This is a genomic window from Pseudomonadota bacterium (genome assembly GCA_039028155.1).
Taxonomy (GTDB): domain Bacteria; phylum Pseudomonadota; class Alphaproteobacteria; order SP197; family SP197; genus JANQGO01.
Map to the genome: position 1 here is coordinate 1 of JBCCIS010000033.1, position 57,671 is coordinate 57,671.

At 63.0% G+C, this 57,671-nt stretch carries 56 protein-coding genes, 1 tRNA gene and 1 pseudogene (1 of these 58 running past the window's edge); 39 read left to right on the top strand and 19 right to left on the bottom strand.

Annotated features, from left to right (window positions below; genetic code table 11):
* The 15 genes and pseudogenes from AAF563_16630 to AAF563_16700 form a co-directional block, all read left to right on the top strand.
* A partial coding sequence (locus AAF563_16630; GenBank protein MEM7122909.1) for a hypothetical protein occupies positions 1-301 on the top strand: 301 nt, incomplete at its 5' end.
* Positions 298-1,575: pseudogene (gene secY / locus AAF563_16635) on the top strand (preprotein translocase subunit SecY). The gene AAF563_16630 and the pseudogene secY, both read left to right, overlap by 4 nt.
* Complete coding sequence (locus AAF563_16640; GenBank protein MEM7122910.1) at positions 1,572-2,243, top strand: adenylate kinase; 672 nt, start codon at positions 1,572-1,574, stop codon at positions 2,241-2,243. The pseudogene secY and the gene AAF563_16640 overlap by 4 nt, the downstream one beginning before the upstream one ends.
* Before the next feature lie 90 nt (positions 2,244-2,333).
* A complete protein-coding gene (rpsM, locus tag AAF563_16645) occupies positions 2,334-2,702 on the top strand; it encodes a 30S ribosomal protein S13 (GenBank protein ID MEM7122911.1) in 369 nt (122 codons plus the stop codon).
* Between the two features lie 8 nt (positions 2,703-2,710).
* Entirely contained in the window at positions 2,711-3,100 is a 390-nt protein-coding gene (gene rpsK, locus AAF563_16650; protein MEM7122912.1) for a 30S ribosomal protein S11, read from the top strand.
* Between the two features lie 129 nt (positions 3,101-3,229).
* Positions 3,230-4,246 (top strand): DNA-directed RNA polymerase subunit alpha, encoded by a 1,017-nt coding sequence (locus AAF563_16655; GenBank protein ID MEM7122913.1) that lies wholly within the window; start codon positions 3,230-3,232, stop codon positions 4,244-4,246.
* 30 nt (positions 4,247-4,276) lie between these two features.
* Positions 4,277-4,705, top strand: a complete 429-nt coding sequence (gene rplQ, locus AAF563_16660; protein ID MEM7122914.1) for a 50S ribosomal protein L17 — start codon at positions 4,277-4,279, stop codon at positions 4,703-4,705.
* Between the two features lie 101 nt (positions 4,706-4,806).
* Positions 4,807-6,108, top strand: coding sequence for a replication-associated recombination protein A (locus AAF563_16665; GenBank protein ID MEM7122915.1), 1,302 nt, complete (start codon positions 4,807-4,809; stop codon positions 6,106-6,108).
* A 5-nt stretch (positions 6,109-6,113) separates the two neighbouring features.
* Complete coding sequence (gene crcB, locus AAF563_16670) at positions 6,114-6,488, top strand: fluoride efflux transporter CrcB (protein MEM7122916.1); 375 nt, start codon at positions 6,114-6,116, stop codon at positions 6,486-6,488.
* Positions 6,485-7,456, top strand: coding sequence for an RluA family pseudouridine synthase (locus AAF563_16675; protein MEM7122917.1), 972 nt, complete (start codon positions 6,485-6,487; stop codon positions 7,454-7,456). The genes crcB and AAF563_16675 overlap by 4 nt, the downstream gene beginning before the upstream one ends.
* Positions 7,453-8,133 (top strand): HAD-IA family hydrolase, encoded by a 681-nt coding sequence (locus AAF563_16680; GenBank protein ID MEM7122918.1) that lies wholly within the window; start codon positions 7,453-7,455, stop codon positions 8,131-8,133. Before AAF563_16675 ends, AAF563_16680 begins: the two co-directional genes overlap by 4 nt.
* A gap of 2 nt (positions 8,134-8,135) precedes the next feature.
* The gene (locus AAF563_16685; protein ID MEM7122919.1) at positions 8,136-8,870 is read left to right on the top strand and encodes an ATP12 family protein; all 735 of its coding nucleotides are present in this window, start codon (positions 8,136-8,138) and stop codon (positions 8,868-8,870) included.
* Positions 8,871-8,910: 40 nt separating this feature from the next.
* Positions 8,911-10,443, top strand: a complete 1,533-nt coding sequence (locus tag AAF563_16690) for an acyl-CoA carboxylase subunit beta (GenBank protein ID MEM7122920.1) — start codon at positions 8,911-8,913, stop codon at positions 10,441-10,443.
* 17 nt (positions 10,444-10,460) lie between these two features.
* Complete coding sequence (locus AAF563_16695; protein MEM7122921.1) at positions 10,461-12,449, top strand: acetyl/propionyl/methylcrotonyl-CoA carboxylase subunit alpha; 1,989 nt, start codon at positions 10,461-10,463, stop codon at positions 12,447-12,449.
* A complete protein-coding gene (locus AAF563_16700) occupies positions 12,439-12,732 on the top strand; it encodes an acylphosphatase (protein ID MEM7122922.1) in 294 nt (97 codons plus the stop codon). Before AAF563_16695 ends, AAF563_16700 begins: the two co-directional genes overlap by 11 nt.
* On the opposite strand, the gene lipB is transcribed toward AAF563_16700, so the two are convergent.
* On the bottom strand, positions 12,718-13,383 hold the full coding sequence (gene lipB / locus AAF563_16705; GenBank protein ID MEM7122923.1) for a lipoyl(octanoyl) transferase LipB: 666 nt from the start codon (positions 13,381-13,383) through the stop codon (positions 12,718-12,720). The genes AAF563_16700 and lipB overlap by 15 nt on opposite strands.
* Positions 13,384-13,457: 74 nt before the next feature.
* Here lipB and AAF563_16710 point away from each other — a divergent pair.
* From AAF563_16710 to AAF563_16725, 4 genes are all read left to right on the top strand, one after another.
* Positions 13,458-13,543, top strand: a tRNA-Leu gene (locus tag AAF563_16710).
* Positions 13,544-13,649: 106 nt separating this feature from the next.
* Positions 13,650-15,050: a magnesium transporter gene (gene mgtE, locus AAF563_16715; protein ID MEM7122924.1), complete on the top strand. Its 1,401-nt coding sequence runs from the start codon at positions 13,650-13,652 to the stop codon at positions 15,048-15,050.
* Between the two features lie 12 nt (positions 15,051-15,062).
* On the top strand, positions 15,063-15,449 hold the full coding sequence (locus tag AAF563_16720; protein ID MEM7122925.1) for a RidA family protein: 387 nt from the start codon (positions 15,063-15,065) through the stop codon (positions 15,447-15,449).
* Positions 15,450-15,455: 6 nt separating this feature from the next.
* The gene (locus AAF563_16725) at positions 15,456-16,061 is read left to right on the top strand and encodes a 2-hydroxychromene-2-carboxylate isomerase (protein ID MEM7122926.1); all 606 of its coding nucleotides are present in this window, start codon (positions 15,456-15,458) and stop codon (positions 16,059-16,061) included.
* Between the two features lie 21 nt (positions 16,062-16,082).
* Here AAF563_16725 and AAF563_16730 read toward each other — a convergent pair whose 3' ends face one another.
* From AAF563_16730 to AAF563_16740, 3 genes are all read right to left on the bottom strand, one after another.
* Entirely contained in the window at positions 16,083-17,048 is a 966-nt protein-coding gene (locus AAF563_16730) for a threonine dehydratase (protein MEM7122927.1), read from the bottom strand.
* Positions 17,049-17,052: 4 nt separating this feature from the next.
* Positions 17,053-17,880 (bottom strand): MBL fold metallo-hydrolase, encoded by an 828-nt coding sequence (locus AAF563_16735; protein ID MEM7122928.1) that lies wholly within the window; start codon positions 17,878-17,880, stop codon positions 17,053-17,055.
* A 227-nt stretch (positions 17,881-18,107) separates the two neighbouring features.
* Positions 18,108-18,833 (bottom strand): Crp/Fnr family transcriptional regulator, encoded by a 726-nt coding sequence (locus AAF563_16740; GenBank protein MEM7122929.1) that lies wholly within the window; start codon positions 18,831-18,833, stop codon positions 18,108-18,110.
* A gap of 160 nt (positions 18,834-18,993) precedes the next feature.
* Here AAF563_16740 and putA point away from each other — a divergent pair, with 160 nt between their 5' ends.
* Complete coding sequence (putA, locus tag AAF563_16745; GenBank protein MEM7122930.1) at positions 18,994-22,191, top strand: bifunctional proline dehydrogenase/L-glutamate gamma-semialdehyde dehydrogenase PutA; 3,198 nt, start codon at positions 18,994-18,996, stop codon at positions 22,189-22,191.
* 162 nt (positions 22,192-22,353) lie between these two features.
* On the opposite strand, the gene AAF563_16750 is transcribed toward putA, so the two are convergent.
* The gene (locus AAF563_16750; GenBank protein MEM7122931.1) at positions 22,354-23,385 is read right to left on the bottom strand and encodes a lipid A deacylase LpxR family protein; all 1,032 of its coding nucleotides are present in this window, start codon (positions 23,383-23,385) and stop codon (positions 22,354-22,356) included.
* A complete protein-coding gene (locus tag AAF563_16755) occupies positions 23,378-24,553 on the bottom strand; it encodes an iron-containing alcohol dehydrogenase (protein MEM7122932.1) in 1,176 nt (391 codons plus the stop codon). Before AAF563_16755 ends, AAF563_16750 begins: the two co-directional genes overlap by 8 nt.
* A gap of 100 nt (positions 24,554-24,653) precedes the next feature.
* Here AAF563_16755 and AAF563_16760 point away from each other — a divergent pair, with 100 nt between their 5' ends.
* The 10 genes from AAF563_16760 (at position 24,654) to AAF563_16805 (ending at position 36,549) form a co-directional block, all read left to right on the top strand.
* Positions 24,654-25,547, top strand: a complete 894-nt coding sequence (locus AAF563_16760; GenBank protein MEM7122933.1) for a nucleoside hydrolase — start codon at positions 24,654-24,656, stop codon at positions 25,545-25,547.
* Positions 25,548-25,777: 230 nt separating this feature from the next.
* On the top strand, positions 25,778-27,364 hold the full coding sequence (locus tag AAF563_16765) for a DUF87 domain-containing protein (GenBank protein ID MEM7122934.1): 1,587 nt from the start codon (positions 25,778-25,780) through the stop codon (positions 27,362-27,364).
* A 51-nt stretch (positions 27,365-27,415) separates the two neighbouring features.
* Positions 27,416-28,147, top strand: coding sequence for a VWA domain-containing protein (locus tag AAF563_16770; protein ID MEM7122935.1), 732 nt, complete (start codon positions 27,416-27,418; stop codon positions 28,145-28,147).
* On the top strand, positions 28,144-28,869 hold the full coding sequence (locus AAF563_16775; GenBank protein MEM7122936.1) for a molecular chaperone DnaJ: 726 nt from the start codon (positions 28,144-28,146) through the stop codon (positions 28,867-28,869). Before AAF563_16770 ends, AAF563_16775 begins: the two co-directional genes overlap by 4 nt.
* Positions 28,870-28,979: 110 nt before the next feature.
* Positions 28,980-29,858 carry a UTP--glucose-1-phosphate uridylyltransferase gene (locus AAF563_16780; GenBank protein MEM7122937.1) on the top strand — a complete coding sequence of 293 codons (879 nt, stop codon included), beginning with the start codon at positions 28,980-28,982 and terminating at the stop codon, positions 29,856-29,858.
* A 16-nt stretch (positions 29,859-29,874) separates the two neighbouring features.
* On the top strand, positions 29,875-31,203 hold the full coding sequence (locus tag AAF563_16785) for a UDP-glucose/GDP-mannose dehydrogenase family protein (GenBank protein ID MEM7122938.1): 1,329 nt from the start codon (positions 29,875-29,877) through the stop codon (positions 31,201-31,203).
* A 9-nt stretch (positions 31,204-31,212) separates the two neighbouring features.
* A complete protein-coding gene (locus AAF563_16790) occupies positions 31,213-32,601 on the top strand; it encodes a phosphomannomutase/phosphoglucomutase (GenBank protein ID MEM7122939.1) in 1,389 nt (462 codons plus the stop codon).
* 86 nt (positions 32,602-32,687) lie between these two features.
* Entirely contained in the window at positions 32,688-33,527 is an 840-nt protein-coding gene (locus tag AAF563_16795) for a MaoC family dehydratase N-terminal domain-containing protein (GenBank protein ID MEM7122940.1), read from the top strand.
* A gap of 62 nt (positions 33,528-33,589) precedes the next feature.
* A complete protein-coding gene (locus AAF563_16800) occupies positions 33,590-35,053 on the top strand; it encodes an amidase (protein ID MEM7122941.1) in 1,464 nt (487 codons plus the stop codon).
* A gap of 170 nt (positions 35,054-35,223) precedes the next feature.
* Entirely contained in the window at positions 35,224-36,549 is a 1,326-nt protein-coding gene (locus AAF563_16805; protein ID MEM7122942.1) for a D-alanyl-D-alanine carboxypeptidase family protein, read from the top strand.
* A 34-nt stretch (positions 36,550-36,583) separates the two neighbouring features.
* Here the strand turns inward: AAF563_16805 and AAF563_16810 are convergent, their stop codons facing one another.
* Positions 36,584-37,759 carry an iron-containing alcohol dehydrogenase gene (locus AAF563_16810; GenBank protein ID MEM7122943.1) on the bottom strand — a complete coding sequence of 392 codons (1,176 nt, stop codon included), beginning with the start codon at positions 37,757-37,759 and terminating at the stop codon, positions 36,584-36,586.
* A gap of 175 nt (positions 37,760-37,934) precedes the next feature.
* On the bottom strand, positions 37,935-38,759 hold the full coding sequence (locus tag AAF563_16815; protein ID MEM7122944.1) for a YHYH protein: 825 nt from the start codon (positions 38,757-38,759) through the stop codon (positions 37,935-37,937).
* Between the two features lie 275 nt (positions 38,760-39,034).
* Between AAF563_16815 and AAF563_16820 the strand changes: the two genes are divergently transcribed.
* From AAF563_16820 to clpA, 5 genes are all read left to right on the top strand, one after another.
* Positions 39,035-40,384: an FAD-dependent oxidoreductase gene (locus AAF563_16820; GenBank protein MEM7122945.1), complete on the top strand. Its 1,350-nt coding sequence runs from the start codon at positions 39,035-39,037 to the stop codon at positions 40,382-40,384.
* Complete coding sequence (locus AAF563_16825; protein ID MEM7122946.1) at positions 40,381-41,070, top strand: hypothetical protein; 690 nt, start codon at positions 40,381-40,383, stop codon at positions 41,068-41,070. The genes AAF563_16820 and AAF563_16825 overlap by 4 nt, the downstream gene beginning before the upstream one ends.
* 142 nt (positions 41,071-41,212) lie before the next feature.
* Complete coding sequence (locus AAF563_16830; protein ID MEM7122947.1) at positions 41,213-41,740, top strand: phasin family protein; 528 nt, start codon at positions 41,213-41,215, stop codon at positions 41,738-41,740.
* A 169-nt stretch (positions 41,741-41,909) separates the two neighbouring features.
* Positions 41,910-42,236, top strand: a complete 327-nt coding sequence (clpS, locus tag AAF563_16835) for an ATP-dependent Clp protease adapter ClpS (protein ID MEM7122948.1) — start codon at positions 41,910-41,912, stop codon at positions 42,234-42,236.
* A gap of 7 nt (positions 42,237-42,243) precedes the next feature.
* Complete coding sequence (clpA, locus tag AAF563_16840; protein ID MEM7122949.1) at positions 42,244-44,577, top strand: ATP-dependent Clp protease ATP-binding subunit ClpA; 2,334 nt, start codon at positions 42,244-42,246, stop codon at positions 44,575-44,577.
* Positions 44,578-44,590: 13 nt separating this feature from the next.
* Here clpA and AAF563_16845 read toward each other — a convergent pair whose 3' ends face one another.
* The 3 genes from AAF563_16845 to AAF563_16855 form a co-directional block, all read right to left on the bottom strand.
* Entirely contained in the window at positions 44,591-45,763 is a 1,173-nt protein-coding gene (locus AAF563_16845; protein MEM7122950.1) for a GNAT family N-acetyltransferase, read from the bottom strand.
* Positions 45,764-46,002: 239 nt separating this feature from the next.
* On the bottom strand, positions 46,003-47,637 hold the full coding sequence (locus AAF563_16850; GenBank protein MEM7122951.1) for a thiamine pyrophosphate-dependent enzyme: 1,635 nt from the start codon (positions 47,635-47,637) through the stop codon (positions 46,003-46,005).
* A 3-nt stretch (positions 47,638-47,640) separates the two neighbouring features.
* Entirely contained in the window at positions 47,641-48,108 is a 468-nt protein-coding gene (locus AAF563_16855; protein ID MEM7122952.1) for a RidA family protein, read from the bottom strand.
* A gap of 56 nt (positions 48,109-48,164) precedes the next feature.
* On the opposite strand from AAF563_16855, the gene AAF563_16860 reads away from it, so the two are divergent.
* A complete protein-coding gene (locus AAF563_16860; protein MEM7122953.1) occupies positions 48,165-49,082 on the top strand; it encodes a DMT family transporter in 918 nt (305 codons plus the stop codon).
* Here AAF563_16860 and AAF563_16865 read toward each other — a convergent pair.
* Positions 49,079-50,044, bottom strand: coding sequence for a D-glycerate dehydrogenase (locus tag AAF563_16865; protein ID MEM7122954.1), 966 nt, complete (start codon positions 50,042-50,044; stop codon positions 49,079-49,081). The genes AAF563_16860 and AAF563_16865 overlap by 4 nt on opposite strands.
* A 126-nt stretch (positions 50,045-50,170) precedes the next feature.
* Between AAF563_16865 and AAF563_16870 the strand changes: the two genes are divergently transcribed.
* Positions 50,171-50,920, top strand: a complete 750-nt coding sequence (locus AAF563_16870; GenBank protein MEM7122955.1) for a DUF1849 family protein — start codon at positions 50,171-50,173, stop codon at positions 50,918-50,920.
* 8 nt (positions 50,921-50,928) lie between these two features.
* Here AAF563_16870 and AAF563_16875 read toward each other — a convergent pair whose 3' ends face one another.
* Together AAF563_16875 and AAF563_16880 are read right to left on the bottom strand one after the other, a co-directional pair.
* Entirely contained in the window at positions 50,929-51,825 is an 897-nt protein-coding gene (locus AAF563_16875; protein ID MEM7122956.1) for an ROK family protein, read from the bottom strand.
* Positions 51,826-51,828: 3 nt separating this feature from the next.
* Positions 51,829-52,506 (bottom strand): hypothetical protein, encoded by a 678-nt coding sequence (locus AAF563_16880; GenBank protein MEM7122957.1) that lies wholly within the window; start codon positions 52,504-52,506, stop codon positions 51,829-51,831.
* Positions 52,507-52,744: 238 nt separating this feature from the next.
* Here AAF563_16880 and AAF563_16885 point away from each other — a divergent pair, with 238 nt between their 5' ends.
* Positions 52,745-53,110, top strand: a complete 366-nt coding sequence (locus tag AAF563_16885; GenBank protein MEM7122958.1) for a response regulator — start codon at positions 52,745-52,747, stop codon at positions 53,108-53,110.
* 13 nt (positions 53,111-53,123) lie between these two features.
* Positions 53,124-54,515, top strand: a complete 1,392-nt coding sequence (locus AAF563_16890; protein MEM7122959.1) for a PleD family two-component system response regulator — start codon at positions 53,124-53,126, stop codon at positions 54,513-54,515.
* 123 nt (positions 54,516-54,638) lie between these two features.
* Here AAF563_16890 and rpmG read toward each other — a convergent pair whose 3' ends face one another.
* From rpmG to AAF563_16915, 5 genes are all read right to left on the bottom strand, one after another.
* Entirely contained in the window at positions 54,639-54,809 is a 171-nt protein-coding gene (rpmG, locus tag AAF563_16895) for a 50S ribosomal protein L33 (GenBank protein ID MEM7122960.1), read from the bottom strand.
* 84 nt (positions 54,810-54,893) lie between these two features.
* Positions 54,894-56,123: an MFS transporter gene (locus AAF563_16900; GenBank protein MEM7122961.1), complete on the bottom strand. Its 1,230-nt coding sequence runs from the start codon at positions 56,121-56,123 to the stop codon at positions 54,894-54,896.
* Positions 56,116-56,808, bottom strand: a complete 693-nt coding sequence (locus AAF563_16905; GenBank protein ID MEM7122962.1) for an NUDIX hydrolase — start codon at positions 56,806-56,808, stop codon at positions 56,116-56,118. Before AAF563_16905 ends, AAF563_16900 begins: the two co-directional genes overlap by 8 nt.
* An 89-nt stretch (positions 56,809-56,897) precedes the next feature.
* Positions 56,898-57,167 carry a hypothetical protein gene (locus AAF563_16910; GenBank protein ID MEM7122963.1) on the bottom strand — a complete coding sequence of 90 codons (270 nt, stop codon included), beginning with the start codon at positions 57,165-57,167 and terminating at the stop codon, positions 56,898-56,900.
* Positions 57,168-57,254: 87 nt separating this feature from the next.
* On the bottom strand, positions 57,255-57,671 hold the 3' portion of the coding sequence (locus AAF563_16915; GenBank protein ID MEM7122964.1) for a VacB/RNase II family 3'-5' exoribonuclease. It continues 1,230 nt past the right edge of the window; 417 of the gene's 1,647 nt are visible here — the last part of the coding sequence; its start codon lies off the right edge, out of view; its stop codon occupies positions 57,255-57,257.

Genomic DNA, 57,671 nt, shown 5'->3' on the forward strand with positions numbered 1-57,671 from the left:
AGACAACAATTCTGGAACTCCCAAAACGGGACCGGCCGCGTCCAGTGGCTTGTTCACTTTCGGCGGTGCAAAAGACATTGCAGCTCCTAAACCGTCGTCGACTCCATTCGCTTTTGGTCAAGATGCAAACAAGCAGCAGCCGTCTAGTGCCGGATTTGCCTTCGGAAAAACTGCCACAGACACAGCAGCACAGCCGTCATCCACATCATCAGGGAGCGCCTTCCAGTTCAGCGGAACGCCGGCCAAGACCGCGAGCTCCAGCTCGCCGTTCGCCTTCGGTTCTTCAGCGGCTGCTCCCTGAAAAAGCGCCTGTGGTTTACCCTGGGCGCTTTGATCATCTATCGCCTGGGCACCTATATTCCGATTCCCGGCATTGATCCGGCCATCCTGAACGACATCTTCCAGCAGCAGGCCGGCGGCGTGCTGTCGATGTTCAATATGTTCTCCGGCGGCGCGTTGGAGCGCATGACGATCTTCGCCTTGAACGTCATGCCCTATATCTCGGCCTCGATCATCATGCAGCTGATGACGACAGTGTCGCCTGCGCTGGAGCAGATGAAGAAGGAGGGCGAGTCCGGCCGCAAGAAGATGAACCAGTACACGCGCTACCTGACGGTGCTGCTGTGTATTGTCCAAGGGTACGGCATCGCGGTTGGCCTGGAGGCGATGCGCGGAAGCATGGGGTCTGCGGTCATCGATCCCGGCTATTTCTTCCGCTTCACGACGGTCGTGACGCTGGTCGGCGGCACGATGTTCCTGTTGTGGCTGGGCGAACAGATCACCCAGCGCGGTGTCGGCAACGGCGTCTCACTGATCATCTTCGCCGGCATCGTCGCGATGTTCCCGTCGGCGATCGCCCAGATCCTGGAGCTCGGTCGGATCGGCGCCATGTCGGCGTTCGCCATCATGGCGATCCTGGTCAGCCTGATCCTGCTGTTCGCCTTTATCGTCTTCATGGAGCGCGCGCAGCGGCGCATTATCGTCCAATATCCAAAACGCCAGGTCGGCAACCGGATGTTCAGCGGCGAGAGTTCGCATCTGCCGCTGAAGCTGAACACATCCGGCGTTATTCCGGTGATCTTCGCCAGCTCCATCCTGCTGATGCCGGTGACGCTGGCGAGTTTCTCCGCCGCCGGCGGGCCGGAGTGGCTGCAAGAGGCGACGCTTCTGCTGCGTCGCGGCGGGTGGATGTATCTCTCGCTCTATGCGGCGGGCATCATCTTTTTCTGTTTCTTCTATACGTCGATCGTCTTCAATCCGGCAGATACGGCGGACAACCTGAAGAAGCACGGCGGTTTCGTGCCGGGCATCCGGCCAGGCAAGAACACCGCGGAGTACCTGGACTACGTCCTGACCCGCCTGACCACGGTCGGCGCGATCTATCTGACCGCGGTCGCCGTGGTGCCGGAGTTCTTTATCGGCAACTCGGCGGTCCCGTTCCTGCTTGGCGGCACATCGTTGCTGATCACCGTAACGGTGGCGATGGACACGATCAGTCAGATCCAATCGCACCTTCTGGCCCACCAATACGAGGGCCTGATCAAAAAGGCCAAGCTGAAGGGGCGGCGGGGATGAAGCTGATCCTTTTGGGTCCGCCAGGCGCCGGTAAGGGGACCCAGGCGAAGCGTCTTGTCGAGGCCCACGGCATCCCCCAGCTTTCGACCGGCGACATGCTGCGCGCGGCGGTTGCCGAGGGTACCGAGATGGGCAAGATGGCCAAGGAGATCATGGATCGCGGCGAGCTGGTGTCCGACGACATCATTGTCGGCATGATTTCCGACCGCATCGACCAGCCCGACTGCGCCAACGGTTTCATTCTGGACGGCTTTCCCCGTTCCGAAGCCCAGGCCGAGGCGCTCGACCGAATGCTGGCCGAACGCGGTCTGGCGCTGGACTGCGTGATCGAGATGCAGGTCGACGACGAGGCCCTTGTCGAACGCCTGACGGGCCGCTTCACCTGTGCCAAGTGCGGCGCCGGGTATCACGACAAGTTTCAGCAACCAAAGATTGCGGACATCTGCGATGTTTGTGGCGGTAGCGAGTTCACGCGCCGCGCCGACGATAACGAGGAGACCCTGCGGTCACGCCTGACGGTCTACCACGGCCAGACCGCGCCACTTTTGCCGTATTATCAAGGGCATGGCGTGCTTTCTTCAGTCGACGGCATGGCCGATATCGACGATGTGACCCGCCAGATAGAGGCGGTTGTGAATTCGTGCGCGGAAGGCGGCGGCAATGATTGACTCGATGCCCGCGATGCCTATACTCCGCCGCGATCCCGGAAACCGGAGCGGTTTTGCCGGCTCTTTTGCTTTGCCTGAGGAGAGGTAACTTTGGCACGTATTGCTGGTGTCAATATTCCGACCAATAAACGCGTCGAGATTGCGCTGACCTACATCCACGGTATCGGTCGCACAACGGCGAAGCAGGTCTGTGCCAACGCGCAGATTCCCGATGCGCGCCGTGTCAACGAACTGACTGACGCCGAGGTCGCTCAGATCCGCGAGATCATCGATTCGAACCTGGTCGTCGAAGGCGATCTCAGGCGCGAAGTCGCCATGAACATCAAGCGTTTGATGGACATGGGCTGCAACCGTGGCATCCGCCACCGCAAGGGACTGCCGGTGCGCGGCCAGAACACCCACAACAATGCGCGAACCCGCAAGGGCAAGGCGCGGCCGATCGCCGGTAAGAAGAAGTAAGGATCGCCATGGCTCGGGAAGCAACACGCGTCAGGCGGCGCGAGCGCAAGAACATCACGTCGGGCGTGGCGCATGTGAACGCCTCGTTCAACAACACGACGGTCACCATCGCGGACGCCCAGGGCAACGCGATTTCGTGGTCGTCGGCCGGATCCATGGGCTTCAAGGGTTCGCGGAAGTCGACCCCCTATGCCGCCCAGATGGCCGCAGAAGACGCTGGCCGCAAGGCGATGGATCACGGCATGCAGACGCTTGAGGTGCGGGTCAAGGGCCCGGGCTCGGGCCGTGAGTCGGCGCTGCGCGCGCTGTCGGCGATCGGCTTCAACATCACGGCCATCCAGGACGTGACGCCGATCCCGCATAACGGCTGCCGCCCGCGCAAGCGCCGCCGCGTTTAGCACCGCTTAGGGTGCGCCGGCCGCAAGCGCGGTCGGACGCGACAACAGGATTACCGATGGCCGGGCGCTAAGCGTCTGGCCCATGCCGCCTCAAAAAGCGGCGCTACACAAATGAGGTCGTCTCTAGCGATGAACAGAAACTGGCAAGCATTGATCAAACCGAACAAGCTGCAGATCGAGCCTGGCATCGATGCCTCGCGTGAAGCGACCATCGTTGCGGAGCCTCTGGAGCGCGGGTTCGGCCTGACGCTGGGTAACGCGCTGCGCCGCGTTCTCCTGTCGTCGCTGCAGGGTGCGGCGGTGACGTCGATTCAGATCAACAACGTCCTGCATGAGTTCTCGTCGATCACCGGCGTGCATGAGGACGTGACCGACATCGTCTTGAACATCAAGGCAATGGCGCTTCGGATGTATTCCGAGGGGCCGAAGCGCATGTCGCTGAAGGCCAAGGGCCCGGGTGCCGTGACCGCGTCGATGATCGAGACCGGCCCGGATATCGAGATCATGGACCCCGACCATGTCATCTGCACGCTGGACGGCGATGCAGATCTGAACATGGAGTTCACGGTCGAGCTCGGCAAAGGTTATGTGCCGGCTGCCCAGAACCGTCCGGACGATGCGCCGATCGGTCTGATACCGGTCGACGCGATCTACAGCCCCGTGCGCAAGGTCGCCTACAAGGTCGAAAACAGCCGCGTTGGCCAGGTCACAGACTACGACAAGCTCTCGATGACCGTCGACACCAACGGCGCCGTCACGCCGGAAGATGCGGTCGCGCTCGCAGCACGCATCCTTCAGGACCAGCTCCAACTCTTTATCAATTTCGAAGAGCCTGAGGTCCGCGTCGAGCGTGAGGAAGCGGCCGAGCCTGAGTTCAATGCCAACCTGCTGCGCAAGGTTGACGAGCTCGAACTCTCGGTGCGATCGGCCAACTGCCTGAAGAACGACAACATCGTCTATATCGGTGATCTCGTGCAGAAGACCGAAGCGGAGATGCTGCGCACGCCGAACTTCGGCCGCAAGTCGCTGAACGAAATCAAGGACGTGCTCTCGCAGATGGGCCTGCATCTCGGCATGAAGATCCCGGACTGGCCGCCGGAAAACATCGAGGAGCTCGCCAAGAAGCTCGAGGACCCCTTTAACTGATTCGGCGCCGCCGGACTTCAGGAGACCGCCATGCGACACCGTAACGCCGGACGCAAGCTCAACCGCACCAGTGCCCATAGAAAGGCGCTGCTGATCAACATGGCCCAGGCGCTAGTCAAACACGAGCAGATCAAGACGACCCTGCCCAAGGCCAAGGAGCTCGCGCCCTATACCGAAAAGCTGATCACGCTCGCCAAGCGCGGCGATCTGCATGCCCGCCGTCAGGCCCATGCGAAGATCGGCGACGATGCCATGGTGGCAAAGCTGTTCGACGTCCTGGCGGAGCGTTATCAGGACCGCTCGGGCGGCTACACGCGCGTGCTGAAGGCCGGTTTCCGCTATGGCGACGACGCGCCGATGGCGATCATCGAACTGGTCGATCGCGACGAAGACGCCAAGGGTCAGGATTCCGGCCCGACCCAGTTCGACGACGACGAGGACGAAAACGTCGCCGCATAAGGCCGCGACCTTATTCGACGACCAACCAAAGGGCGGCTCTATGGCCGCCCTTTGTGTATGGACCGCTTCGGCTTGACGCCGAACCGCTCTAGACTGTCTCAATGGCGACGCTGTTCGAATCCCAGGCCCCAAGGCCGCTTGCCGACCGCTTGAGGCCGGAGACGCTTGAGCAGGTGGTCGGGCAGGACCATCTGCTCGATCCCGACGCGCCGCTCGGCCGCATGGTCGCCAAGGGCAGGCTCGTCTCGCTCATTCTGTGGGGCCCGCCGGGTTCGGGAAAGACCACCATTGCCCGTTTGCTCGCGGACAAGACCGATCTGGCGTTCGAACCGATCTCCGCCGTCTTTGCCGGCGTGGCCGATCTGCGCAAGGTCTTCGAGCGTGCTCGCGCGCGGCGCCAGGACGGCCGCGGGACCCTGTTGTTCGTCGACGAGATCCACCGTTTCAACAAGGCCCAGCAGGACGCGCTGCTGCCGTTCGTCGAGGACGGCACGGTGATACTGGTCGGCGCGACGACGGAGAACCCATCGTTTGAGGTGAACGCCGCGTTGACGTCGCGCTGTCAGGTTTTGGTTCTCAACCGCCTCGATAACGACGCCCTGGATGACCTTCTAAGCCGCGCCGAGGCCGACACCGGCAACACGCTGCCGTTGGACGGTGACGCGCGGGAAGCGCTGAAGGACATGGCCGATGGCGACGGTCGTTTCCTGCTCAACATGGCAGAGGAACTGCTGTCGCTTGAACCCGGCAAGACCATCGATCGCGGCCAGTTGGCCGATGTCGTCCAACGCCGCGTGCCCGTCTACGACAAGGCGGACGAGGGGCACTACAACCTGATCAGCGCGTTGCACAAGTCGGTGCGCGGCTCTGACCCCGACGCCTCGCTCTATTGGCTCGCGCGCATGCTCGACGCCGGCGAGGATCCGCTTTACGTCGCGCGCCGCATCGTGCGCATGGCGATCGAGGACATTGGTCTGGCTGACCCCCAGGCGCTCGCGCAGTGCATCGCCGCTAAAGACACTTACGATTTCCTTGGTTCTCCGGAAGGCGAACTGGCTTTGGCGCAGGCGGTGATTTATTGCGCGACGGCACCCAAGTCGAATGCCGGCTACAAGGCCTACAAAGCCGCTCGGCGCAGTGCCAAGGACCATGGCTCGCTGACGCCGCCCAAACACATCCTCAACGCGCCAACGAAGATGATGAAAGAGATGGGTTATGGCGCGAACTATGATTATGACCACGACGCGCCGGACGCCTTTTCCGGCCAGGATTACTTCCCCGACGAGATGACGCGCGAGCGTTACTACGTCCCGGTCGAACGCGGCTTTGAACGCGAGATCGCGAAACGCCTGGAGTACTGGGCGAAGCTGCGTGACAAACGCGGTGCCGGGGGCGACACGTGATCAAGATGCTGCTCCTGGTCGCGCTTGGCGGCGCGCTCGGCGCCGTCGGCCGCTACCTCACGGTTGCCGGCGTCGGTGCGGTAACGGGGCTTGGCTTTCCGTTCGGCACGCTTGTCGTCAACATCGTCGGCTCCTTTGTCTTGGGTGCCCTTGTCGAGAGTGCGTCGCTCGTCTGGTCGCCGTCACCTGAGCTTCGCGCCATGCTGGTCGTTGGCGTCCTCGGCGCCTATACGACCTTCTCGACGTTCTCTCTCGATGTCGTCCTACAGATTGAGCGCGGCAATTTCGTTGGCGCGGCACTCTACATTCTGCTGTCGGTAACGCTCTGTGTGCTCGCCCTTTATGGTGGCATGCGCTTGATGCGCCTCGTGCTGACATGACGCAGGTGCGCCATGTCACGGTCGCGCCGGGTGACGAACACATGCGCCTGGACCGTTGGTTTCACCGCGAGTTTCCGGCGGTCACACATGGTCACCTCGCAAAGCTGCTGCGCACGGGTCAGGTCCGGCTCGACGGCCGGCGTTGCAAGCCCGGCGATCGGCTTGTCGCCGGCCAGACCGTGCGCGTGCCGCCTTTGCCGGACGCGAAGGCCGCCGCGCCACGCCCCCAATCCGCGACGCCTGTTGATCGGCGCGAAGCCGAGGACCTGGCCGCACGCATTGTCTACCGCGACGATGATGTCATTGCGCTCGACAAACCTTCGGGACTGGCGGTGCAGGGTGGTTCCGGCACGAAGCGCCATCTGGACGGCATGCTTGATGCGCTGAAGTTCGGCGCGCCGGAGCGTCCTCGTCTGGTCCATCGTCTTGACCGCGATACCAGCGGGGTCATGCTGCTGGCACGCCATGCCGCCGCCGCACGCGAGCTTGGCGATCTTTTCAAGGGCCGGGAGACGGACAAGACCTATTGGTCGCTGGTCGCGGGCCGGCCGGATGCCGACGAAGGCCTGATTGACATGCCGCTTGCCAAACGGCCGGGCAGGGGCGGTGAGCGCATGCGCGTCGATGAAGAGGCGGGTCGCCGCGCGATCAGCCACTTTCGGGTTGTCGATAGCGCCGGCGATAAGGTGGCATGGCTTGCCTTGAGCCCGCTGACCGGGCGCACGCACCAACTGCGGGTGCATTGCGCGGCCATCGGTTGCCCCATCTTGGGCGACGGCAAGTATGGTGGCCGCGATGCCTTCCTCTCCGGCTTCGATCTTGCCAAGCGTGTTCACCTGCACGCCCGTGCGATTGCGATGCCGTGGCATGGCGGCGAGCTCAGGGTCGAAGCGCCGTTGCCGCGCGACCTCGTGAAGAGCTGGGCGCTCTTCGGCTTCGATCCGAACGCCGCCGCCGTTGCGCCATGAGCCGCCGTCTCGTTCTCTTCGATTGCGACGGTACGCTGGTCGACAGTCAGCATGTCATCCACGAGGCGATGTCGTTCGCCTTTCTTGATCACGGACTATCGCCGCTGCCGCGCCAAGACGTACGCCGCGTCATCGGACTGCCGCTCGATACGGCCATCGCGCAGCTGCATCCGGTGGGTTCATCCGACCAAGTCGCCGGATTGGCGCGAAGCTATAAGGAGGCGTTCGTACAATTGCGTCAGCGCGTCGGCCACCACGAGCCGCTGTTTGACGGTATGCGCGAGGTGATCGAGACTCTGGATGACCAGGGCGCGTTGCTCGGTATCGTCACCGGAAAGGGCAGTCAGGGTCTTGCGATGGTTCTGGCCCAGCACGATTTGACGGCCCGCTTTGTCACACTTCAGACAGCGGACACAGCACCGGGAAAACCCGATCCCGGCATGGTCAACCAGGCGATCGCCGAGACCGGCGCGCTGGCGGCAGATACCGTCGTTGTCGGCGATACGACCTTCGATATGGCGATGGCGGTTGCCGCCGGGGTGCCCGCGATCGGCGTAGCATGGGGCTATCATCCCTCCGATCATCTCATCGCGGCGGGGGCCCGGTGCATCGTCGATCATCCGACGGACCTGCACGGCGTCATCGACGATCTTATGGCTTCGGCCGCGACGGTCTAGCCATGGTGAAGCGCTTCTATGACATCGTCGCGTGGCGGCCTTGCGAGGGCGGGTTCGAAGTCACGCTTGATGAACGGCCGGTACACACGCCGGGGCGCGAGCGCATTGTCGTGCCCACCGAAGACTTGGCCGACGAGATTGCCGGTGAATGGCGTGGCCAGTCGGGCGACGTGATGCCGCAAACGATGCCGATCACCCGATTGGTGACCACCGCCATCGATCGGGTCGCCTTTCGCCGGGCCCAGGTCACGGCGGATCTCGCCGAGTTTGGCGCCAGCGATCTCGTCTGCTACCGCGCCGATGCGCCGGCGGAGCTGGTGGCGTTCCAGGCGCGCCATTGGCAGCCGCTCGTCGATTGGGCCCGCCGGCGCTATGGCGCGCAGATGTCGGTGACCAGCGGCATCATGCCCGTCGACCAGCCGACCGAGGCGGTTCACGCGCTTGCCGCTGCCCTGGAGCCACTGACCGACTTCGAACTGATGGCAGTCCATGCCGTTACCGTGGCAACCGGCTCGTTGATCGCCGGTTTGGCGGTGGTCGAGGGTGAAATTGCCGGCGAGGACGCCTGGCGGGCAGGCTTGGCTGATGAACACTACGCGGCCGAGGTGTGGGGCGAGGACGCGGAGGCCAAGGCGCGGCAGGATGCGTTGCGTGAGGAAATCGTCATGGCCGAGCGCCTGCTGTATCTGTTGGGGCGGTTGCCAGCGGTCAAACTTGCTGCGCCGCACAATGAATGATATCGAGGAATAACAAGGGTTTGGGTGAGGCGGGACGCCAATGAACGACATGATCCGGCAGCTTGAAGAGCGGCGCGAACAGGCACGCGCCGGCGGGGGCGAGCGGCGTGTTCAGGCCCAGCACGACAAAGGCAAGCTCTCCGCGCGCGAACGGATTGAGCTGCTGCTCGACGAAGGCTCATTCGAAGAATGGGATATGTTCGTCGAACATCGCTGCAGCGATTTCGGCATGACCGAGCAGAAGGTGCCGGGCGATGGCGTGGTCACCGGCTGGGGCACGGTCAACGGCCGTCTGGTCTTTGTCTTCAGTCAGGATTTCACGGTGTTCGGCGGTTCGCTGTCGGAGGCGCATGCGGAAAAAATCTGCAAGATCATGGACCGCGCGATGCAGGTCGGCGCGCCGGTCATCGGCATCAACGATTCCGGCGGCGCGCGCATTCAGGAAGGCGTGGCGTCGCTGGCCGGTTATGCCGAAGTCTTCCAGCGTAACGTCCTGGCATCGGGCGTCGTGCCGCAGATCTCCGTCATCATGGGCCCGTGCGCGGGCGGTGCCGTTTATTCGCCGGCGATGACCGACTTCATCTTCATGGTGAAAGACAGTGCTTACATGTTCGTCACCGGTCCCGACGTCGTGAAGACCGTGACCCATGAGATGGTGACCCATGAAGAGCTGGGCGGCGCCGTCACCCACACGACCCGGTCGGGCGTCGCGGATCTGGCCTTGGAGAACGATGTCGAGACGCTCGCCGAGCTGCGCCGTTTCCTCGACTTCCTGCCGGCGTCAAACCGTGAGAAGGCTCCGCATTGGCACACCGACGACCCGCTTGACCGGGCCGAAGCATCGCTCGACACGCTGGTGCCGGCCAACCCGAACAAGCCCTACGACATGAAGGAGCTGATCGAGAAGGTGGTCGACGAGGGCGACTTCTTTGAGCTCCAGCCGGGTTATGCCGGCAACATCGTGACGGGCTTCGGCCGCATCGACGGTCATACCATCGGCATTGTCGCCAACCAGCCGATGGTGCTTGCCGGCTGCCTCGACATCGACGCATCCAAGAAAGCCGCGCGCTTCGTGCGGTTCTGTGACTGTTTCAACATTCCGATCGTCACCTTCGTCGATGTGCCGGGTTTCCTGCCCGGCACCAGCCAGGAGCATGGCGGAATCATCAAGCACGGCGCCAAGCTGCTCTACGCCTATGCGGAAGCGACTGTGCCCAAGGTTACGGTCATCACCCGCAAGTCCTATGGCGGCGCCTACGTGGTCATGAGCTCCAAGCATCTGCGCGGTGACGTGAACTATGCCTGGCCGGCCGCCGAGGTCGCGGTGATGGGGTCGAAGGGTGCAGTCGAGATCATCTTCCGCGCCGAGTTGGACGATGCGGAGAAGATCGAGGCGCGGACCGAGGAGTACCGCGAGCGCTTCGCCAACCCGTTCTCGGCAGCCCGCCGCGGTTTCATTGACGACGTCATCATGCCGCGCAGCACCCGGCGCCGTGTCGGCACGGCGTTGCGCATGTTGCGCGACAAGGACTTAACAAATCCGTGGAAGAAACACGATAATATTCCTCTGTAGCAGGTAGTTAGGGCGGAATGTTCAAGAAGATTCTTATAGCCAATCGCGGCGAGATCGCCTGTCGGATTATCAAGACCTGCCGGCGCATGGGCATCCAGACGGTCGCCATCTATTCGGAGGCCGACGCCGATGCGCTGCACGTTCGGATGGCCGACGAGGCAGTGTTCATCGGTCCGCCGGCGCCTGCCGAGAGTTACCTGAAGATCGACCGTATCGTCGAGGTGATCCGCGAGACCGGCGCCGAAGCGGTGCATCCGGGTTTCGGCTTCTTGTCGGAAAACGGCGCCTTCGTCGAGGCTGTCGAGAAGGCCGACGCCGTCTTCATCGGTCCGCCCGCGGCCGCTGTCGCCGCCATGGGCGACAAGATCGAGTCCAAGAAGCTGGCGGAAAAGGCCAACGTCAACGTCATTCCCGGCCATATGGGCGAGATCGCCGACGCGGATGAGGCGCTCAAGATCGCCGAAACCATCGGGTACCCCGTCATGATCAAGGCCGCGGCCGGCGGCGGTGGCAAGGGCATGCGCGTCGCTGAGAGTGCTGAGGAGGCGCGGGAGGGTTTTCGCGCGGCGCGGTCGGAGGCCAAGGCCTCATTCGGCGACGACCGGGTGTTTCTGGAAAAGTTCATCGTCGAGCCACGCCATATCGAGATCCAGATCATGGCCGACGCGCACGGCAACATCGTCTATCTGGGCGAGCGCGAGTGTTCGATCCAGCGCCGTCATCAGAAGGTCGTTGAGGAGGCGCCGAGCCCGCTGCTCGATCCAAAGACGCGGCAGGCGATGGGCGAACAGGCGGTGGCCCTGGCGCGGGCTGTCGACTACCATTCGGCCGGCACGGTCGAGTTCGTGGCGGATGCGAACAAAAACTTCTATTTCCTTGAAATGAATACAAGATTGCAGGTGGAGCATCCGGTCACCGAGTTCGTGACCGGCCTTGACCTGGTCGAGCAGATGATCCGTGTCGCGGCGGGCGAAAAGCTGGCGTTCAGCCAGGACGATATCAAGCTGGACGGCTGGGCGATCGAGACCCGTGTCTATGCGGAGGATCCGCTGCGCGGTTTCCTGCCGTCGATCGGCAGGCTGACGCGGTATCGCCCACCGGAGGAATCCGCCCATGTCCGCATCGACAGCGGTGTGGAGGAGGGGTCGGAGGTCACGATGTTCTACGACCCCATGATCGCGAAGCTGGTGAGTTACGGCAGCGATCGGGCGGCGGCGATCGATACCATGAAGCGGTCGCTTGACGGCTTTCAGATTCGCGGCGTCAGCCACAACATCGGTTTCCTCTCGGCAATCATGCGCGAGGAGCGCTTTCGTGATGGCGCGCTGACGACGGGCTTCGTCACCGATGTCTGGCCCGATGGCTTCAGCGGCGCGGCGCTTGACCGCGAGACGCTGGAGAACCTTGTCGGCGTCGGTCTTCTGGCGCATTTGACGGTGCTTGATCGTGACCGCGAGATCTCCGGGCAGTTCGATGGCGTCCATTCTTTGGCCGATAACTGGGTCGTGCGCCTGGGCGTGGATCGCCATGCGGTGACGGCGGCGCTGGTCGAGGGCGGCATCGACGTCACGATGGATGGTCAAGAGATTGCCGTCCGTGGGCACTGGCGGCCCGGACACCGGCATTTCGATGGCATGGTGCAGGACCGCCCGGTCATCGTGCAGACTGACCGGCAGGGCACCCAGTGGAATCTATCCCATGCTGGCGTTGCCGAGCGCGTCGTCATCTTGAGTCAGCACGCCGACACGCTTCTGGAGCGCATGCCGTTCAAGGAGCCGGCCGATACGTCGCGCCTGCTGCTGTCGCCCATGCCGGGCATGGTCGTCGACATCCTGGTCGCCGAGGGCGAGGAGGTGAAGGCTGGCGCACCACTCGCGATCGTAGACGCCATGAAGATGGAGAATGTGCTGCACGCGGAGATCGACGGACGAGTCAAAGTGGTGAACGTCGCCAAGGGTGATTCGCTGGCGGTCGATCAGATCATTCTGGAGTTCGATGACGCTTGAGAGCGATCATCGCCAGGTTCGCGCGGTCGTCTCCGGCTGCGTGCAGGGCGTCTGGTACCGCGCCTGGACCGGCGAGGAGGCGAGCGATCTGGGGTTGAACGGCTGGGTGCGAAATCGTCGCGACGGGACGGTCGAGGCGGTTTTTGCCGGAACGCCTGACAGTGTCGAGCAGATGATCGCGCTTTGTCACGACGGCCCGCCGCTTGCCAAGGTCACGAACGTGGACGTTCGCGACGACGATAGCGCGATCGAATCCGGCTTTCTTCAGTTACCTACTGCGTGAGAACGCCAACGCGGCTTCTTGTCGGACCGGCATGGCCGCTTCGAAATTGGACTTCAGTGCCTCGTCGACCCCCGCCATATCGGCGTCGACGCCAAGGGCACTCAGTGACGTCACGCCGTGACCTTGGATGCCGCAGGGAATGATGCCGCGAAAGTGGTCGAGATCGGGGTCGACATTGATGGCGATGCCGTGGAACGACACCCAGCGGCGCACCCGGATGCCGATGGCGGCAATCTTGTCTTCGCCACCCGGCCGGCGGACCCAGACACCGACCCGATCGTCCCGTGTTTCGCCGGTGACGCCGAAGTCGGCGAGGGTGGCAATGAGCCATGTCTCCAGCCCGCGCACGAAAGCCTTCAGGTCGCCGCCGCGGGCCTTTAGATCCAGCATGACATAGGCAACCCGCTGTCCGGGGCCGTGATAGGTGTAGCGGCCGCCGCGGCCGGTCCGGTAGACCGGAAAATCGCCGGAATCCAGAAGTTCGCTGGCGTCGGCGCTGGTGCCGGCCGTATAGAGCGGCGGGTGTTCGACCAGCCAGACGGTCTCTGGCGCTTCACCGGCGCGAATCGCCGCCGCCCGCTCCTCCATGAAGCTGATGGCGTCCGGATAAGCGACGGGCGCCTCGCTCAACTGCCATAAAACACCTGACATGCCGGTTCCGTCTTTGTTTGCGGCCCTTGCGGGCCCCTATGAATCTAGCTATAGGAACGTCGATTACCAGATCTGCGGTCGTGGCGGAATTGGTAGACGCGCAGCGTTGAGGGCGCTGTGGGCTTAGCCCGTGGAAGTTCGAGTCTTCTCGACCGCACCAGTTTCCTGAAAAAGACCCGTCGCCTTGCGGCGGGTCTTTTTCGTTGGCGCACATCGGTCCGCCCCTGGTGATGCCATCCCGCAGGCTAACACTCTAGACTGGGTGTATGATGAATGAGCAGTCGGCGCCAAGCACCACCGAAACCGCGTCAGACGTCCACGACCTCTACGGTCTGACGCCCGAGCTGTTACACGCCATATTGGAGTCGCTCAGCGGCGATGACGCCAACCGGTTGGAAGCGCTGATCGTCCCGCTGCATCCCGCCGATGTCGCCGATTTGCTGGAGCAGATCACCGCGCACCAGCGCCGCCAGGTGCTCGACGCGCTGCGCCCGGAGTTTGATCCGGAGGTGTTGGCGCACCTGGATGAATCGGTCCTTGAGGACGTCGTCGAGATCCTGGGTACCGACGATGTTGCCCACATGGTGGAACAGCTTGAGACCGACGATGCCGTCGATGTTCTCGAGGATCTCGACCAGGACCTCCAGGACGAGGTCTTGGCGGCGGTGCCGTTCGCATCGCGCCGCGCTGTTGAGGAAGGTCTCACTTTTCCGGAGGACAGCGCCGGGCGCCTGATGCGCCGCGACGTCGTTGCCGTGCCGATGTTCTGGAACATCGGTCAGACCATCGACTACCTGCGCGCAAGCGACGATCTGCCGGACGATTTCTATGATGTCTTTATCGTCGATCCGCAGCACAAGCCGCTGGGCTCGGTACCGGTCAGCCGGATCCTGCGAAACCGCCGCGAAACCCGCTTGCAAAACCTGGTTGAGGACGCCGAGCCGACGACCGTCAACGCAGACACTGACCAGGAAGAGGTCGCCTATGTCTTTCAGCAATATGGTCTGAGCGAGATGGCGGTGACCGATAACGATGGCCGGCTGCTCGGCGCGATCACCTTTGACGACGTCGTCGATGTTATCAGCGAGGTGACGGAAGAGGACACGCTGCGCCTTGGCGGTGTGGCGCAGGCCGACCTGAACGATGAGATTGTCACGACAACGCGCAAGCGTTTCCTGTGGCTTTTTGTCAACCTTGGCACCGCCGTGTTGGCGTCTTTCGTGATCGGGATCTTCGAAGGCACGCTGGAGCGGTTTGTGGCGCTCGCCGTTTTGATGCCGATCGTCGCGTCGATGGGCGGCAACGCCGGCACCCAGACGATGACTGTTGCCGTGCGTGCATTGGCGACTCGCGACCTGACGCGGGCCAACGCGCTGCGTGTTGTCGGCAAGGAGGTTGTCGTCGGGTTGTTGAACGGCCTGTTGTTCGCGGTGTTGGTCGGGCTGGTCGCCTGGCAGTGGTTTCAGGAACCGATGCTGGGCGTTGTCATCGGTATTGCCATGGTGGTGAACCTGCTGGTCGCCGGCATGGCGGGTGCGCTGATCCCGATCGGGCTGAACGCAATCAAGGTCGATCCGGCCGTCTCCGCCGGCGTGTTTCTGACCACCGTGACCGATGTCGTCGGTTTCTTTGTTTTCCTGGCCTTGGGTGCGGCCATCCTGCTCTGATCGGAGGACACCATGCGGCGAAAGATCTATTCCGGTTCCGCCTTCGAGGAACTGGCCGGCTATGCCCGGGCGGTTGTCGACGACGACTGGATTTTCGTTTCAGGCACGACCGGGTACGATTACGCGACCGGCGACATCTCGCCTGATGCGGTCGAGCAAACGCGCCAGTGTTTCCGCAACATCTCCGAAGCGTTGGAGCGGGCGGGATCGTCGCTTGCCGATGTCGTCCGTGTCGTTATCTATATCGTCGAGCAGGACGACTTCGAGGCCATCGCTCGTGTGGTCGGCGAGCACTTCCGTGATATCAGACCAGCCAACACGACCGTCATCTGCGCCTTGACCAAGCCGGAGATGAAGGTCGAGATCGAAGTGACCGCGCGCCGCCAAACAACCGGTTAGGACCTCATGACAAAAGCCATCGATTTCTATTTCGACTTCAGCTCGCCCTACGGCTATCTCGCGACCGCGCGCATTGGTGACATCGCCGCCAAACACAGCCGAACGGTCTCGTGGCGGCCGACGCTGCTCGGTATCGCCTTTCAGAAGACCGGTCAGTCGCCGCTGATCAGCCAGCCGGTTCGGGGCCCTTACTTCAAGCACGACCTCGAACGTATGGCGCGTGACTACGCCATGCCGTTCGTGTGGCCGGAGAACTTTCCGTTTCACTCGGTCGCGGCAAGCCGTGCGTTCTATTGGCTCGATGACCAGGACAGTGACCTTGCGGTTCGCTTTGCCCGCCACGTGTTTCAGAACTACTGGGGCGAAGGCCGCGACGTTGCCAAACCGCAACAGCTGGCGGATGCGACCTGCGACGCGCTCGGTATCGACGTCGAGGCCTTGCTGGCCGCTCTGGCCGATGATGCGGTCAAGGATCGGTTGCGTGTCGAAGTCGAAAAGGCGTTGGATAAGGGCATTTTCGGTTCGCCCATGTTCGATATCGACGGCGAACTGTTTTGGGGCTGCGACAAGTTCGGTGAGATCGACCGTTGGCTCGCCACCGGCGGATGGTAACCCTTTGAAATAGAATGAAAGTCAGGCGTCTGCTTCACCGCTAAGTGCCTTGAGGTAAAGCGCACGGTCGATGTTGCCGCCGGAGAGGACAATCGCGACACGCTTGCCGCGCATTCCGTCTGACTCGCTCATCAGGCCGGCAAGCGCGACCGCGCCGGCGCCTTCGGCCATGTTGTGGGTATCGCTGGCGAGGTCGCGCATGGCCGCCATGATCGCGTTATCGGAAACCGTGATGATGCGTTCGGCGCCACGCCGGATGATGGCGAGCGCGTCGTCGTTCGGGACGCGGCAGGCGACACCGTCGGCCATCGTATCGGCGCTGTTGGTGGCGATGGCCTCGCCGGCTTCGAACGACAGCGCATAGGTTGCCGCTTTCTCGGACACGACGCCGACGATCTTTGTTTTGAAACCGAGCGCATCGCGCGCGCGAATGGCGCCGCAGATGCCCGAACCCAGACCTATCGGTACATAGAACGTGTCGATATCGTCGACGGCGTCGAAGAGTTCGAGACTGTAACTCGCGACACCGGATACGAGGTCGTCGTGGAATGACGGCACGAGGTGCAGGGCGCGCCGTTCGGCCTCGGCAAGTGTGAACTCATAGGCCGCCTGAAAGTCGTGACCATTCTCGATCAGCTCGGCGCCCAGCGCCTGCATGGCGGCGTTCTTTTCCGACGAGTTGCCTTCCGGCACGACAATGGTGGCGGACAATCCGCAGTGCCGTGCGGCGAAGGCGACGCTTTGTCCATGGTTGCCGCGGGTCGCTGAGATGACACCGGTCACGTCAGGTTCGCGTTCGCGCAACCGGTCCATGTAGACGAGGCCACCGCGCAGCTTGAAGGCGCCGATCGGTGTGTGGTTCTCGTGCTTGACCCAGACTTCGGTACCGGCCCGCGCGTTCAGCAGGGGCCACGAATGCTGCAATGTCGGTTGAACGGTCTGGTGAACCAGTGCCGCGGCGCCGCGCAAACTCTCCAGCACTGCCATTGGATCAGGCAAGCTCGATACGCATGTGCTCCCTGGCGACAAAGGCCTGTGGCCACATGACTTTTGCCTTGGTCTCGACCCGGCGCATGAAACGGTCCTCATGATCGGGATCGTGGTGGAAGATGGCGAGACTCTTAACGTTGGCGGCCTTGCATAGCCTGATGCCTTCCTGCCATGTTGAATGGCCCCAGCCGATCTTTGCGGGGAACTCCTTGTCGGTATAGGTGGAGTCGTAGACGACGAGGTCAGCGCCTTCGATTAAGCCGAGGACATTTTGGTCGGGTTGGCCGATCACGTGTTCGGTGTCGGTCACGTAACAAAACGACTTGCCCTTGTAATTGACGCGATAACCGGTCGCGCCGTTGGGGTGGTTAAGCGCTGCCGTCTGAATGTCGATATTGTTGGCCCGGCCCAGTTTGAAGCTGTCGCCGGCCTTGAAGTCAGCAAACTCCTTGGCGGCGGTCATGGCTTCAAGCGGGACGGGGAAGTAGGGACTTTGCATCTGATCGGCAAAGACGTGCTCGATCGTGGCGTTCTGCAGGTGGCCAGCCAGCACCGTGAAATGACAATCGGGATGGAAAGCCGGCGTGAAGAACGGAAAGCCGTTGATGTGGTCCCAGTGGGTGTGGGAGAGCAGGATCGTCGCGTCGCGTACGTCCTTGCGCAAAAGCCAATGGCCAAGGCCGCGGATACCGGTGCCCGCGTCCATAATGACGCGTTCGCCACCACAGGCGACCTCGATGCAGCTCGTGTTGCCGCCGAACGCGATGTGATTGGGCGACGGACAAGCGATGCTGCCACGAACCCCCCAGAACTTGATCTTGAACGACATTAGGCCTTGTCCCGTATGGCGTCGGCTTCGACGACCATGATGCCTTCCTGGACTGCCATCCGGCCTAGCGCCCGGGCTGGCACAACCGGGCCGCCTGACCGGTTGCTGGACATTCCAACGGGAAGGACGGGGCCGCTCGATACACCGTCTCCAGGTTAGAGTGTGACGCATTCGTGACGCCGACGGTATGACGAATGTCACTCATCACACTGGGTCCGGAGAGGCGCCTAGCGCGCGATTGCCGCAGATCGCTCTGCATCCAGGGATTCGGCAAGTTCCTCAAGGCGCTGCTTATCTTGGATATAGAGCACCTTGTCGCGTTTTTCGACGATACCGTCCTGGGTCAAATGGCTGACCACCCGGGCGACCGTCTCGCGGGTTGTGCTGGCGCGACCGGCGATCTCCTTGTGGGCCGGCATCGGGTAGATGACCCAGAAACCGGCGCCGGCTGCATCGGGCTTGCACATGCGCAAGAGCTCCAGATAGACGCGCTGAACGGCGCCTAGCGTGCTCAGGTCCATGATCCGGTCGTCGCAGGTCCTGACGATCTTGGCCAGGCGGCGCACCACGGTTTGCAGCACCGATGGGTGCCGGCTCATCAGATCGAGGAAGGCGCTGGGCGACATCATCGCTACCTGGGCCGCCTTGACCGCGACCACGGTGGCCGATCGCGGCTCGCCGTCGATCGCGGCGAGCTCGCCGAAATAGCCACCGGTGTCGACGATGGCGTAGGCGACCTCACGGCCGGACCGCGAATAATTGACTATTCTGACCGCGCCATCGGCGACCAGAAATACGTCGCGGTTGTCGCTGGCGCGGTCCATGATCTGTTCGCCGGCCTTGTAATTGCGCCAGCGGACGTTCTTTTCGAGCGCCTTGATTTCGTCCTCCGAGAGCTCGGAGAGCAGTTCGATGCCTGTCAAACCGCGATTTTTGGTTGTCGGCTCGACCACGTTGATCCCCCAATCGCCGGCTATTCCGGCGTAGATAGTAGCAAACCCAAGGCATCGGGTGCAAAAGTAGTCAGAATATGGCAACGGATGGCGTCACTTACCAGCATTGACCCGCAGCCGGCTCCAGGGTCGGCGTGAACCAAGCCAAGAGGTCAAGTCATTGGACAACGCGCAAAGCCGGCAAAGTACGACAGGGGTTGAGACCGACCCGCTTGTCTTTTCGCAGCAACCAGCACCCTATGACAACCTGCGTCATCGGCTGAATGCCGCCTATCGCGAGGACGAGGCGGCCGCCGTCGACGGTCTGCTCGAACTGGCGACGTTCGATGAAGCGACCCGGCGCAGAATCCGGCGTCGCGCCCGCGAGCTGGTCGCTCATGTCCGGGCCCGTCGCCAGCAGACCGGCGGCATCGACGCTTTCATGAGCGAATATGACCTGTCGAGCCAGGAAGGCATCGTCTTGATGTGCATGGCTGAGGCGCTGCTGCGAATTCCCGATGCAGACACCGCCGATAAGCTGATTCGCGACAAGATTTCGGTCGCCAACTGGGAAGAGCACCTTGGCGGCAGCGATTCTCTGTTCGTCAACGCATCGACCTGGGGCTTGTTGCTGACCGGGCGCGTGGTCAACCTGGACCGCACCTGGCGCGACGACATCGCCCGCAACATCGGCAAGCTGATCACCCGCGCCGGTGAGCCGATCATCCGCCAGGCGATGACACAGGCCATGCGCATCATGGGCCGTCAGTTCGTCATGGGGCGCACCATCGACGAAGCGTTGGAGCGCGCGCGTGACTCGGAGAACCGCGGCTATCGCCACTCCTATGACATGCTGGGCGAGGCGGCCCGCACCATGGCCGATGCCGATGGCTATATGGCGGCGTATGAAAAAGCGATCGTGCGCGTCGGTGCATCGACCAACGAACAGGATGAATTCGCCAAGCCGAGCATATCGGTGAAACTGTCGGCGCTGCATCCCCGTTACGAACTCGCCCAGGCCGACCGCATCATGGCGGAGCTCGCGCCGCGTCTGTTGGAACTCTCGCGCCTGGCTCGCCAGAACGGCATCGCGTTGACCGTCGATGCGGAGGAGGCCGACCGGCTGGACCTGTCACTTGACGTCTTCGCCTGGGTCGCGGCCGATGACAGCCTGAAGGACTGGGACGGTCTGGGCCTGGCGGTACAGGCCTATCAAAAACGCGCGATCCACCTGATCGATTGGCTCGCGCAACTGGCCACCGATCAGAGGCGTCGTCTGCCGATACGCCTGGTAAAAGGCGCCTACTGGGATACGGAGATCAAGCGGACGCAAGAGCAGGGGCTGGATGGCTATCCCGTGTTCACCCGCAAACCCAGCACCGATGTCTCCTATATCGCCTGCGCAACGAAGCTGCTGGGGCAGCCTAAGGTGTTCTATCCACAGTTCGCGACGCACAATGCACAGTCGCTCGCCACGATCCTGACGCTTGCCGAGGGACGCCGTGACTTCGAGTTTCAGCGGCTTCACGGTATGGGCGAGGCGCTCTACGAAGAGATCATCGGCGACGACAAGCTTGGCTTGAGTTGCCGTGTCTATGCGCCGGTCGGCAGCCACGAACATCTGCTGGCTTACTTGGTTCGACGGCTATTGGAGAACGGCGCGAACACCTCCTTCGTCAACCGCATTGTTGATGACGATTTGCCGCTGGATATCATGGTCGTCGATCCGGCCGACCAGGTGCGCCATGCCGAGCCGCGCGCGCATCCGGCGATACCCTTGCCGGCGGATCTGTTCGGGCCTGAGCGAAAGAACGCGCGGGGCATCGACCTGGCTGACCGCGAAGTCCTGGTGACGTTGGCGCGCGACATGGAAGCGGCCGCTGCCAGACCATTCAGCGCCGCCCCGATAGTCAACGGTCGCGCGGTTCAAGGCGCCGAACGTGTCATCACGGACCCCGCAGATCGCCGTCGCGATGTCGGCACTGTCGTCGATTCGTCCGAGGCTGATATGGAGGCTGCCTTGGCGAGCGCCCATAAGGCCGCGCCCGGTTGGTCCGCGACACCGGCCGACGAGCGGGCGGCGTGCCTGGAACGTGCAGCCGATTTGCTGGAAGCCAACATGGCCGAGGCAATGGCGATCGCCGCGCGCGAAGCCGGCAAGACGCTGGTCGACGGCGTTGCCGAGGTGCGCGAGGCCGTCGACTTCTGCCGCTACTATGCGCAACGCGCCAGAATGGATTTCAGCGGCGACGCGGTGCTGCCCGGACCGACCGGCGAACGCAATGTCATCCGCCTTGCTGGGCGCGGCGTCTTCCTGTGTATCGCGCCGTGGAACTTTCCGCTCGCGATCTTCACCGGCCAGGTGAGTGCCGCCCTTGCCGCCGGCAACGCGGTGCTGGCCAAGCCGGCGGAGCAGACGTCGGTCATGGGTGCCTTCGCCGTACGTCTGCTGCATCAGGCCGGCATCCCCACGGACGTCCTGCATCTGCTGCCCGGAGACGGCGCGGCGATCGGCGGTCGGCTTGTCGGCGACAGCCGCATTGCCGGCGTGTGCTTCACCGGGTCAACGGAGACGGCCCATATCATCAACCGCACGCTCGCCGAACGTGACGGCCCAATCGTGCCGTTGATCGCGGAGACCGGCGGTCAGAACGCGATGCTTGTCGATTCAAGCGCGCTGCCCGAGCAGGTTGTCGCCGATGTCATACGCTCGGCCGTCAACAGCGCGGGCCAGCGTTGTTCGGCGCTGCGCGTCCTGTTCGTGCAGCGCGACGTCGCCGACCATGTCATCACAATGCTAACCGGCGCCATGGAGGAACTGCAGATCGGCGACCCCGGTCTGATCGCCACCGATGTCGGGCCGGTCATCGATGATGAGGCCAAAGCGATGTTGGAGGCCCATGCCGAACGTATGGACCGTGAGGCCAGGCTGCTGTTCCGCGCGACACTGCCGCAAGCATGCAGCCACGGCACGTTCGTCGCGCCCCGGGCCTACGAAATCGGATCGCTGGACCGACTTCAGCGCGAGGTGTTCGGTCCCATTCTGCACGTCGTGCGGTTTGCTTCCGATGACCTGGACAAGGTGATCGACGCGGTGAACGGCACCGGCTACGGCCTGACGCTCGGCATCCATACGCGCATCGACGAAACCGCGCGCCACATCGTGGAGCGCGCCCGCGTCGGCAACATCTATGTCAACCGCAACATGATCGGCGCCATCGTCGGGTCGCAGCCGTTTGGCGGCGAGGGCTTGTCGGGGACCGGACCTAAAGCCGGCGGTCCGCATTACCTCCACCGTTTCGCAACCGAACGCGTCGTCTCGACCGATACGACGGCGGCCGGTGGCAATGCGGCCCTAATGACGCTGGAAGAAGGCTAGGGCGCTTCCCATCTAGCCAGCATCGCCAGCCCACTTCCCCGCACGGCCACCCATGGCACCCTACTCGGGGTGGCCTCGGCGAAAACGCCTCTCGGCGTACTGCCCCGGAGGCGGGGGGAGTGGGATGGCTACGGCCCGTGCGAGCGGGGAACGATCGAGATTCTAGAACCCGGTCGATACCGTGACCGCGCCATAGACATCCGGCGCGTCCTGACCTTCAAACTCTTTCGAGCGGAAAATCTGGGTGAAGCCCATGCGTACGTCGCCCAGCGTGGCGACGATTCCGGTTTGAAACTCGCCGACCAGGTACTTCTTGTCGACGCGGTGGCTGTCGCGGAACGTGTTGCCGTCCAAGAAGATGTTGTAGGCGACCGCGCGTCCCTGAACGCCGCCGAACACATACCAGTTGAAGTCATCCCAACCGCGCCGTTCGAAGTAGCCGGAACCGGGCAGGCTGGGCTGGATCAGCGGCGGGCCAAAGTCCTGACTCAGATCGCTGCCGAGCCGCAGCATCAGCCCGGTCGAGCCGTAGGTATAGACGTTGCCGAGCGCAAAACCCCAGTTGGGCGTTGCGTCGACCTCAAGACCAAACACATCCATCGGCGCGTAGCCGTGAAACTGCCGTTCGTAGGTCAGCATGGCGGCCGGTTCGTTGCGCAATTGATTGTCCCAGCCTTCACCGATCGGCGCGCTGATGATGCGATGAAACTCGGTCTGGACCTGCTCGGCATAGGAGGCCGGACCAACGACACCGAGCGACAGCGACACGAGATCGCGCCGCGCCGCCGTGGTCGACTCGACGCCGATGTCGACATAGAGCCAGCCGGCATAGGGACGGTCGTCCTCGACCACTTCGGTCGCCGACAGGTCATCGGGCGTGAACATGCTCTGGCCTATGGCAAAGCTGGTTCTAAGGTCGCCCCATTCGTCGAAGAAAGGCAGCGCCTGAACGCCCTTGCGCACGAAGCCCGGGACATCGTTGGCGCCGGAGAAATAGGAGAGGCGCATGCCGTGCGTGTACTGACTGTCGTCTTCGGATACGAAGTAGTCGTTCTCAACCTGCGCGGTGATAATCGGCCCTTTGCCGTCACGCCGTTCTGTCGGTGGGTTGGCATCGTCGCCATCGTCGGCTGCGGCCGGTTGACCGGCCACGAGAAGACATGCCGCGATACCAATCAGCCACCTGTTATCCAAGCGTTCCGTCCATGGCGTTTCGGAAAACCTTAGCCAGGTTGTCCTGGTTCAGCGGCACCGGGTTGGTGCCGGCTGTCGGATCGTTGGCCGCCTGTCGGATCAGGTCGTCGGTCTGGCTGTCGTCGACGCCAAGATCGCGCAGGGTATGGTCGATGGAAAGTTCGTTGCGCAAATCCAGGACCCACGTAAGGACGGCATCGAAGGACGGGTCGGGCAGCCCCAGATAGCGGGCCAGTCCCGTGTAACGGTCCGCGACGGCGTCGCGGTTGAAGACCATGACATAGGGCATGACTACGGCATTAGTGCGGCCGTGATGGGTGTGGAATAAGGCGCCGATTGGATGGGACAGCGAATGGATCGCGCCGAGGCCTTTCTGGAACGACGTCGCGCCCATGGTCGCGGCGACAAGCATGTTGCCGCGCGCTTCAAGGTCACTGCCGTCGGCCACCGCGCGTGGCAGGAACTCTTTGACCAGTCCGATACCTTCTAACGCGATGCCATCGGCCATCGGGTGATAACCTGGCGCGCTAAGGGCCTCGAGGTTGTGGGCCAGGGCATCCATGCCGGTCCACGCGGTGATGTTGGCGGGCAGCCCAACCGTCAGTTCGGGGTCCGAGATGACCACGGCGGGCAGCATCTTGGGATGAAAAATGATCTTCTTGGTGTTGTCGCTTCTGTCGGTAATGACCGAGGCGCGCCCGACCTCCGATCCGGTTCCCGCCGTCGTCGGCACGGCGATGATCGGCGGGATGGCGTCGGCATCGGCGCGTGTCCACCAGTCTTCGCGATCCTCGAAGTCCCAGATCGGCCGGTCCTGGCCGACCATCAGCGCGATCGCCTTGGCCGCGTCCATGCCGCTGCCGCCGCCCCAGGCGATCACACCGTCGTGCCCACCCTCACGCATGACCGCGACGCCTTCTTCGACGTTCTTGCCGACGGGATTGGGTTGAAGGTCGGAGAACAGGCCGGTTGGCAGGCCGTCGGCTTCGTTGGCGGCGATCGCGTCCTTGACCATTGGCAGATCCACCAGGCCGGGATCGGTCACCAACAGCGGGCGGGTCATACCGAGTTCGCGGCAGATCGCCGGCAGTTCGGCAATCCGTCCGGCCCCAAAGCGCATGGCGGTCGGATAGCTCCAGTTGGCGTGGGGCAGACTCTTGGTTGTCATCGGTTGGCTTCCCTGATTACGTGGACCGTTGCAGTGCGTTGCCGCGGGGTCATAGAACGCCATGTCTAGCGCCGCGACGCGGGCAAGGGGAGTGGAATTTTTGGCTGAACCCATCGATGTCATCTTTGACACCGATCCCGGCAAGGATGACGCCTTTGCCTTGTTTCTGGCGCTCGCCGCCGCCGACCGTTTGAACGTGATGGCTTTGACCACGGCGGCGGGCAATCTGGGCCTGGAAACCACGACGGCGGCGGCGCGGCGGATCGTGGAAGCGGCGGGTCGACCCGAAATCCCGGTCTATAGCGGCTGTCCGGCGCCTTTACTGTCCGCACATGAACCGTTACCGCATCTCCATGGCCATGACGGCCTCGGCGGTTCGGGGCTGCCGGAAATGGCCCGCGGCCCGGAACCAGACCACGCGGTCGCCAAGCTGATCGAGTTGATCGACAGGGCCTCGGCGCCCGTGACGGTGGCGGCGATCGCGCCGCTGACCAATCTGGCGGTCGCCTTCACCATGCGACCGGATCTCGCCGCCAAGCTGGCGCGGCTGGTGATCATGGGCGGCGCCAGATCCGCCGGCAACATCACCGATCATGCCGAGTTCAACATTCACGTCGACCCGCACGCCGCCCAGATCGTACTGACGGCCGGAGCACCAACGGTGCTGGTGCCGCTAGATATCACCCGCCCAACCTTGCCGGAGCCGGACTGGTTTGATGGCCTGGCCGGCTTCGGGACGCTGGGGCGGGCCATTGCGGGTATGTGGCGTGAGCGGTCCATGCCGCTGCACGATGTCATCGTGACCGCCTACCTGCTGTGGCCCGACCTCTTTGCCCTGGAACGCTGCAGGGTCGATGTCGATGTCGACAACCAGGAGACACGGGGCCGCACGCGGATTGAGGCCACATCGGATGGGTCCATCGATGTCGTCGCCGATATCGACAGGGATAGGCTTTATGAGAGTATAGAATCGACTTTAAGATCGTATAAATAGTTTATATTTTACAATTATTTATATTGATTATCTAATATGCGCATTGAGCGCGATCCCGACATGCTCCGCCGCCACAAGACGCTGTTGATCGGGTGTTTGGCGGTCGTTTCTGGGCTGAATCCACCCTGCTATCGAATGGCGAGGTTGTGCAGTAGGTCACACCTCTTTAGGGGTATAGTCTGCAAGTATGGCAGCGAACCGGGGTAGCGGTTCGAGGCAGGAGAACCAGTATGGACAGCAGTGGGGCGCGGCTTGGATACGTCTCGAGTATCGCGGGATCACAAGTCACTGGCAGCATAGATGACACCGACGGTGCGGCAGCGGCGCAGGTGCGCATCGGTGCGCTGGTCAAGATGCAGACGCCGGAATCCACCGTTTACGGCATTATCAACGGCTTGCGTAACTCCGACGCGACGGGCTCGGGCCGCGGCGCCGTCGAAGTCGGCCTGATGGGCGAGATCATGTTCGACGACACCGGTGCGGCGACCGGTAACTTTGAACGAGGCGTCTCGATCTATCCCTCGCTGGGTGAGGAAATCTGCGTCGCGGTGTCGGAGGATTTGGGACGCGTTTACGCCCGCTCCGACAAACCGGATGTTCAGGTCGGCACGTTCTATCAGGACCAGTCCATCGGCGCCCACCTGATGACCGACGATCTGATGGGCAAGCACTTTGTCGTGCTGGGGTCGACCGGGTCGGGCAAGTCCTGCACGGTGGCGCTGCTTTTGCGCAAGGTTCTGGAGAGCAACCAGAACGGCCACGTCATTCTCTTGGACCCGCACAACGAGTATGCGGATGCCTTCAGCGAATGGGCGGAGGTCATCAACACGACGAACCTTTATTTGCCCTATTGGCTGCTCAATTTCGAAGAGACGGCCGAGATCATGTGCACCGGCGACGGGGCCGAGCGCCAAGCGCAGATGGGTATCCTGAAAGACGCCCTGGTCGAGGCCAAGAAGATGTTCCAGGCCGAGGGCGAGGATACGTCCTACATCACGATCGATACGCCGGTGCCGTATCGGCTTGGCGAGTTGAAGCGCATCATCGACAACGCGATGGGCCAGTACAACCGAGCCGAAAGCGTCGGTCCGTTCCAACGCCTCTTGGCGCGCATGGAAAGCGTCAGCAACGACCGCCGCTACGCCTTTATGTTCTCCAGCCGCATCGTCACCGACAATCTGTCGGAGGTCCTGGGCCGTCTGTTGCGCATGCCGGTCGACGGCAAGCCGATCAGTATCATGGATCTGTCAGGCGTGCCGTCAGAGATCGTCGATGTCGTCGTGTCGACCATGTGCCGGACAATCTTCGAGTTCAGCCTGTGGAGCGCCCATCCGCAGACCGTCCCGATCCTGCTGGTCTGCGAGGAGGCGCACCGCTATGTCCCCGCCCGCGACAACGCGGGCTTCGGTCCGACGAAGCAGTCGATTTCGCGGATTGCCAAGGAAGGCCGCAAGTACGGTGTTTCCCTGGGGTTAATAAGCCAGCGGCCGTCAGAGCTTTCCGACAGCATCATCAGCCAGTGCGGCACCATCATCGCGTTCCGCATGAGCAACGATCGCGATCAAAACTTCGTGGCCAAGGTCCTGCCCGAGACGTCCCAGGGATTGCTTAGCGTGCTGCCGGCGCTCAGGACCCAGGAGGCGGTCATCGTCGGTGACGCCATATCGGTACCCATGCGGGTCCGCTTCGAAAATCTCGCCGCAGAACACCGCCCGCGCAGCGGCAACGCGGCGTTTTCGGAGAGCTGGCAGCATGACTACGACTACGACGATTTCATGCAACACACGATCGATCGCTGGCGCCGCCAGCAGAGGTAGTAAAGCAATCACTTGATTGCGTTATCGTGTGGCATCACCATCTAAATCTAGATGGGTGAACGACGCGATAAATTGCCGACGGCGACCTCCTCAGGCGACGTTGACACGTTCTTGACCAAGGTGGCGGCAACGCCGCGCAAGGCCCCTTTGGGCGCGCGCGGCCGGCTGGTGTTCGCGATGGACGCCACGGCCAGCCGCCAGCCGTCATGGGACCGCGCCTGCCGTTATCAAAGTGAGCTCTTCCATGCCGCCGAAGAGCATGGCGGCCTTGATGTGCAACTGGTGTTCTATCGCGGTTTTATGGAATGCCGGGCGAGCCCTTGGACTTCCGACGCCGCAACGTTGCGCCGCAAGATGACGAGCGTCAGTTGTCTGGGCGGCATGACCCAGATCGGCCGCGTGCTGACCCACGCATTGCGCGAAAACGCCAAGCAGCCAATCCAGGCGCTGGTCTTTGTCGGTGATTGTGTTGAAGAACATGTCGACGATCTCTGCAACAAGGCTGGCGAACTGGGTCTGAGAGGCGTACCAGTCTTCATCTTTCATGAAGGGTCCGAGCCGATCGCCGAGAACGCGTTCCGTCAGATCGCGCGCCTCTCCAAGGGTGCCTATTGCCGGTTGGACGCCACCAGTGGCGAACAACTACGCGCGCTGCTCTCTGCGATTGCTGTGTTTGCGGCTGGCGGGCAGCTGGCCCTGGAGCAGCATGGTAAGGGCAATGTGGAGGCGCGCCGGATTGCCGAACAACTTCGTCTGACGCACGACAGCGCCGGCAAGTCATGACTTGGCTACTACTTGGCGCCGGGCTGGTGGTTCTGGCCTGGGCCATTATTGCCTCCGCCCTGAATGCCAAATCGTCGACCCTGATGCGGGTCGTCAAACTGACCATCGGCTTCCTAGCGATGGCGTTGATCATCGTACTCCTGGTGACAGGCCGATATGGGCTTGCCGTCTCTTTGGTGCCCGTGCTTTTGGCAGTCGCAATTCGCTGGCACGGCATGGCGTCGATGTTGCAGAACGCGTTTTCCGGCCTGTCATCCTTGAACGGGCAACAAACGCCGGGGCAGGCGTCTGAGGTCGAAAGCCCTTACCTGCGCATGGTGCTGGATCACGATAGCGGCGACATGATTGGCGAGGTGCTTAGAGGTGACTTCGCGGGACGGCGTATTGACACGCTGGGGTTGCCGGAGCTGTTGTCGCTATTGCGCGAGTTGCAGGACCGAGATACCGATGGTGCACGGCTATTGGCCGCGTGGCTTGACCGCAGCATTCACGCCGATACTTGGCGCGATGCCGCCCACGGCGGCGGCGACCAGGCGGCCTCGACCGGTGGTATGTCGCGTGAAGAAGCGGCCGAAATCCTTGGCGTTTCGCCCGATGCGGACGCCGAGACTGTGCGTGAGGCCCACCGCAAGCTGATGGCGGCCAATCATCCCGACAAGGGCGGATCGCCATGGCTGGCGCGCCAGATTAATCTGGCCCGCGATACGCTGCTGGGAGAATAGGGCGCCCGAGGCGGCCTCCACCCATTTGTTGCGGATATCTCACTGGCATTTCAGGGCCTTGTGGTGTATCCGCCGTTGCGAGCGTAACACATGCTGTCTGGTGGAGTTCTGTGACTGATCATCGTGTGCGCCGTGCTGTCTTCCCCGTGGCGGGTCTCGGCACCCGTTTTCTTCCCGCCACCAAGGTCATGCCCAAGGAAATGCTGACCGTTGTCGACAAACCGCTGATCCATCACGCGGTGGAAGAGGCGGCGGCGGCCGGCATCGAAGAGTTCATCCTGGTCAACGGTCGGGGCAAAGGTGTCCTGGAAGACCATTTCGATCGTGCATTCGAACTGGACTGGACACTCGAGACGCGCGGCAAGGAAGAGGGACTGGAGCGCTCGCGTGCGCTTGTGCCGCCGGCCGGCAATGTGGTTTCGGTGCGCCAGCAGGCGCCGCTTGGTCTGGGTCACGCGGTCTGGTGCGCCCGGCACGCGGTCGGCGACGAGCCGTTCGCCGTCTTCCTGTGCGACGACCTCGTGCTGTCGGACCAGCCCTGTATCGGCGAGCTCCTGGAGGTGCATGCCGAGACCGGTGGCAACGTCGTGGCGGTCGAAGAAGTGCCGCGCGATCAGACCAATCGATACGGCATTCTGGACATCGGCGACGATGATGGGCGCCTGGTCGATGTTCGCGGCCTCGTTGAGAAGCCGGATCCGGCCGACGCGCCGTCAAACCTCTCGATCATCGGGCGTTACGTCTTGTTGCCCGAGATCATGGATCACCTGGCGACCCAGGAGCCGAAGGCCGGCAACGAGATTCAGTTGACCGACGCCATGGCGAAGATGATCGGTAACGCGCCGTTCCACGGACTGCGTTTCTCCGGGCGCCGTTTTGACTGTGGCTCGAAACTCGGATTTATCCAGGCGAACATCGCCTTCGGCCTGGCCGATGCCGATATCGGCCCTGCTTTGGACAAATTCCTGAAAGAAGACACGACTTCATAATGCGGGTTGGGGAACGATGAAGATTGCGATGATCGGGACAGGCTATGTCGGCCTGGTCTCTGGCGCGTGTTTCTCGGAGTTCGGTATCGATGTCACCTGCGTCGACAGCGACGCTGAGAAGATCGCGACGCTGACAAACGGCGGCATACCGATCTATGAGCCCGGTCTTGACGATCTGGTCGCGCGCAACGTTCAGGCCGAGCGCTTGCACTTTTCGACCGATCTGGCGGCCGCCGTCGGCGAGGCCGATGCGGTTTTCATCGCCGTCGGCACGCCGACCCGTCGCGGCGACGGTCACGCCGATCTGCAGTACGTGTTTGCCGCCGCTGAGCAAATCGCCGATGCGATGACGGGCTATACGGTTGTCGTGACCAAGTCGACGGTACCGGTGGGAACCGGACGCAAGGTCGAGGAGATCATTGGCGAGCGCCGACCCGACGCCGACTTCGACGTCGCGTCGAATCCGGAGTTTCTGCGCGAGGGGTCGGCGATCGAAGACTTCATGCGGCCCGACCGTGTTGTCGTCGGCACGGTGTCGGAGAGGGCGCGTGAGTTGATGTCCGTGCTCTACCGCCCGCTCTATCTGCACGAAACGCCGATGCTGTTCACAAGCCTGGAGACGTCGGAGCTGATCAAGTACGCGACCAACAGTTTTCTGGCGACCAAGATCACGTTCATCAACCAGATGGCCGACCTGTGCGAGAAGACCGGCGCCAACGTCAACGACATCGCAAGGGGTATCGGTCTTGATGGCCGCATCGGACCGAAATTCCTGCATCCCGGTCCTGGTTACGGCGGCAGCTGTTTTCCCAAGGACACCCTGGCGCTGGTCAAGACGGCGCAACAGTACCAGTCGCCGGTTACCATCGTGGAGGCCGTTGTCGACGCCAACGATCGGCGCAAGCGCGCCATGGCCGACAAGGTGAGCCAAGCGGTCGGCGACCTCGCCGGCAAATCGATCGCGGTTCTGGGGCTGACGTTCAAACCGAACACCGACGACATGCGGGAGTCACCCAGCCTGGTCATCGTGCCGCAGCTCATCGAGGGCGGCGCGACGGTCAAGGTGTACGATCCCAAAGGCATGGGCGAGGCCAAGCCGATGCTGCCCGGCGCCGTGTTCTGCGACAGCGTTGATGAAGCGGTTGCCGAGGCCGACGCGCTGGTCATCGTGACCGAGTGGAACGAGTTTCGGCTGCTCGACCTCGGTGGCCTGCGCGAGGCGATGCGTACGCCGCTCGTGATCGACCTGCGCAACATTTACCAGCCCGACGAGATGCGCGCGGCCGGCTTCCGTTACGTCGGTGTCGGCTTGGGCCACGTCGATGATGCCGTGACGGCCCACTAGGACTGCGCCGTGGTTCACCCCTCGATCCTTCGCGCCTACGACATCCGCGGTGTCGTCGGCGACACGCTCAACCCCCGTGACGTCGCTGCCCTGGGGCGCGCCTTCGCCGCGATCGTGCGGCGCGATGCGCCCAAGCGTGATGGCCGTCCCCTTGTCGTTGTCGGTTATGACGGCCGCTTGAGTTCACCGGACCTTGAGAGCGCGCTGGTCGAGGGTTTGTCGACCGGCGGCGTCGATGTCTTGCGCATCGGTCTGGGACCGACTCCGATGTTGTACTACGCGGTCCATGCCTTTGATGCCCAGGGCGGCATCATGGTGACGGGATCGCATAACCCGCCCGATTACAACGGCATGAAGCTGATGTTGGGGAAGGGGCCGTTCCACGGCGACCAGATCCTCGAACTCGGCCGCATGGCCGGCGACGCGGCGGAAGTGCCGGATGACGCACCGGGCACCATAAGCGAGCGGCCGCTTGCGCGCTCCTATGTCGATCGTTTGGCGCGCGATCTCGTGCCCGACCTGTCGCTCAAGGTCGCGTGGGACGCAGGCAACGGCGCGGCCGGTGAGATCCTGAGCCAGCTCGTCGCCCAGATGCCCGGCGATCACACGGTTCTCTATGCCGATATCGACGGCACGTTTCCCAACCATCATCCTGACCCCACGGTGGTCGAGAACCTCGCCGACTTGCGCGCGGCGGTCGCCGAGGGCGACTGCGATCTCGGCATCGCGTTCGACGGCGACGGCGACCGCATTGGCGTCATCGACGGCGAGGGCCATATCCTGTGGGGCGATCAGTTGATGGCGATCCTGTCGGCCGACGTCCTGCAGCGTCATCCCGGCGCGACGATCATTGCCGACGTCAAGGCGAGCCAGGTTCTGTTCGACGAGATCGCGCGGCTGGGCGGCGAACCGCTGATGTGGCGCACCGGCCATTCACTGATCAAACAGAAGATGAAAGAGGTCGGCAGTCCGTTGGCGGGCGAGATGAGCGGTCACATCTTTTTCGCTGACGGTTACTATGGTTTCGACGACGCGCTCTATGCCGCCGTGCGCCTGTTGAACGCAATCCACCGCTCCGGCAAGTCGGTAGTTGAGTTGCGCCAGGCCCTGCCGGCAACGGTCAACACGCCGGAGATGCGGTTCGACTGTGACGACACCCGTAAATTTGATGTCATCGAGGAAGTGCGCGAGCGGCTGAAGTCGCGCAAGGCGGACGTCAACGATGTCGACGGCGTGCGGGTTGCCATTGACGGTGGCTGGTGGCTGCTGCGCGCCTCGAACACCCAGCCGGTCCTGGTTGCCCGCTGTGAGGCCGGCGACGATGCGACACTTGAGAAGATCAAGGCCGATCTGGTCGCCACCGTCACGCCGAGCGGCGTCAGCCTGCCCGAGCTCTGACCGACCGCCGCCGATGGACCGTGGTCCCAATCCAGCAATGAGAATGTGTTATGGGAACGGTCCGAACGGGCGCGAAAGAGACTCGTATGAGCGATGATATCCAAGCGGCGGTTGGTCGGCGCCGGACAGTGTCCGATCACCTGGTGCCACGGCAGGCAGAGATGCTGGCGGCCACGCTGGACCTTGAACCATCACCTGGGCTGGCGGCTGGCGCGTTGCCGCCGGGTTGGCATTGGATCTATTTCCTTGATGCGCCCGCCACCGGCTTGGTCGGCGCGGACGGCCGCTCGGTGCCTGGTGGCTTCCTGCCGGATACCGGATTGCCCCGTCGCATGTGGGGCGGTGGCGAATTGATCTTTCATCGTCCCTTGCGTCTGGGTGACCTGGCGACCAGCGAGGCGTGCCTTGAATCTGTCGATGAGAAGCAAGGCCGCAGCGGCCGCTTCGTCGTCCTGAAGGTGCACTACGCTCTCTGCGACAGCGGCGGTCTGGCTGTCGAGGAGCGCCGCGATATCGTGATGCGCGAGGCGGCGGGCCACGGCGAAATGCCGCCCAGGCGTGAACCACCCGGCGAGGCTGTTTGGCGGCGTGAGCTGACGCCGAGCCACATGTTGCTGTTCCGGTTTTCGGCGCTGACGTTCAACAGTCATCGCATTCACTATGACGCCGATTATGTCCGAGACGTCGAAGGCTATCCCGACCTGCTCGTCCATGGGCCGCTGCTCGCCTTGTTGCTGCTGGGTCATCTTGCCGAGAGTTGTCCGGGCGCCGCCATTCGCCGGTTTCGCTACCGCGCCGTCGCGCCGCTCTTTGTCGGGCGGCCCCTGACACTGTGCGGTCGCCCGGCCGGCGACGGCGAGGCCGAGTTGTGGGTCGCCGGCGAGGACGGCGGGCTTGCCATGCAGGCCGAGGCGGCTTTCGATTGAGGGCAGGGGCCATGAAATGGTTCGGCGCTTGTCTTCGCGCCGCCAGGCGATAGGTTGCCGCCATGAGTGATGATCTGACCCGCTTCAGCGCCGCCGCGCTCGCAGATGGCTATCGCGCCAAGCAGTTCTCTCCCGTCGAGGTCGCCGACGCTGTTCTCGCTCGGATCGATGATATCGATGGCAACCTGAACGCGTTCTGCCATCGCGACGACGAGACCGTGCGTGCGATGGCGCAAGCATCTGAGGAGCGGTGGAACAAGGGCGAGCCGCTCGGTCCCGTCGACGGCGTTCCGGTCAGCGTCAAGGACGTGCTGCGCCTGAAAGGCTGGCCGACCCGGTTGGGATCCAAAACCGTCGATGCCAAGCAGGCATGGGACACGGACTCACCGTCCGTCCAGCGCATGCGCGAAGCCGGCGCGGTGTTCTTAGGCATGACGACGACGCCGGAGATGGGGTGGAAGGGGGTCACCGACTGCCCGCTCTATGGCGTCACCCGCAACCCCTGGAACATCCGGATGACGCCGGGCGGTTCCAGCGGCGGCGCGGCCGCGGCGGTTGCCTGTGGCATGGGACCGCTGGGGTTCGGCACCGATGGCGGTGGCTCCGTGCGCATTCCGGCCGGCTTTTCGGGCATCGTCGGCATGAAGCCGACCTTTGGGCGCGTGCCGATCTGGCCACCCAGCGCTTTCGGTTTGCTGTCCCATGTTGGCCCGATGGCGCGCACCGTCGAAGATGCCGCGATCATGCTGAACGTCATCGGCAAACCGGACAGTCGCGATGCCTGGTCGCTGCGCGATGACGGGACCGACTATGTCACCGCGTTGGACCACGATGTCACCGGGCTTCGCATTGCGTGGAGCCCGGATCTCGGTTTTGTCCGTGTCGATCCGGAAATCGCCCGCCTGACGGAAGAGGCGGCGCGACGTTTCGAGGAACTCGGCGCGACGGTCGAGACGGTGTCGCCGGGCTTTGACAATCCGGCCGAGAGCTTTCGGACCTTGTGGTACGCTGCCGCGGCCCAGGCCATTCGCACCGAGAGCCGGGCGCGCCGGCGCTTTCTGGATTTCGGCCTATCGACAATCGCGGAGGAGGGGGAGTCGATCTCCGCCATGGATTGGCTGGTCGCCGACAGGGCGCGCAACGAACTGGGCGCGCATATGGCCGCCTTTCACGAGCGCTATGATCTACTGCTGACGCCCACATTGCCGCTGCCGGCGTTTGAGTCGGGGTTGGAGGTGCCGAGTGGCTGGCCGCATGAGCGTTGGTTCACGTGGACGCCCTTTACCTACCCCTTCAACATGACGCGCCAGCCGGCCTTGACCGTGCCCTGCGGCTTCACGGAAAGCGGCCTTCCCGTAGGGCTTCAGATCGTTGGTGCGCGGGGCGACGACGCGCGGGTCATGGCCGCCGGCCATGCCTATCAAAAGGCCCACTCGCTCCTCGATCGATGGCCTGAAGCCGGGCGCGTCGCTGTGTCGGTGGAGCCACAGATTGTGGACAAGTCTGACGAAATGGCGACAAAGTGATGACGGTCACGTCGGATTCGGTGTTTAGAATCAATCAGATTCGATGTTTCGTTAAACAGAAGCGTGGACAGTTCTAGCCAATCTGGGTTAGTCTTACACCTATCCAATTGGGGCAGATCCGGCTCATCATGGCAATTCAAGGGCAAGTCTCTTTCTTCCATGCAACCGTTATGCGGCGTTGCCGCGCGGCACTATTGGGTGTCGTTGTGCTGGTCGCAGCCTTTAGCGCCGCACAGGTTGCGCAGGCCGGTTACACGGCGATCGTAATCGACACGACGAACGGGACCGTGCTCTATGAGCGCGGCGCCGATACGCAGAAGTACCCGGCCTCGCTGACCAAGATGATGACGATCTACATGGTGTTTGACGCCATCGAGCAGGGCGAGATCACCATGGATACCGAGTGGACGGTGTCGTCGCGTGCCAGCCAGCAGCCGCCGTCGAAGCTGGGTCTGAGCAGCGGTTCCACGATCACCGTCAGAAACGCTGTGATGGCGTTGATGACCAAGTCGGCTAACGATGTCGCGACGGTGGTGGCTGAAGGCATGTCGGGCACCGAGTGGCAGTTCGCGCAGGACATGACCGACAAGGCCCGCGACCTTGGCATGACGCGCACCCAGTTCGGCAACGCGTCGGGCCTGCCTGATGAGTCCATGGTATCGACGGCGCGCGACATGGCGACGCTGGCAATGCGGCTGCAGGATGACTTTCCGCAGTACTACGATCTCTTCAGCACCACGAGTTTCACCTATAACGGCCAGACCTACGGCAACCACAACAAGCTGCTTGGCGTGGTCGACGGCGTCGACGGTCTGAAGACCGGTTACACGCGGGCCGCGGGCTGGAACCTCGCGGCTTCGGCGATGCGCGATGACCGGCGTATCGTTGCCATCATCATGGGCGGCAAGTCGCGCATCTGGCGCGACGAACGCATGAAGCAATTGATCGGCGAGGGTTACGTGATCGCCGCGCGGCTTGATCTCGAAGTGCCGTTGCCCGACGGCCACCCACTGCGCGAACAGCCGATCATGGTGGCCAGCGCGGATGCTGCCCAGGTGCCAGCGGCCACCTTGCCGGCGACGCCGATGGCGGTCACCGAGTTTAGCGCCGGTGGCGTGCCCTATCCCAAGGCCCATCCGACACGCGAGACTATGCTGGCTGGCGCGTTTTCCATCGACAACATCGCCCGCGCGATCGATGGCAGCGAAACCCCGCTGCTGACGACGGCGCAGGGCAGCGCCGAGGAGACGCCGTGGGCGATGCAGGTCGGCGCGTACTCACAGTTCGAGAATGCCTACCAGGCCATCGACACGGCAGAGTTCCATTTGCGCGATGTTATGGGCGAGGTGGCGGCTGTTGTGACGTCCTCGGAGACCGAAGCGGGCGAGTTTTACCGCGCGCGCTTTGTCGGCCTGTCCGAAGATCAGGCGCGTGAAGGCTGCCAGATCCTGATGTCGCGCAACCTGCCTTGCGCGGTCGTACGCTTCGGCCTCTAAGAACTGACTGTCTGACCTTTAGAGCAGATCCGCTCTAGGCGGCCGCGATCATGCGTGCGGCGGCGTCGCGCAGCGTATCCTGCGTGTAGGTCACACTGTCGCTCGTCAGCATGACCTTGTTTTCATCGGCAAAGCAAAGCGCCGCGATCGCCTCGGCGTCATCGGGGCTGAGCTTGTGATCGTCGAGCGACAGGCGAAGGCCGACCTCACGCAGCCAGGCCTCATAGGTGGGCGCCGCCAGGGCGGCCGCCTCCTCTATGCCCAGTCCCTGGACCGGTGCGCCGAGCGCACCGGCGACCTCCGCATAGGCATCCGGCACGGTCTCCGCAGCGCCGGCCATCGTCGCGTTGAGCGCCAGGCCGACCGCGCGGCCATGATGGACGCCGGCCAGCTCTCCGATTGCGTGGCCAATCGCGTGGGCGATGCCGACCCCGGTGACGTCGAAGGCTATTCCGGCGGTTGTCGCGGCGATCAAAACATGGCCACGCGCCTCAAGGTCCTCCGGCTCGTCGACGGCCCGTTTCAGCCACGTCTTCAGTTGGCGCACGGCGCCTAAGGCGAGCGCGGTCGAGACAGGATTGCGGCGGCGCGTGGTCGCCGCCTCGATGGCATGGACCGACGCATCAACGCCGGTCGCGGCCGTCAGCGCCGGCGGCAATCCGACCGTCAAGGCCGGATCGAGCAGGGCGAGATTGAAGCGCAGGGGATTGCCCCAGGCCCAGAGCTTGCGGTCTGCTGTGCTGAACACAGATGTCCGTGTCACCTCCGAACCCGTACCGGCCGTGGTCGGTATCGCGATCTTCGGCAGGCCGTCGCGCGGCACCGGCTGCACGCCCAAGGCATAGGTCTCGACGGCATCGCCGGATACCGCGAGTGCTGCGGCCACCTTGGCGACGTCCAGACTGGACCCGCCGCCTAAGCCAACCACACAACGCGCTCCGGACTGCCGCGCCAACGCGACCACGGCATCGACGGAACTGGCGAGCGGATCACTTCGAATGTCGGTAAACGTCTTCACGCTGTGGCCGCCGCCTTCGATCGCGGCGCTTGTCTGGTCTACCAAGCCTGCTGACGCGACGCCGGGATCGCTGACCAGAACCACGATGGTTTCAGCGCCCGCCATCTTCTCAATGTCACGGCCAAGCTTGTCGAGCCGGTTGACTCCAAAGGCCAGCGGCACCGGAGCGTCGAAGTTAAAAGGATCGGTCATGGCGGTCTCCAGATTCTTATCTCAAGTCATTTTCACTGCTGCGCCACGAGGTAGAGCTGAATCGGCTTGCTCATCGGGGTCGTTGTAGATCGGCCCGAACGCGTTGGGGCGATCGCGCGGTTGTCGGTTTAGGCGACGGGGCGCCGGGCCGTCAACGGCGCGTCATCAACTGGCTTCAACGGCCCGGGCCACGCTCGTGCACGAAGCTCGGATCCGGTGCGCCTCGATAGCAACGCGGCACGACCGGCCAGTTCGCCGACAGGAAGTAGGCATAGGTGCCGTCGGGGAACTCAGGCGTCACACCGGTCCGGCCATTGCATTCATCGAGATCGCCCGCACCCTCGACATGCGCATAGTCGGCCAGAAAGGTGCCGTCATAGGTGCCGCCGGGTTGACCGCTACCCGTGGGGCGATTTCCCGGGCGCAGCCTGTAGCTTGAGGTGAGTTGGACAATGCCGGAGCCGGGATCCATCGGATCGACATAGCCATAGAGCGCATAGATGGGAAAGCCGTCGGCGGCCCAGCCTATCAAAGGCGAGTGCGAGTTTGCGGTGGCGCCGAGGTCAAAGAGAAGCTCGGTCGGCCACAGATGATAGTGATAGGCGCCGTTGGGCTGCACGTGCGCATAGTTCGCATCGAGGCCCAGAGAGATCGCGCCCGACAGAACCGCGTATTGCCAACGTGAGCCGCGCTCACCTAGGTACCACTCGGCGGCATGGGGATCGAACGGTACGCCATTGACCGCGATGCCGAAGTTATGCAGGCCCGCGGATGTGATGCCGATGGCTAGCGCTGGCTCAGCTGGCACCTCGTATCGGTAGGCCTGTGGCTCAATCGCATTGGGGTTGCCGCGCGTGGGGAACGGACCGACGGGGTGCTCGGGAATGCCGTTGGCCGTGATGACGCGTTTGGCGCCTTCCACCATGATCGTGACGTCGTTGGGATAGGGCAGAAGTACGTCGGCGGGATTAACGTTCAGGACACCGTCGCTCTGTGTCACCGTGTGTTTGCGCGGTTGGGGCGGCTGTTGACCCTGAGTTTCGAGGTCGTGGGCGCTCGCGCTCATCAAGGCCAAGCAAACGACTGCTGCCATGGCAAGAGAATGGCCGCAACGGCAGGCAAGGCGGATCACCATCGGCTTTCCTATCTGCATTTTGTTGTCCGACATGTGCGAGATTAGCGGCGATCGGCGGGATAATCGCGCCTAAACATCTCCGTGTGAGGCCTTGAGTTTGCCGATCAAGGCCCTGCGTCTATGATGCGCGGCGCCTTGCCATGACAGATCTCTATCATCCTTCGATTTACGACGCCGATGGCCATGTCGACAGCTTCTGGGCTGCGACCGCTGGTCCGGAAGTCGACGGTTGGTCGCCGCTATCCGGCGATGAACGGTGCGATGTCGCGATCATCGGTGGCGGTTACACGGGCATGTCGGCGGCGCTGCACCTGGCGCGCGACTATGGCGTCGACGTGCGCATCCTCGAGGCCGGTCCGCCGGGCTGGGGCGCATCGGGCCGCAATGGCGGTTTTGTCGGCCCGTCAAGCAGCAAGCTCGGCATGTCGGCCATGATCGCCCGTTTCGGTGAGGAGGAGACGCGGTGCTACTACCGCAATGGGCTCGCCGCCATCGACCTGGTCCGCGAGCTCGGCGAAACGGAGTCGATCGACTACGAGGCTTGCGGTGACGGTGAACTGGGCGTCGCTCACAAGGCCTCGCAGATGAACGGCATGGCCGATTGGGCCGCCACGTGGCGCGATATCCTGGGCGTCGACGTCGAGGTCTGGTCGCGCGAGGCGATGGCCGAACGCGGCTACACAGGTCCGCATGCCCATGGTGGGTTGTTCACCCATGCCGGCTTTGCGCTGCATCCGATGAAGTTCGCGCGCGGTCTGGCACGGGCTTGCATTCGCCATGGCGTCGGGTTTCACGGCGGCTCGGAGGTAACGTCGTGGCAGCGCGACGGCGGCGAGCATCGATTGATCACCAAGGGCGGCTCGTTGCGCGCCCGTCAGGTCATCGTCGCGACCAATGGTTTCACGCGCGACCGACTTCATCCCGGCTTCGCCGGCACAATGCTGCCGGCTTTGTCCAACATCATCGTCACCCGTCCGCTGCGGACGGATGAACTTGAAGCCCATGGTTGGAGGACGCCGTGTCCGGTTTGGGATACCAGGAACCTGCTGTTCTACTTCCGCCTGTTGCCGGACAACCGGTTCCTGCTGGGCGCGCGGGCGGCGACCCGGAACACGCCAGCCTCGACCGAGCGCTATCGGCGGTGGCTGATCCGGCAGTTGCACACCATGTGGCCTGAATGGCGGGAGGCGGAGATTGACTATTTCTGGCGCGGCTTTGTCTGCCTGGCCGCAGATCGGGTGCCGCATATCGGCCAGCTCGGCGACGATCCCACGGTCTGGCATGGTATGGCCTATCATGGCGGCGGTGTCGCCTGGGCGACCTATAGTGGCCAGGCGCTGGCCCGCATGATCGCCGGCAACGAACCGGCCGAGCGCTGGTTGAGCGCAGTTGTGCGCCAGCCGCTTTCAAAGTTTCCGGTGGCCGCTCTGCGCCTTTGGTATCTGCGCGGCGCCTATGTGCTCTACGGCTTAAAGGATCGATACGGATGAGATGGCTGGTACTGTGTTCGGCGCTGTTGTTGGCCGGCTGTCCCGCCCAGGGACCGGCGGACGACACCTTCAACTTCCGTTTCCGTTGGCTCAGCTACGTCCAGGGCAACGACATTCAAGAACAGTGCACGCCCGGGTCACCTGCACGTATCCGGTTGATTTATAACGCCATTTTTACCGAGGAGACCCGCACGTTCGATCTAACGGCGGTCGATCAGGGGGCGACGCAGATGACAACACGTCTGTGGCGAGGCACCGACACCATCACCCTGCGCAGCGGCAGCTTCCTGGGTGCCGTCGACCCTGCGGGCGAGGGTGACGCCTATATTGACCCTGAGGGGACGCGCGCGATTGTCGCGGCGCTGGATGCCAGCGGATTCTATGGGCCACCGCCCAATGGCCTCATGCTGCGCTCCGACGATTACTTCTGGGTCGGGTCGGCCTGTATCGACGGGGTCTTTATGGTCCAGGCCTATCCCAAGGACCAGTTCGACCGGATCGCGTTTGCCCAGTTGCTTGCCAGTTTCGATCCAATTCAGCGACCCCTGCCGGTCCCCAGAGCCCTTGACCTTCCGCCGCTGAACTCGCTGGGAACCGGTAATCCGCAGCAAGACAGGGATGAACCCAGCGCCCTTTTCTATCGGATCGACGTCACAGACAACTTATTGGTTGCAAACTGGATTTGATACAACCTTCATGAATTTTTTTGTGCACTGCAACAAAAATGACATTGACGAGCGGCATAATCCTCCTCATATAGCCGGTAATGCTGCAGTGCAGCATAATAGATTCTAGAGCATTCCAGCGTATTCCAGAGGAGGGATCGACATGGCTACTGCAAAGAGCAAACAGGCAATGCCTGAGTTCGATACCGCGGTCGACGCGGGTACAAAAGTCGCCGAAACCGTGATCAAGGCCAACACCGAGGCCTGCAAGAAGGGTTACGAGACCCTGGTTAGCATGGGCCGCGAGGCCGTTGATGCGGCGTCCAAGGCGAGCTCCAATGTTCAGGGTTTCGAGCAGGTTGCTGACTACCCCAAGGCCAACTTCGAGGCCGTTGTCGAGGCCGGTTCGGTCTTCGCGCGCGGCGTTGAAGAGTGCAACGGCCGGGTGATCGACCTGGCGAAATCGAACCTTGAGGACGGCCTTGCCGCGCAGAAAGCTCTGTTCGGCGCCAAGACCTTCCAGGAAGCCGTTGAGATCCAGTCGGGCTTTGTCCGCAAGGCTGCTGAGCGCGCCATGAGCGAGAGCGCCGCGATCTCCGGCATGTGGATGAAGATGGCGACTGATGCGGCTCAGCCGCTGGCCCAGCGCGTCAACAAGACCGTCGAAGAGGTCTCCAAGACCGCCGCCTAGTTTTCAGGTGCGAGGACGTTCAAAAGGCCCGGAACGGCAACGTTCCGGGCCTTTTTTGTCCCCCGTCAACCCTTTCCAATTTGACATCAACACCCAATATCATGAGCCTGTCGCTCTGACGCGACGGCATGACGCGACGAAAAATCTGGAACGGTACCCAATCCATCTGATGGCGGACGACAACAGACGCGACGACGATCGCCCGGAAACGGGCGTTGTCACCAAGACGCGGCAAAAGACCAAAAAACCGTCCATGTACAAGGTCATCCTGCTGAACGATGACTACACGCCCATGGAATTTGTCGTGCATGTTCTGCAAAAGTTCTTTCACAAGAACCATGATGACGCCGTGCAGATCATGCTGCATGTGCACCAACGTGGCGTCGGTATCTGCGGCGTCTATCCGTTTGACGTCGCCGAGACCAAAGTGACCCAAGTCATAGACTACGCGCGACAGAACGAGCATCCTCTGCAAGCGACGCTGGAAAAGGAGTAGGCCGTCTATGTTGTCGGCGAACCTGGAAAAGACACTACGCGCCGCCCTGGCCCTGGCGAACGAACGCCAGCACGAGTACGCCACGCTGGAGCATCTGCTCCTGGCGCTGCTTGATGACGACGACGCGATCGCCGTCATGAAAGCGTGCAACGTGGACGTCAAAGCGCTGCGCGAGGAGGTCGAAGACTTCGTCGACAACGACCTGCAGGGGCTGGTCGTTGATGGTTTTGTCGAAGCGAAACCGACGGCCGGTTTCCAGCGCGCGCTGCACCGCGCCGCCATGCATGTCCAGTCGTCGGGCCGCGATGAGGTCACCGGCGCCAATGTTCTGGTTGCCTTGTTCTCCGAACGCGAGAGCCACGCTGTCTACTTCCTGCAGCAGCACGACATGACGCGTCTGGACGCGGTCAGCTACATCAGTCACGGCGTCGCCAAGGTGCCCGGCCAGTCCGAGCCGAAGACCGTGCGCGGCGCCGAGGACGATGAAGAGCAGGTCAAGCAGGGCGCGGAGGCGCTGGACGCCTATTGCGTCAACCTGAATGAAAAGGCCCGAAGCGGCCGCATCGATCCGTTGGTCGGTCGTGAGATGGAGGTCGAGCGCACGATCCAGGTCTTGTGCCGGCGCACCAAAAACAACCCGCTCTATGTTGGCGACCCAGGCGTCGGCAAAACTGCAATCGCCGAGGGCCTGGCCAAGCGCATCGTCGAGGAGGATGTGCCAGAGGTCCTGAAGGACGCCATCATCTATGCGCTCGACATGGGCGCGTTGCTCGCCGGCACACGTTACCGCGGCGACTTCGAGGAGCGTCTGAAGGCCGTGGTGAGCGAACTTGAGGCCGACCCCAACGCCATCATGTTCATCGATGAGATCCACACGGTGATCGGCGCCGGCGCGACGTCGGGCGGCGCGATGGACGCGTCGAACATGCTGAAGCCGGCACTGCAGTCGGGCACGCTGCGCTGCATGGGCTCGACGACCTACAAGGAATACCGGAACTACTTCGAAAAGGACCGCGCGCTGGCGCGCCGCTTCCAGAAGATCGATGTAGTGGAGCCCAGCGTCCCCGACGCAATCAAGATCCTCAAGGGCCTGAAACCCTATTACGAGGAGTTTCACCAGATCCGCTATACCCAGGACGCCATCAAGGCGGCCGTCGAGCTGGCGGACAAGTATCTCCACGACCGCAAGCTGCCCGACAAGGCGATCGACGTCATGGACGAGGTGGGCGCGGCCCAGATGTTGGTGCCCGCCAACAAGCGGCGCAAGACGATCGGCGTGCGTGAGGTCGAGAACGTCATCGCGCGCATGGCCCGGGTCCCACCGAAGAACGTGTCGCGCCAGGATAAGGCTTCGTTGGCGAACCTGTCGGAAGACCTCAAGAAGGTCGTGTTCGGACAGGATTCCGCGATCAACTCACTGGCCGACGCCATCAAGCTGTCGCGCGCCGGTTTGCGTGAGCCTGAGAAGCCGATCGGCAGTTATCTCTTCGCCGGTCCGACGGGCGTCGGCAAGACCGAGGTCGCGCGCCAGCTGGCCCATATCTCCGGCGTCGAACTTGTCCGTTTCGACATGTCGGAATACATGGAGCGCCACACGGTCTCGCGCCTGATCGGTGCGCCTCCGGGCTATGTCGGCTTTGACCAGGGCGGTCTCCTGACCGACGCGGTCGACCAGAACCCCCACGTCGTCCTGCTGCTGGACGAGGTCGAGAAGGCCCATCCCGACCTTTTCAATGTCCTCCTGCAGATCATGGACTACGGCAAGCTGACCGATCACAACGGCAAGAAGATCGATTTCCGCAACGTCGTCTTGATCATGACCACCAATGCCGGTGCCGCCGACATGGCGAAGCCGCCGATCGGTTTTGGCCGCACGCGCCGCGAAGGCGAGGACGAAGAGGCGATCGAGAAACTCTTCACGCCGGAGTTCCGAAATCGGCTCGACGCGGTCATCCGCTTCGATCCGCTGAGCCCGGATACCATCGGTCATGTCGTGGACAAGTTCGTCGGCGAACTGGAAGCGCAACTCGCCGATCGCGGCGTCACCATCGAGTTGACCGAGGAGGCGCGTGCCTGGCTCGGCAAGCACGGCTATGACGAACGCTTCGGTGCCCGTCCGCTGGCGCGCGTGATCCAGGAGCATGTCAAGAAGCCGTTGGCTGACGAGTTGCTGTTCGGCGACCTGCAAGGCGGTGGTCGCGTGCGCGTCGTCGTCGACTCGTCGACGGACAAGCTCGACTTCGAGCTGGTCACCCAGGACTTCCTGAAGGGCAAGACCAAGAACTCCAAGCGCAGCGATCGCAAAGGCGGCGATTCCGGCAAGGAGCTGGTGAAGGGCTAAGCCCGCGGCTTCGTCAGGCGCTGTCGCCCTTACGAAACGGCGAGTACTCGCGAAGAATTGCCTCGACTTCCCAGTCGACGTGCCGGGTTTCCTCCTTCAGGAAACGCGCGACCGCGTCGCGCAGGCCTTCGTGCGTGATCCAGTGGGCGGAGTAGGTGCGCACCGGTAGGTAGCCGCGCTGGATCTTGTGCTCGCCCTGGGCGCCGGCCTCGACGCGCTGGAGGCCGTGGGCGATGGCGAAGTCGACAGCTTGGTAGTAGCAGGCTTCGAAATGCAGGAAGCGATGGTCTTCGATACAGCCCCAGTAGCGGCCATAGAGCGTGTCGGCGCCAGCCAGGTTGAGGGCGCCGGCGATCAATCGGCCCTGGCGCCGATAAAGGAACAGGATGACCTTGTCGCCAAGCCGTTCGGTCAGGGTGTCGAAGAAGCTGCGCGTTAAATAGGGCGTGCCCCATTTGCGGTTGCCGGTATCCATATAGAAGCCGAAGAAGGCATCCCACTGCTCGTCGCGAATGGCCGACCCGCACACGACCTCCAGTTCGATATCGCTTTCTTCGATCGCGCGCCGCTCCTTGCGGATCGCTTTGCGTTTGCGTGACGAAAGCGCGCCCAGAAAATCGTCGAAACAGGTGTAGTCCTGGTTCTCCCAGTGGAACTGGACGCCGGTGCGCTGGAGGTAACCCAGGTCGCCCATGGTCTCCCATTCGTCTGAAGTCGTGAAGTTGACGTGAACGGAGGACAGGTTGGCCTGAATTGCGATCTGTGCAAGCGCCAACGCAAGCACGCGGCGCAGGGCTGGCGCGCCAGGGCCATCGCCCGCCAACAGGCGCGGGCCGGGAACCGGTGAAAACGGCACGGCGACCAGCAGCTTGGGATAGTACTGGCCGCCGGCGCGCTCAAACGCGTTGGCCCAACCGTAATCAAAGACGAACTCGCCCTGGGAATGAGATTTGATATAGGCGGGCGCGGCGGCGACCAGTTGGTTCTCGGCGTTTTCGACGACAACGTGGCTCGGCATCCAGCCTGTCTCTCGCGTCGCCGAGCCGCTGTCTTCAAGTGCCGACAGAAAACCGTGGCTGACGAAAGGGTTGGTATCGCCGGCACACGCGTCCCATGCCGCCGGGTCGATGTCGGCCATCGAGCCCACGGTCCGGGCGGTCAGGTTGTCGCGATCGCTGTCGCCCATGTCTGCCGGTTTCTATCCACGCGTCTTTGTTGCTGTTCGCAGCCGGAGGCCCGACGGATTACCAGGATAGTCTACCACGCTCTTGCGCGCAGGCATGTGACAGCTGGTCACGCAACGGCGAGGTGTGTGTCTCGTCGACACCACCAGCCCGCTCTCCTCCCGGCCACCCATGGCAGCATCCTCGGGGGGGCCGGGAGGGGGAGCGGGCTGGCGCCGATACCGCGTGCGCGCGGATTGACCTATTCCACAAGCGGGCCGGATGCGGAGATATCACGGATATCGGTGAGGACGTGGATCAGGCAGGCACCGTTGTGTTCGACGGCGGCACCGAAGGCCGGACCGAACTCGGCCGTCGTGCGCACGGTCCACACCGCCGCGCCATACCCTTTGCCCAGGGCCGCGAAGTCGGGGCTTACCATGTCGACACCCTCATAGTTGCCTGCGCCCGCATAGCGGTGCTGGTGCATCTTGATGGTGCCGTAGGTCGCGTTATCGACGACGATCACGATGACGGGGAGGTCGTACTGAACGGCCGTCGCGATCTCCTGGCCGGTCATCAGGAAGCCGCCGTCGCCGGCAAAGGCGACGACCTTGGCATGCGGCTTGGCAAGCTGCGCGCCGACCGCCGCCGGCACGCCATAGCCCATGGCGCCGGCCATGGGGCCGGCTTGACTGTCGGGAAAACGATGGCGCACGTAACGGTGCAGCCAGGTCGCGAAGTTGCCGGCGTCGTTGGTCAGCACGTGATCGGTATCGGCCAGGCGCTTTTCGATGTGGCGCATGACATCGGCCATATCGACAGCACCCAAGGCTTTGGGCGAACTGACTTGGAAACCCTCGAAATTGACCCGCAAGCCTTCCTGCCAGAGAACGCGCGCTTCGTCGGGTGTCGTCACGCGGCTGGCAAGGCCCTGGAGGACCGATCCGACATCGGCGGCGATCTGCAGGCCGGCGCCCGTATTCGCGAGGACATCGGCGTCGGGGTGAATGTGGATCATGGGTTTGCCGGTATGGAGCAGACGGTAGTCATCGGACGTGACCGCATCCATGCGGCTGCCCGCGACGATGACCAGGTCCGCTTCGTCCCAGGCCCGCTTCAGATGCTGCGGGCGGCCCAAACCGAACAGACCGACAAAGGCCGGGTGGTCGTTATTGATGGCGTCCTGGCAGCGGAACGCCGTCACCACCGCCGCGCCGGACGCCGTCGCCAAGGCGGCGAGTTTGGCGGTCGCCGCCTCGGCTTTGACGATCTCCCCGGCGATGATCAGGACACGTTCTGCCTCGTCGATCATCGACGCGGCCATGTCCAGGACCTCGGCCGGCGCGGCCGCAATGGCGCGGGGCGCGGGTTCGGGGATGGTGACATCACCGGCATCCGCCTCTGTCACGTCCTCGGGCAGGACGACAATCACGGGGCCGGGCCGGCCGGCCATGGCAAGCGCCAGCGCGTGGGCGGTGACCTGCGCGACATCCTCGGGCCCTGCCGGTTCCAGGACTGCCTTGGTCATCGACCCGAAGACCTGGCGATAGTCCATCTTTTGAAAGGACTCGTGGTCGAATTCGTTGCGTGGCACTTGGCCGATGAAGAGCACCAGCGGGATCGAGTCCTGGTCAGCGGTGTGCACGCCGATCGAGGCGTTGGTCGCGCCGGGGCCGCGGCGGACAAAGGCGCAGCCGGGCCGCCGGCCGATCTTGGCATAGGCGTTGGCCGCAAAGCTTGCGCCGGATTCGTGGCGGTTCACGACCAGGCGGATGGCGTTGGCGTTCTTCCGCAGGCCCTCCAGCACCGCCAGGTAGCTTTCGCCGGGCACACAAAACACCGTCTCCACGCCGTGACTGACCAGCGTAGCAACCAATGCGTCGCCGCCATTCATGGTTCAGGCGATCTCGAAGATGGCGTCGACTTCGACCGCGACGTTCAGCGGCAGGGCAGGGGCGCCGACGGCGGCACGGGCGTGGCGGCCGGCATCGCCCAGCACCTCGACCATCAGGTCCGATGCGCCATTGATGACCTTGGGGTGATCGTGGAAATCGCCATTGGCGTTGACGAAACCACCCAGGCGCACGCAACGCTTGACCTTGTCGAGATCGCCGCCGCAGGCCGCCTTGACCTGGGCGAGGATGTTGAGGGCGCAAAGGCGCGCGGCCTGATAGCCTTCATCGACGCTGAAGTCCTGGCCGACCTTGCCCTGATACTTCAGCTCGCCGTTCAACAGCGTGATCTGGCCCGCGACAAAGACGTGGTTGCCGCTGACCACGTAGGGTACGTAGTTGGCGGCGGGCGCGGCGGCCTCGGGCAGCTCGATGCCCAGCTCCTTCAGGCGTGCGTCAATCTGGCCGGTCATGGTGCTGTCCTCGCTATCTGTCGGTAGGGTGTTGGCGCTCGAATTAGGGGGTTTGTGTGGGCAAGTCAATCAACGCGCCGACATCACCGGAGCCCGGCGCCGAAAGGATCCTGCTTGGCATCGGAAGCGTTGCCTTGGGCGCGGTTGGTTTCGGATTTCTGCCCCTGTTCCTGTACTGGGGTTATTCGGGCGGGTTGACGCCTGAGACCGGCCTCTTGTGGCGTTACGGTGGCGGGCTGCTGCTGATGGCGCCGGCGATGCTGGTCCTGGGTGCGCGGGCCTGGCATTACAGCGGGCGGGCGTTTTGTGCCGGCCTGGCCATGGGCGTCGGCACGGTGTCGCTGTTCCACAGCTATGCCAGCCTGCCGGTCACCCTCGTCATTCTCATCTTCTACACCTATCCGGCCTTTACGTTGATCTTTGGGCGGGCCTTCTTTGGCAAACCGATGACGCCGCGTCTGTTGGGTGCGGTGATCCTGGTCTTGCTGGCGGCAGCCCTGATCGTGCGACCGGACGCCGATCAGGGCATCACGGTTGGGCTCCTGCTGTTCGCCTTTCTGGGCCCGATGGGGTTCGCCGGTTATCTGACCTTGGCCGCGGAGATCGGACCGGCAACCCACATGGCGGCTCGGATTAACGGCGTCAATCTGGGCGCGCTCGCTGTCGCGCTGCCGGTCTCCTTGGCGGTTCTCGACACCGTCGTTCCCAACGCCCCGGCGGGTTGGTTGGGTGCGGTTTGCCTGGCCCTGGTGACCGGCGTGATGTCAAACGCCTTCAACCTGTTCGGCGCCGCGCTTGCCGGGGGCGCCAGGGCCGCGATCGCCGGCAGCGCGGAACTCGTGACCGCGTTGCTGATCGGCGTGTTGGTTTTCGCTGAACCGTTCGCCTGGCCCTATCTGGTCAGCGCGGTCCTGCTCTTGGCCGCGATCGGGCTTTCGTTGCCGCGGCGGCTGGTCCCAGAGACCAGCGCTTAGACCACCCGGTCGGGCGGTTCTTTGCCGGCGAAAAAAGCGTCGAGGTTATCGAGCGCGCGAAAGCCCATGGCGTCGCGGGTCTCTCGGGTTGCGCTGCCCAGATGCGGCAGCAGGAACGCGTTGTTCAGCTCGCGATAACCCGGATGAATGTCCGGTTCCCCGTCATAGACGTCGAGACCAGCGGCAAACAGCTTGCCGGACTTGAGCGCGGCGATCAGTGCGTCGTCGTCGACCACATTCCCGCGCGCCGTGTTGACGACAATCGCATCGTCGGGAAGCTTGGCAAGCCGCTCGGCGTTGATCACCTTGATGGTCTCCGGCGATGACGGGCAGTGGACCGACAGGATGTTGCTGACCGCGAGCAGGCCGTCGAGGTCGTCGTGGAAGGTCGCGCCTTTCTCCTTGTCGGCGGGCAGGCGCGAGCGGTTGTGGTAGTGCACATCCATGCCGAAGCCGCGGGCGCGATCGGCGAGCGCCTGACCGATCCGGCCCATGCCCAGAATGCCGAGCCGGTTGCCGGTCACCTCGATACCGCGCATGGCGGTCGGCGCCCATGCACCCCAGGTCTGGCCATAGATCATGCGCTCGCCTTCGGCGGCGCGGCGCGCCGCACCCAGGATCAACAACATGGCAATCTCGGCTGTCGCGTCGGTCAGCACGTCCGGCGTGTTGGTCACGGTGATGCCGCGCGCGGCCGCAGCCTGGCCATCGATGTGTTCATGACCGACCGAGAAGGTAGCGATCACTTTAACGCTATCGTCCAGCGCATTGATGACGTCGGCGGTCATCTTGTCGGTCGGACAGGGCAGAATGGCGTCGACACCGGCGCTCCTGGCCACAAGCTCATCGCCGGGATAAAGTTGATCATCCGGGTTGAGGTCGGGGCGATAGTCATTCTTTAGTCGGGTTTCGACGTTATCAGGCAGGCGGCGCGTCACCAGGACGCGTGGTTTCTCGGACATCGTGTAACTTTCCAGGGAAGATTGGTTGACCGGCGATTCGGCCGGCACCTTATTAGACAGATGAAAAAACGCCAACGCTCCTGCTTAAGTCTGTTGTCACCCGGCCTCGCGGTGATTCTCGCCGTTGTGGCCACACCATTCGGCGCTCAGGCTGCCGATATGCTGCCGCATCGCGCGGTCTACGAAATGACACTGGGAAAGTCGTCGGGCACCAGCGGCGTCGTCTCGGTGCGTGGCACCCTGCTGCTGACCTGGGAGGAGACGTGCGATGCCTGGCTGGTGGGCCAGAGGCTGTTCCTGAAGGTCTCGCGCGAGGATGCGACGTTCGCCACGTCGTCAGCGTTCGACACGATCGAGAGCAAGGATGGCCTCGACTTTTCGTTCGAGGATCGCACGGTTCGCGAACCGGGCGGCGCCGAGTTCGCCAGCGGTTCGGCCCGATTGGCGAGCCAGGGCGGTGATGGTTCGCTGGTTCTTGATGAACCAGAGCCCGGTCAGTTTGTCCTGCCGAAGGGCACGACCTTCCCGACGGCGCAACTGATCGACATCCTGGCGCGTGCGGAGAACGGCGAGCGGATCATGAGCCATCTTGTGTACGACGGTACCGACGGGTCGGTCCTCTTCGACGTCACCACCGTGCTTGCCGCGCCTGAGGTGCAGACGTTTGAAGGTGACGCTGGTGGCGAGGTGACGATCTGGCCCATGCGTCTTGCCTATTACCCGCACGACACGGTCGATCCATTGCCGCAGGTCGAGATCGGGGCCGACGTCCAGGACAACGGCGTCGCTCGTCGGCTGGTCTTCGACTACGGCACCTTCACCGTCGAGAGCACGCTCTCCGAGCTCGAAGCGCTGCCCAGTCCCGACTGTTCATAACGGTTCTCTCAATCAGCCCACAGCCAGGCGGCGCCGCGGACACCGCTTGAGTCGCCGTGCTGGGCTGGCACCAACGCGGTCTTGACGATGTCGGAGAAGATGTAGCGCTGCCACAGCGCGGGCACATTGGCGTAGAGCCGCTCGACCTTCGACAGACCGCCACCCAGAACCACGGCATCGGGGTCGATAAGGTTGATGACGCTGCCCAGCGCGCGCGCCAAGCGATCTTCATAGCGCTCCAGGCTCTGCAGGGCTGCCTCATTGCCCGCTTGCGCGCGAGCGCAGATGTCTTCGGCTGTAACCGACTCGCCTGTTGCGGCCAAGTGATCTCGCGCCAGCCCGGGACCGGACAGATATGTCTCGATGCAGCCGTTTCGCCCGCAGTAACAGAGTGGGCCGGGTCGTTCGTCATCGTGCCTGTCGGGCAGCGGGTTATGACCCCATTCGCCGCCGATCCGGTTGAGCCCTTCAATGAACCGTCCATTGATCGCGATGCCACCGCCGACGCCTGTACCCAGGATGACGGCAAAGACGACCGGGTAATCCTTGGCCGCGCCGTCGCGTGCCTCCGACAGTGCTAGGCAGTTGGCGTCGTTCGCGATCCGGATATCACGAGCGAGGACTGCGGCGAGGTCGCGGTCAAACGGCTTGCCGTTCAGCCAGGTCGAGTTGGCGTTGCGCATCAGACCTGTCGCTGGTGAGAGCGAGCCAGGGATACCGACACCGACAGTGCATGTGACAGAGAGGTGATGCTCGGTATCCAGGACGAGGTTGCGAATGGCGGTGAGGGTGCCGTCATAGTCGTCGCGCGGTGTCGCGATCCGTCGGCGTGCGATCTCGCGGTTGTCGTCGTCCAATGCGACGATTTCGATCTTCGTGCCGCCCAGATCGACGCCCAGCCTCATCGCCTAGTGACCGTGGCGTTCGAGTTGGCGTTCCAGATTGTCCCGGATGTCTTGCCAGGACTGGGCGCTGAAGTCGCTGTGCTCGACGGGTCCCAGGAGACTGGATAGGCGCTGGTTGCTGACGAAGTGAATCTTGTGGACATCGTTAACGCCCGCCACTTCGTGATGGTGGTTGGGAGAGTCATCGATGAAGGCGACGAAGCCCCGTGTACGAGCGGCCAAAGCGTTAACTGCCGGGGCCTTGGAGCCTTCGTTGGTGACCAACGGGTAATCCATGCCGTGCCGCATGAGGGCGTGGCGGCGGTCATCGCGGTGATCGTGCGGCAGGTTTGTCAACACCACGACCTGCATCTTTTGGTTGAGGTGGGCAAGTGTCTCCGCCGCACCATCAACGGCGTCAATGTGGCGGGTCTCGTCGCGAAAGAAGCCCAGAAGCAGGTCCTTGACGGCCGGTCCGTCCAGTGGTGAACGGTCACTCTGGTAGCGAATGTTGCCGTTGAGCCGGTAAGAAGACCAATCGAAAAACGCACCGTTTCTCTCCATGTAACGTTCAAAAGCAGCCATGAAGCCGAACAGGACCTCGTCGGCGTCGGTGATCAGAAGCGGCAAATGGTTGTCCAGGGGCAGCGCGTCGATCTGCATTGCGACGTCGGGAGAGATTGCACGCTGGGCAGATGTCATGGTTATGCTACCATAGCGGGAGGAAACGCGTGTTGGCTGCCAAATTGAGTGGCCGCGATCACAACACGTACCGAAGATGAATTTCGAGCCATAGGTTGTGGTGTGTTATTTCTTCCGGTCGAGGTAGTTTATGGGAAATGCGGGACGTTGCGGACAGCATTTGTCTGCGGTGGTCGCTGCGGGCATGCATGAGCATGGCCGATACACCTAGGGTGAGAAACTGGCGCGGATATCATCTATGGCCAAAACTGTGCTGATCGTTGAGGACAATGAGCTCAACATGAAGCTTTTCAACGATCTTCTCGACGCGAGTGGCTTCGAAACCGTTCGGGCGATGAACGGCGAGGAGGCCTTTCGTTTGGCCAAGCAGCATGTTCCCGACCTCATTATCATGGATGTCCAGTTGCCGGAGGCATCGGGACTTGAGGTGACGCAGTGGATCAAGGCGGAACCGTCGACGGCTGAGGTGCCGGTTGTAGCTGTGACGGCTCTTGCCATGAAGGGTGATGAAGAGAAGATCCTGAGTGCGGGTTGCGATGCCTACATCGCCAAACCCATTTCGGTTCAGACGTTCCTTGATACCGTTAAGCGTTTCTTAGAGTGAGCCACGGGACTAGATGACCGGTCGCATACTCGTCGTTGATGATCAGCCGCTTAACGTCAAGCTTCTGGAAGCCAAGCTCACCAGTGAGTACTACGACGTTCTGACGGCATCCGACGGTCCGTCCGCGATTGAGATCGCGACGACGGAGCGTCCGGATCTGATTCTGCTCGACGTCATGATGCCGGGCATGGATGGGTTCGAGGTGTGCCGGCGGCTACGCGCCGAACCGTCGACCATGCATATCCCGATTGTCATGGTGACCGCGCTGTCGGAGACGGAAGACCGTGTCGTCGGCCTCAGCTCCGGCGCTGATGACTTCCTGACCAAGCCGGTCGAGGACCTGGCACTGCTGGCGCGGGTCAGGTCGCTTCTGAGGTTCAAGGTGACGTTCGACGAGTTGCGCCTGCGCCTCAAGGCCGGCGCCGCCTCGACCGATGTCGACGATATTCTCCCCGATGACACGAGCCCGCAGCGCGGCCGCATTCTGCTGCTGGAGGATTTTGATTCACGCGCGCGCATGATCAACGAGGCGCTCAGCGAATCGAACGAGGTCACCGTCGAACGTGACGACGCCGAAGCGTTGCGCCTGGCCGATGTCAGCGATTTCGACGTCGTGATCATCAGCCTGACCCTGGAAGACGTGGACGGCCTCAGGGTCTGCTCCCAGTTGCGCAGCCGCCCGGCGACGCGGCTGGTCCCGATCCTGGCGCTGGTCGAGGAGGGCGATCTTGAGCAGCTCGCCAAGGCGCTCGATCTGGGCGTGACCGACTACGTCATGACGCCGCTCGACCGCAACGAGCTGATCGCCCGGGTACGCACCCAGGTTCGCCGCAAGCATTACCAGGACCGCCTGCGCATGAACCTGGAAGAGAGTGTCTCCGCGGCGTCGATGGATGAGCTGACCCGGCTGCACAATCGCCGCTATCTGGTCAGTCATCTGGCCCGCGAGTTCGAACGCGCGGTCGAGAACAGGAAGTCGCTTTCGGTGATCATCCTGGATGTCGATCACTTCAAGAAGGTTAACGACACGCACGGCCACGCGGTTGGTGACGAGGTGTTGGCCGAACTCGCGCGCCGCATGATCGAGTGCACGCGGTCGAGCGATTTGTCGGCGCGGCTGGGTGGTGAGGAGTTTGTTGTCGTCATGCCGGACACGACGCTCTCGGTCGCCGAATCCGTCGCCGATCGTCTGCGCCTTGGTGTCAGCGACACCGCTTTCGCGATTGCCAAATCCGATCTCTCGATCGATGTGACGATCAGCCTTGGCGTCGCCGTCAACAAGGGCGCCGACGATACGCCCGAAGACCTGTTGGCGCGCGCCGACAGGGCGCTCTACCGGGCGAAGTCTGAAGGACGCAACCGGGTGGCGTGTGCGTCTGAGGAGCTGCTGTCGTCGGAAGCCTGAGTTCGCGCGTGACCGAGTTGTGAGCACGCGTTCGAAGCGGCCACGCATCACATGGCCGATACCGGAAACAGGTCTGGAGACGTGAACGCCACGCCTGTTGGCGCGGCACGCAACCAGGCTGGCTTAGTGCTTCAGCTTGGTTTCCTTGAACAGCACGTGCTTGCGCGCGACGGGGTCGTACTTCTTGAACTGAAGCTTTTCCGTCTGGGTGCGCGGATTCTTCTTGGTTACATAGTAGTAACCGGTGTCCGCGGTGCTCTCCAGTTTGATCAAAATGGTCGCCGGCTTTGCCATGGGACCTTCACCTTAAGTGCTTGGTCATTCGAGCGCTGGACCATACTGATGGCGGCCGGCCTGTCAAGCACAGAGGCGGCCTGGCTACATGGATCCGGTGGCCAATCGGCGCCGCCTGGTTGCCTGGCGATACGCGGCAAACGCGCAGTAGGCAACGGCGACGCCTAACAGCGTTGCGGGGAAGGCTTCCGGTCCCCAGGCCGACATGGCGCTGCCGACACTGAATGGGCCTGTGAGACCGCCGACCGCGAAAAACAAGCTGAAAACAGCGTTGGCGGCAATCAGGGCCTGGCCGGTGAAGCGCTGACCCAAGAGCGTCATGCCGACCGTGAATGTGCCGCCCATGGCCGCACCCCACACGATGAGCGTGACCCACAGCGCGAGGCCTTGGAGGCTGTACCAAGGCGCCAGGCCACCGTCGATCACCAGGGGTAGCAGGGCGCAGGCAACAGCAATCGTCGCGACGCAGCCGACCAACATCCAACCGCGGTCGACCCGGTCGGCTAGCCAGCCAAGGGGCATCTGCCAGACGACGGCGCCGATCAGCCCGGTCCAGATGACGGCATAGGCGATGTCGCGATGCTCACTGCCCAGCATATCCATGGTGTAGAGGTGGCCGAATGACAGCAGGGCACCGTCGATAAACCCGAACATGGCAGCCGACAGCAACACCGTGGGCGCCGCGACGAAAGCCAGCCACATTGTCGATCCTGTCGCTTCGTCCGCTTGTTTGGTCCTGGTGTCCAGATTGATGGATCGTGTCGGCAGTAAAAGCAGCGTTGCTGGCACGATGCATGCCGCTGCAATCAGAAAGGGCGTCCAACCGCTACCGTCGACGGTTCCGGCAATGACGGGACCAAGGGCCCAGCCGGCCATGCCGACGGTGCTGTAAACACCGATCCACCGGCCGCGCGAGTGGTCGTCCAGGATCCGATTGATCCAGGTTTCTCCGGCCAGAAACAACAACGCGTTGCCGATGCCGAAGACAAACCGAAGGGGAAACCACACGAGCACGTCGCGAAAGGCGGGGATCAGCAGGATGGTCACGAAGACCAAGGCCATGCCTGTCAGTGTTGCCCGAAAGAAACCAAGTCTTGGAATGATCCGCGTCGCCAAGAACGAAACAATGATTGTGCCAATGAACTGGGATGCTGCGCTCAGCCCAATAATCGACTCGTCGACGCCTTGATCGCGTAGAATCTCGGCCAGCAACGGCCAAGTCATGCCTGTCGTAATGGCCATGACGGCGAGCGAAGCAATCAGGGCAATCAGGCACGACCGCCGCTGCTGCCCGGTCAGAACAACGTCACTCATGATCGATGCGCTGACGCATGCCGATATAGTGGAGGAAGGGCACCGGCGCGGTGCGTTTTAACTGGCGGTCTTCGCGCCAACGTTGTTCGGCCTGACGCAGGACGAACTCCGTGACGTCGACAATGGGCAGCCGGAACGCCTCGCTGAGCGGCAGCCAATGCAGGTCTTCCAATTCGCCGTCTTTGATCAATTCGCCTTCGGCATTGTTGGCGTTCGCCAGGAAGAAGCGTGTGTTGAAGCGCTTGTGCGACATGGTTGGCGTCAGAGCGCGCGCGATATAGTCCAGCGACATGAGGTCGGGGCCGCCGCCGGCTTGGCGTAGCGCATGCCAATAGGCGGACTGTGGAGCATTCTCCAACACGTCGCGGATTGCTTTGTTCAGAAGAAGGTAGCCGGTCTCCTCGTGGGTCTCGCGCAACGCAGCGATGGCGATCGAGGTCGCGTGCGCTTGCGTGGTGCGCCGCGTCAGTTTCTGTTTCAGCTCCTCAGGCAGGTCGAGGCCTGCGGGCACGACACGGTCATGTCTGTCGACCCGTCCGCCGGGAAAGACATAGATGTTGGGCAGAAAGCTCGCGCGCTTGCGCCGCCGGCCCATGAGGACCTCGGGGTTGTCGCCCCTGCCACGGAGCAGAACGATGCTGGCGGCGTCGCGCGGCCGCACCTTAGGCGGCGTAGTCTCCGGCATGGTGGGAACCTAAAAGAAGACGAGGAAGCGGCATGCTCCTCAATTGCCGGGCGCGTGTCCAGCACCCGGTGCGGCCAAGTCTGGCGGCCTTAGGCCTCGCCGAGGATGGCGCGGCCGTTGTCGGTCAGGCGGCAGACCAGCCAGTCCGGCTTGATCGGGTTGGCGATCCACGGTTCGGCCCAGCCTTGGCGAACGCAGCTTCTGATCGTGCGCGGATCGACCTCGCGGCCGTCTTCATCAAACAGGGGCAGCTTGCCGCCGGGCTGATCAAGCCCGCGTTGCAGCCAGCGCCGCTGGACCGGTGTCGGTTTTGCGGATTCGTTGGCTGGATCTGGCTTCACGGCTGCATCTGCGCTCATAAGGGCCCCCTGTGTGTCGGCGCCGCGTTCGGGCGCTCTGTTGTGCGCCACATTGTAGCCGCAATTCTAACCGGAGGCGACTCAGCCTCAATGACGCCGATCACGCCGCTTCGTTTTGCTTTTTTTGCCCTTTTTGGCGGATTTGCCTCTGCCGCCCGGTTTTTTGGGGCGCTGCGCCCGACCCGACGATTCCGAGCCGCCTTCGACCAGGCTGAAGCTCAATCCGGCGGTCACCGGCTCGACTTCCGCGACCTCCACCGTGACCGGCTCGCCCAGATCGTACCTTACGCCGTGGCCGACCAGTTGCTGGCGTCCTTCCATGAAACGAAAAGGGCCACCGGGCAGGCGGCTTGCCGGCAGAAGGCCGTCGGCACCGGTCTCATCCAGACGCACGAACAGGCCGAACCGGCCGATGCCGGTCACGCGCCCGGTCATGGTGGCGCCGATGCGGTCGGCCATGAACGAGACAACGAAGCGGTCGACCGCGTCGCGCTCAGCGCGCGT

Bases quoted from the DNA above. Each gene is read 5' to 3' on its own strand.
- AAF563_16640 (MEM7122910.1), top strand. From the start codon at position 1,572: ATGAAGCTGATCCTTTTGGGTCCGCCAGGCGCCGGTAAGGGGACCCAG.
- rpsK (MEM7122912.1), top strand. From the start codon at position 2,711: ATGGCTCGGGAAGCAACACGCGTCAGGCGGCGCGAGCGCAAGAACATC.
- AAF563_16655 (MEM7122913.1), top strand. From the start codon at position 3,230: ATGAACAGAAACTGGCAAGCATTGATCAAACCGAACAAGCTGCAGATC.
- rplQ (MEM7122914.1), top strand. From the start codon at position 4,277: ATGCGACACCGTAACGCCGGACGCAAGCTCAACCGCACCAGTGCCCAT.
- AAF563_16665 (MEM7122915.1), top strand. From the start codon at position 4,807: ATGGCGACGCTGTTCGAATCCCAGGCCCCAAGGCCGCTTGCCGACCGC.
- crcB (MEM7122916.1), top strand. From the start codon at position 6,114: ATGCTGCTCCTGGTCGCGCTTGGCGGCGCGCTCGGCGCCGTCGGCCGC.
- AAF563_16675 (MEM7122917.1), top strand. From the start codon at position 6,485: ATGACGCAGGTGCGCCATGTCACGGTCGCGCCGGGTGACGAACACATG.
- AAF563_16680 (MEM7122918.1), top strand. From the start codon at position 7,453: ATGAGCCGCCGTCTCGTTCTCTTCGATTGCGACGGTACGCTGGTCGAC.
- AAF563_16685 (MEM7122919.1), top strand. From the start codon at position 8,136: ATGGTGAAGCGCTTCTATGACATCGTCGCGTGGCGGCCTTGCGAGGGC.
- AAF563_16690 (MEM7122920.1), top strand. From the start codon at position 8,911: ATGAACGACATGATCCGGCAGCTTGAAGAGCGGCGCGAACAGGCACGC.
- AAF563_16695 (MEM7122921.1), top strand. From the start codon at position 10,461: ATGTTCAAGAAGATTCTTATAGCCAATCGCGGCGAGATCGCCTGTCGG.
- AAF563_16700 (MEM7122922.1), top strand. From the start codon at position 12,439: ATGACGCTTGAGAGCGATCATCGCCAGGTTCGCGCGGTCGTCTCCGGC.
- lipB (MEM7122923.1), bottom strand. From the start codon at position 13,383: ATGTCAGGTGTTTTATGGCAGTTGAGCGAGGCGCCCGTCGCTTATCCG.
- mgtE (MEM7122924.1), top strand. From the start codon at position 13,650: ATGATGAATGAGCAGTCGGCGCCAAGCACCACCGAAACCGCGTCAGAC.
- AAF563_16720 (MEM7122925.1), top strand. From the start codon at position 15,063: ATGCGGCGAAAGATCTATTCCGGTTCCGCCTTCGAGGAACTGGCCGGC.
- AAF563_16725 (MEM7122926.1), top strand. From the start codon at position 15,456: ATGACAAAAGCCATCGATTTCTATTTCGACTTCAGCTCGCCCTACGGC.
- AAF563_16730 (MEM7122927.1), bottom strand. From the start codon at position 17,048: ATGGCAGTGCTGGAGAGTTTGCGCGGCGCCGCGGCACTGGTTCACCAG.
- AAF563_16735 (MEM7122928.1), bottom strand. From the start codon at position 17,880: ATGTCGTTCAAGATCAAGTTCTGGGGGGTTCGTGGCAGCATCGCTTGT.
- AAF563_16755 (MEM7122932.1), bottom strand. From the start codon at position 24,553: ATGACAACCAAGAGTCTGCCCCACGCCAACTGGAGCTATCCGACCGCC.
- AAF563_16765 (MEM7122934.1), top strand. From the start codon at position 25,778: ATGGACAGCAGTGGGGCGCGGCTTGGATACGTCTCGAGTATCGCGGGA.
- AAF563_16770 (MEM7122935.1), top strand. From the start codon at position 27,416: ATGGGTGAACGACGCGATAAATTGCCGACGGCGACCTCCTCAGGCGAC.
- AAF563_16775 (MEM7122936.1), top strand. From the start codon at position 28,144: ATGACTTGGCTACTACTTGGCGCCGGGCTGGTGGTTCTGGCCTGGGCC.
- AAF563_16785 (MEM7122938.1), top strand. From the start codon at position 29,875: ATGAAGATTGCGATGATCGGGACAGGCTATGTCGGCCTGGTCTCTGGC.
- AAF563_16795 (MEM7122940.1), top strand. From the start codon at position 32,688: ATGAGCGATGATATCCAAGCGGCGGTTGGTCGGCGCCGGACAGTGTCC.
- AAF563_16800 (MEM7122941.1), top strand. From the start codon at position 33,590: ATGAGTGATGATCTGACCCGCTTCAGCGCCGCCGCGCTCGCAGATGGC.
- AAF563_16805 (MEM7122942.1), top strand. From the start codon at position 35,224: ATGCGGCGTTGCCGCGCGGCACTATTGGGTGTCGTTGTGCTGGTCGCA.
- AAF563_16810 (MEM7122943.1), bottom strand. From the start codon at position 37,759: ATGACCGATCCTTTTAACTTCGACGCTCCGGTGCCGCTGGCCTTTGGA.
- AAF563_16820 (MEM7122945.1), top strand. From the start codon at position 39,035: ATGACAGATCTCTATCATCCTTCGATTTACGACGCCGATGGCCATGTC.
- AAF563_16825 (MEM7122946.1), top strand. From the start codon at position 40,381: ATGAGATGGCTGGTACTGTGTTCGGCGCTGTTGTTGGCCGGCTGTCCC.
- AAF563_16830 (MEM7122947.1), top strand. From the start codon at position 41,213: ATGGCTACTGCAAAGAGCAAACAGGCAATGCCTGAGTTCGATACCGCG.
- clpS (MEM7122948.1), top strand. From the start codon at position 41,910: ATGGCGGACGACAACAGACGCGACGACGATCGCCCGGAAACGGGCGTT.
- clpA (MEM7122949.1), top strand. From the start codon at position 42,244: ATGTTGTCGGCGAACCTGGAAAAGACACTACGCGCCGCCCTGGCCCTG.
- AAF563_16845 (MEM7122950.1), bottom strand. From the start codon at position 45,763: ATGGGCGACAGCGATCGCGACAACCTGACCGCCCGGACCGTGGGCTCG.
- AAF563_16850 (MEM7122951.1), bottom strand. From the start codon at position 47,637: ATGAATGGCGGCGACGCATTGGTTGCTACGCTGGTCAGTCACGGCGTG.
- AAF563_16855 (MEM7122952.1), bottom strand. From the start codon at position 48,108: ATGACCGGCCAGATTGACGCACGCCTGAAGGAGCTGGGCATCGAGCTG.
- AAF563_16865 (MEM7122954.1), bottom strand. From the start codon at position 50,044: ATGTCCGAGAAACCACGCGTCCTGGTGACGCGCCGCCTGCCTGATAAC.
- AAF563_16875 (MEM7122956.1), bottom strand. From the start codon at position 51,825: ATGAGGCTGGGCGTCGATCTGGGCGGCACGAAGATCGAAATCGTCGCA.
- AAF563_16880 (MEM7122957.1), bottom strand. From the start codon at position 52,506: ATGACATCTGCCCAGCGTGCAATCTCTCCCGACGTCGCAATGCAGATC.
- AAF563_16885 (MEM7122958.1), top strand. From the start codon at position 52,745: ATGGCCAAAACTGTGCTGATCGTTGAGGACAATGAGCTCAACATGAAG.
- AAF563_16890 (MEM7122959.1), top strand. From the start codon at position 53,124: ATGACCGGTCGCATACTCGTCGTTGATGATCAGCCGCTTAACGTCAAG.
- rpmG (MEM7122960.1), bottom strand. From the start codon at position 54,809: ATGGCAAAGCCGGCGACCATTTTGATCAAACTGGAGAGCACCGCGGAC.
- AAF563_16900 (MEM7122961.1), bottom strand. From the start codon at position 56,123: ATGAGTGACGTTGTTCTGACCGGGCAGCAGCGGCGGTCGTGCCTGATT.
- AAF563_16905 (MEM7122962.1), bottom strand. From the start codon at position 56,808: ATGCCGGAGACTACGCCGCCTAAGGTGCGGCCGCGCGACGCCGCCAGC.
- AAF563_16910 (MEM7122963.1), bottom strand. From the start codon at position 57,167: ATGAGCGCAGATGCAGCCGTGAAGCCAGATCCAGCCAACGAATCCGCA.